General features: G+C 62.4%; 46 protein-coding genes (1 of these 46 running past the window's edge). 18 read left to right on the plus strand and 28 right to left on the minus strand.

Translation table 11 applies throughout. The features are described 5' to 3' along the window. A protein-coding gene (gene katE, locus ACLEJP_RS06075; RefSeq protein WP_440804909.1) for a catalase HPII crosses the window boundary here: on the plus strand, positions 1-2022 show its 3' portion. 114 nt of this gene lie to the left of the window's left edge; 2022 of the gene's 2136 nt are visible here — the last part of the coding sequence; the start codon falls outside the window, past its left edge; it ends in the stop codon at positions 2020-2022. Between the two features lie 103 nt (positions 2023-2125). On the opposite strand, the gene ACLEJP_RS06080 is transcribed toward katE, so the two are convergent. The 4 genes from ACLEJP_RS06080 to zur form a co-directional block, all read right to left on the minus strand. Next, positions 2126-2833, minus strand: coding sequence for a PA5502 family lipoprotein (locus ACLEJP_RS06080; RefSeq protein WP_296235103.1), 708 nt, complete (start codon positions 2831-2833; stop codon positions 2126-2128). Positions 2834-2960: 127 nt separating this feature from the next. After that, positions 2961-3743, minus strand: a complete 783-nt coding sequence (gene znuB, locus ACLEJP_RS06085; RefSeq protein ID WP_440804911.1) for a zinc ABC transporter permease subunit ZnuB — start codon at positions 3741-3743, stop codon at positions 2961-2963. Continuing rightward, positions 3736-4512 (minus strand): zinc ABC transporter ATP-binding protein ZnuC, encoded by a 777-nt coding sequence (znuC, locus tag ACLEJP_RS06090; protein WP_170027669.1) that lies wholly within the window; start codon positions 4510-4512, stop codon positions 3736-3738. Before znuC ends, znuB begins: the two co-directional genes overlap by 8 nt. Further along, positions 4509-4994 carry a zinc uptake transcriptional repressor Zur gene (gene zur, locus ACLEJP_RS06095; RefSeq protein WP_289128873.1) on the minus strand — a complete coding sequence of 162 codons (486 nt, stop codon included), beginning with the start codon at positions 4992-4994 and terminating at the stop codon, positions 4509-4511. The genes znuC and zur overlap by 4 nt, the downstream gene beginning before the upstream one ends. A gap of 18 nt (positions 4995-5012) precedes the next feature. On the opposite strand from zur, the gene ACLEJP_RS06100 reads away from it, so the two are divergent. Continuing rightward, the gene (locus tag ACLEJP_RS06100; protein WP_440804913.1) at positions 5013-5969 is read left to right on the plus strand and encodes a zinc ABC transporter substrate-binding protein; all 957 of its coding nucleotides are present in this window, start codon (positions 5013-5015) and stop codon (positions 5967-5969) included. Between the two features lie 49 nt (positions 5970-6018). On the opposite strand, the gene ACLEJP_RS06105 is transcribed toward ACLEJP_RS06100, so the two are convergent. Further along, positions 6019-6969, minus strand: a complete 951-nt coding sequence (locus ACLEJP_RS06105) for a homoserine kinase (RefSeq protein WP_440804914.1) — start codon at positions 6967-6969, stop codon at positions 6019-6021. A gap of 69 nt (positions 6970-7038) precedes the next feature. Continuing rightward, the gene (locus ACLEJP_RS06110) at positions 7039-7326 is read right to left on the minus strand and encodes a DUF2782 domain-containing protein (RefSeq protein ID WP_015268476.1); all 288 of its coding nucleotides are present in this window, start codon (positions 7324-7326) and stop codon (positions 7039-7041) included. Positions 7327-7401: 75 nt separating this feature from the next. On the opposite strand from ACLEJP_RS06110, the gene polA reads away from it, so the two are divergent. Further along, positions 7402-10149, plus strand: coding sequence for a DNA polymerase I (polA, locus tag ACLEJP_RS06115; protein WP_440804916.1), 2748 nt, complete (start codon positions 7402-7404; stop codon positions 10147-10149). A gap of 428 nt (positions 10150-10577) precedes the next feature. Here polA and yihA read toward each other — a convergent pair whose 3' ends face one another. Further along, on the minus strand, positions 10578-11210 hold the full coding sequence (yihA, locus tag ACLEJP_RS06120; RefSeq protein WP_019099202.1) for a ribosome biogenesis GTP-binding protein YihA/YsxC: 633 nt from the start codon (positions 11208-11210) through the stop codon (positions 10578-10580). 201 nt (positions 11211-11411) lie between these two features. Here yihA and ACLEJP_RS06125 point away from each other — a divergent pair, with 201 nt between their 5' ends. The 7 genes from ACLEJP_RS06125 (at position 11412) to ACLEJP_RS06155 (ending at position 18614) form a co-directional block, all read left to right on the plus strand. Further along, positions 11412-11714: a c-type cytochrome gene (locus ACLEJP_RS06125; RefSeq protein WP_440804917.1), complete on the plus strand. Its 303-nt coding sequence runs from the start codon at positions 11412-11414 to the stop codon at positions 11712-11714. Positions 11715-11745: 31 nt separating this feature from the next. Then, the gene (locus tag ACLEJP_RS06130) at positions 11746-12363 is read left to right on the plus strand and encodes a c-type cytochrome (protein ID WP_170027685.1); all 618 of its coding nucleotides are present in this window, start codon (positions 11746-11748) and stop codon (positions 12361-12363) included. Positions 12364-12574: 211 nt separating this feature from the next. Next, positions 12575-13207, plus strand: coding sequence for a thiol:disulfide interchange protein DsbA (gene dsbA / locus ACLEJP_RS06135; RefSeq protein ID WP_225779897.1), 633 nt, complete (start codon positions 12575-12577; stop codon positions 13205-13207). A gap of 11 nt (positions 13208-13218) precedes the next feature. After that, on the plus strand, positions 13219-14073 hold the full coding sequence (locus ACLEJP_RS06140; RefSeq protein ID WP_289128858.1) for an endonuclease/exonuclease/phosphatase family protein: 855 nt from the start codon (positions 13219-13221) through the stop codon (positions 14071-14073). A gap of 27 nt (positions 14074-14100) precedes the next feature. Next, positions 14101-16044 (plus strand): diguanylate cyclase, encoded by a 1944-nt coding sequence (locus ACLEJP_RS06145; protein WP_440804919.1) that lies wholly within the window; start codon positions 14101-14103, stop codon positions 16042-16044. Positions 16045-16124: 80 nt separating this feature from the next. After that, entirely contained in the window at positions 16125-16913 is a 789-nt protein-coding gene (locus ACLEJP_RS06150; RefSeq protein ID WP_440804921.1) for an N-acetylmuramoyl-L-alanine amidase, read from the plus strand. 99 nt (positions 16914-17012) lie between these two features. Beyond that, complete coding sequence (locus tag ACLEJP_RS06155; protein WP_440804922.1) at positions 17013-18614, plus strand: EAL domain-containing protein; 1602 nt, start codon at positions 17013-17015, stop codon at positions 18612-18614. On the opposite strand, the gene ACLEJP_RS06160 is transcribed toward ACLEJP_RS06155, so the two are convergent. Together ACLEJP_RS06160 and algB are read right to left on the minus strand one after the other, a co-directional pair. Further along, positions 18593-20374, minus strand: coding sequence for a KinB sensor domain-containing domain (locus ACLEJP_RS06160; RefSeq protein WP_440804923.1), 1782 nt, complete (start codon positions 20372-20374; stop codon positions 18593-18595). The two genes, ACLEJP_RS06155 and ACLEJP_RS06160, sit on opposite strands and share 22 nt — an antisense overlap. Beyond that, a complete protein-coding gene (algB, locus tag ACLEJP_RS06165) occupies positions 20371-21717 on the minus strand; it encodes a sigma-54-dependent response regulator transcription factor AlgB (protein WP_440804925.1) in 1347 nt (448 codons plus the stop codon). The genes ACLEJP_RS06160 and algB overlap by 4 nt, the downstream gene beginning before the upstream one ends. Before the next feature lie 213 nt (positions 21718-21930). On the opposite strand from algB, the gene ACLEJP_RS06170 reads away from it, so the two are divergent. The 6 genes from ACLEJP_RS06170 to ACLEJP_RS06195 all read left to right on the plus strand — a co-directional run bounded on the left by ACLEJP_RS06170 (position 21931) and on the right by ACLEJP_RS06195 (position 27325). Next, positions 21931-22752, plus strand: coding sequence for a BON domain-containing protein (locus ACLEJP_RS06170; RefSeq protein WP_440804926.1), 822 nt, complete (start codon positions 21931-21933; stop codon positions 22750-22752). A gap of 178 nt (positions 22753-22930) precedes the next feature. Continuing rightward, positions 22931-23221, plus strand: coding sequence for a hypothetical protein (locus tag ACLEJP_RS06175; RefSeq protein ID WP_440804927.1), 291 nt, complete (start codon positions 22931-22933; stop codon positions 23219-23221). A gap of 42 nt (positions 23222-23263) precedes the next feature. Beyond that, the gene (locus ACLEJP_RS06180; protein ID WP_003252966.1) at positions 23264-23425 is read left to right on the plus strand and encodes a DUF1328 domain-containing protein; all 162 of its coding nucleotides are present in this window, start codon (positions 23264-23266) and stop codon (positions 23423-23425) included. A gap of 2 nt (positions 23426-23427) precedes the next feature. After that, positions 23428-23898 (plus strand): inhibitor of vertebrate lysozyme family protein, encoded by a 471-nt coding sequence (locus ACLEJP_RS06185; protein WP_440804928.1) that lies wholly within the window; start codon positions 23428-23430, stop codon positions 23896-23898. A 732-nt stretch (positions 23899-24630) separates the two neighbouring features. After that, complete coding sequence (gene gltP, locus ACLEJP_RS06190) at positions 24631-25959, plus strand: glutamate/aspartate:proton symporter GltP (protein ID WP_440804930.1); 1329 nt, start codon at positions 24631-24633, stop codon at positions 25957-25959. Between the two features lie 136 nt (positions 25960-26095). Then, positions 26096-27325, plus strand: coding sequence for a nucleoside recognition domain-containing protein (locus ACLEJP_RS06195; protein WP_440804932.1), 1230 nt, complete (start codon positions 26096-26098; stop codon positions 27323-27325). 44 nt (positions 27326-27369) lie between these two features. Here the strand turns inward: ACLEJP_RS06195 and ACLEJP_RS06200 are convergent, their stop codons facing one another. The 19 genes from ACLEJP_RS06200 to ACLEJP_RS06290 all read right to left on the minus strand — a co-directional run bounded on the left by ACLEJP_RS06200 (position 27370) and on the right by ACLEJP_RS06290 (position 47705). Beyond that, complete coding sequence (locus ACLEJP_RS06200; RefSeq protein ID WP_440804933.1) at positions 27370-27987, minus strand: ABC-type transport auxiliary lipoprotein family protein; 618 nt, start codon at positions 27985-27987, stop codon at positions 27370-27372. Next, complete coding sequence (locus tag ACLEJP_RS06205; RefSeq protein WP_440804934.1) at positions 27984-28922, minus strand: MlaD family protein; 939 nt, start codon at positions 28920-28922, stop codon at positions 27984-27986. The genes ACLEJP_RS06200 and ACLEJP_RS06205 overlap by 4 nt, the downstream gene beginning before the upstream one ends. Positions 28923-28925: 3 nt before the next feature. Continuing rightward, complete coding sequence (locus ACLEJP_RS06210; protein ID WP_440804935.1) at positions 28926-29717, minus strand: ABC transporter ATP-binding protein; 792 nt, start codon at positions 29715-29717, stop codon at positions 28926-28928. Beyond that, positions 29714-30847, minus strand: a complete 1134-nt coding sequence (locus tag ACLEJP_RS06215; protein WP_440804936.1) for an ABC transporter permease — start codon at positions 30845-30847, stop codon at positions 29714-29716. Before ACLEJP_RS06215 ends, ACLEJP_RS06210 begins: the two co-directional genes overlap by 4 nt. Positions 30848-30998: 151 nt before the next feature. Continuing rightward, a complete protein-coding gene (locus ACLEJP_RS06220) occupies positions 30999-32021 on the minus strand; it encodes a DUF5924 family protein (RefSeq protein WP_440804938.1) in 1023 nt (340 codons plus the stop codon). 61 nt (positions 32022-32082) lie between these two features. Beyond that, the gene (locus ACLEJP_RS06225; RefSeq protein ID WP_440804939.1) at positions 32083-33483 is read right to left on the minus strand and encodes a M16 family metallopeptidase; all 1401 of its coding nucleotides are present in this window, start codon (positions 33481-33483) and stop codon (positions 32083-32085) included. A gap of 27 nt (positions 33484-33510) precedes the next feature. After that, positions 33511-35169, minus strand: coding sequence for a Na/Pi cotransporter family protein (locus tag ACLEJP_RS06230; protein ID WP_440804940.1), 1659 nt, complete (start codon positions 35167-35169; stop codon positions 33511-33513). Positions 35170-35383: 214 nt separating this feature from the next. Next, the gene (locus ACLEJP_RS06235) at positions 35384-36154 is read right to left on the minus strand and encodes a TerC family protein (RefSeq protein ID WP_225779915.1); all 771 of its coding nucleotides are present in this window, start codon (positions 36152-36154) and stop codon (positions 35384-35386) included. A gap of 69 nt (positions 36155-36223) precedes the next feature. Beyond that, complete coding sequence (locus tag ACLEJP_RS06240; RefSeq protein WP_440804942.1) at positions 36224-37531, minus strand: CitMHS family transporter; 1308 nt, start codon at positions 37529-37531, stop codon at positions 36224-36226. A gap of 370 nt (positions 37532-37901) precedes the next feature. After that, the gene (locus ACLEJP_RS06245; protein ID WP_440804944.1) at positions 37902-39857 is read right to left on the minus strand and encodes a DUF7844 domain-containing protein; all 1956 of its coding nucleotides are present in this window, start codon (positions 39855-39857) and stop codon (positions 37902-37904) included. Then, positions 39854-40174, minus strand: a complete 321-nt coding sequence (locus tag ACLEJP_RS06250) for a DUF2388 domain-containing protein (RefSeq protein ID WP_012316830.1) — start codon at positions 40172-40174, stop codon at positions 39854-39856. Before ACLEJP_RS06250 ends, ACLEJP_RS06245 begins: the two co-directional genes overlap by 4 nt. Positions 40175-40208: 34 nt before the next feature. After that, entirely contained in the window at positions 40209-40502 is a 294-nt protein-coding gene (locus tag ACLEJP_RS06255) for a DUF2388 domain-containing protein (RefSeq protein ID WP_440804946.1), read from the minus strand. An 85-nt stretch (positions 40503-40587) separates the two neighbouring features. Then, the gene (locus tag ACLEJP_RS06260) at positions 40588-40905 is read right to left on the minus strand and encodes a DUF2388 domain-containing protein (protein ID WP_170027713.1); all 318 of its coding nucleotides are present in this window, start codon (positions 40903-40905) and stop codon (positions 40588-40590) included. 302 nt (positions 40906-41207) lie between these two features. Next, positions 41208-41423, minus strand: coding sequence for a DUF1127 domain-containing protein (locus ACLEJP_RS06265; RefSeq protein ID WP_003256968.1), 216 nt, complete (start codon positions 41421-41423; stop codon positions 41208-41210). Between the two features lie 380 nt (positions 41424-41803). Then, positions 41804-43297 carry an acetyl-CoA hydrolase/transferase family protein gene (locus tag ACLEJP_RS06270; protein WP_440804947.1) on the minus strand — a complete coding sequence of 498 codons (1494 nt, stop codon included), beginning with the start codon at positions 43295-43297 and terminating at the stop codon, positions 41804-41806. A gap of 185 nt (positions 43298-43482) precedes the next feature. Then, positions 43483-44919: an NAD(P)(+) transhydrogenase (Re/Si-specific) subunit beta gene (locus ACLEJP_RS06275; protein WP_440804949.1), complete on the minus strand. Its 1437-nt coding sequence runs from the start codon at positions 44917-44919 to the stop codon at positions 43483-43485. A 2-nt stretch (positions 44920-44921) separates the two neighbouring features. Next, positions 44922-45236 (minus strand): NAD(P) transhydrogenase subunit alpha, encoded by a 315-nt coding sequence (locus tag ACLEJP_RS06280; RefSeq protein ID WP_016484308.1) that lies wholly within the window; start codon positions 45234-45236, stop codon positions 44922-44924. An 11-nt stretch (positions 45237-45247) separates the two neighbouring features. Continuing rightward, the gene (locus tag ACLEJP_RS06285; protein WP_440804950.1) at positions 45248-46369 is read right to left on the minus strand and encodes a Re/Si-specific NAD(P)(+) transhydrogenase subunit alpha; all 1122 of its coding nucleotides are present in this window, start codon (positions 46367-46369) and stop codon (positions 45248-45250) included. 418 nt (positions 46370-46787) lie between these two features. Next, positions 46788-47705 (minus strand): LysR family transcriptional regulator, encoded by a 918-nt coding sequence (locus tag ACLEJP_RS06290; protein ID WP_440804951.1) that lies wholly within the window; start codon positions 47703-47705, stop codon positions 46788-46790. A 158-nt stretch (positions 47706-47863) separates the two neighbouring features. Here ACLEJP_RS06290 and ACLEJP_RS06295 point away from each other — a divergent pair, with 158 nt between their 5' ends. Together ACLEJP_RS06295 and ACLEJP_RS06300 are read left to right on the plus strand one after the other, a co-directional pair. Beyond that, positions 47864-49045: an acyl-CoA dehydrogenase gene (locus ACLEJP_RS06295; RefSeq protein ID WP_225779925.1), complete on the plus strand. Its 1182-nt coding sequence runs from the start codon at positions 47864-47866 to the stop codon at positions 49043-49045. Positions 49046-49059: 14 nt separating this feature from the next. Beyond that, positions 49060-50280, plus strand: a complete 1221-nt coding sequence (locus ACLEJP_RS06300; protein WP_440804953.1) for a CaiB/BaiF CoA transferase family protein — start codon at positions 49060-49062, stop codon at positions 50278-50280. The last annotated feature ends 410 nt before the right edge of the window (positions 50281-50690 follow it).

The following is a 50690-nucleotide window of genomic DNA, read 5'->3' on the forward strand; positions in this document are numbered from 1 at the left end:
GCCACCGGCCAGGCGCTGCGTACCAATCAGGGCGTGCGCATCGCTGACAACCAGAACACCCTGAAGGCTGGCGACCGTGGCCCCTCGCTGCTCGAAGACTTCATCATGCGCGAGAAGATCACCCATTTTGACCACGAGCGTATTCCGGAGCGCATCGTGCATGCCCGAGGGACCGGGGCGCATGGTTACTTTCAGAGCTATGGCGATCACGCAGCACTGACCAAGGCAGGCTTCTTGCGCGACCCAGCAAGAATCACCCCCGTTTTCGTGCGCTTTTCCACGGTGCAGGGCCCGCGGGGGTCGGCCGACACGGTGCGTGACGTGCGCGGTTTTGCGGTGAAGTTCTACACCGATGAAGGCAATTTCGACCTGGTGGGCAACAACATGCCGGTGTTCTTCATCCAGGATGCGATCAAGTTCCCGGATTTCGTCCACGCCGTGAAGCCGGAGCCGCACAACGAGATTCCCACCGGTGCCTCGGCCCACGACACCTTCTGGGATTTCGTCTCGCTGGTACCGGAGTCGGCCCATATGGTGATGTGGGCAATGTCGGACCGCGCGATTCCACGCAGCCTGCGCATGATGGAAGGGTTCGGCGTGCATACCTTCCGCCTGATCAACGAACAGGGCGTGGCCAGTTTCGTCAAGTTCCACTGGAAACCGCGTCAGGGCGTGCATTCGCTGCTGTGGGACGAAGCGCAGAAGCTGGCCGGGAAAGACCCCGACTTCCAGCGCCGCGACCTGTGGGAAGCCATCGAAACGGGCGACTACCCAGAGTGGGAACTGGGCGTGCAGATCGTGCCGGAGGCCGACGAGCACAAGTTTGACTTCGACTTGCTGGACCCGACCAAGATCATCCCGGAAGAACTGGTCCCGGTTACGCCGCTGGGCAAGATGGTGCTGAACCGCAACCCGGACAACTTCTTTGCCGAAGTGGAACAGGTGGCGTTCTGCCCGGGCCATATCGTGCCTGGCATCGACTTCACCAATGACCCGTTGCTGCAGGGCCGGCTGTTCTCCTACACCGACACCCAGCTCAGCCGCCTGGGCGGGCCGAATTTCCACCAGATCCCGATCAACCGCCCGGTTGCCCCCAACCACAACAACCAGCGCGATGCCTTGCACCAGCATGTGGTGCACAAGGGGCGCGCCTCGTACGAGCCAAACTCCATCGATGGTGGCTGGCCGAAAGAAACCCCGCCTGCTGCGCAGGATGGCGGTTTCGAGAGCTACCAGGAGCGCATCGATGCTCACAAGATCCGCCAGCGCAGCGAATCGTTCAGCGACCATTTTTCCCAGGCGCGGCTGTTCTTCCAGAGCATGAGCCCGACCGAGCAGCAGCATATCATCAAGGCCTACAGCTTCGAGCTGGGCAAGGTCGAGCGTGAGGCGATCCGGGCGCGGGAAGTGAACGAAATCCTGGCCAACATCGACCTGAAGCTGGCGGCGGCGGTGGCGGCAAACCTCGGCCTGCCCGCACCGGCGGCGGGTACCGTGCAGGTGAAGGGTAGCCAGCTGGCCCAGTCGCCCGCGCTGAGCCAGCTGAATCACCCCGGTGTGGTCGGTATCAAGGGGCGCAAGATCGCAGTACTGGTGGCGGATGGCGTGGACGCCGGTAGTGTCGACCGGCTGGTGAAGGCACTGGAGGCGCACAGTGCCCGGCCGCTGCTGCTGGGGCCGACTTCAGCGCCGGTGAAAGCGGCGGATGGCACGCAGTTGCCGGTCGCTGCTTCGATGGAAGGCATGCCATCGATCATGTTCGACGGGATTGTCGTACCGGGTGGCAAGGCCTCGACCGATGCGCTTGCAGCCAGCGGGTTGGCCAAGCATTTCCTGCTCGAGGGTTACAAGCATCTGAAGGCCATGGTGCTGACCGGGGAGCTGTCTGGCAGCCTGGGCCTCAAGGAAGACAAGGGCTTGCTGCTGGGGGATGACCAGAGTGCGGTGGATGCCTTCGTCAAAGCGGTCGAGGGGCATCGGGTGTGGGAGCGGGAGGTGGCTGCGGAGGCTGTACCGGCCTGACGCTGTGCAGCCCATCGCGGCACAAGGCCGGTGCTATAGAGGACCGCATTGCTCTGCAGGAGCGGCCTTGTGTCGCGAAAGGGGCGCGAAGCGCCCCTGCTTTTCAACGCTGATGCGGAACCAGAACCACTTGCGCCGGCAGCGCGCGCTGGATCTCATGCTTCTGCTTCAGCTCGAACCCGCTGTCGATCTTGCGTACGCGTTTCTCCAGCAGGGTTTTCAGCCAAGGCCCATCCTCGGTACGCGGCACCTGGAACACCACGTCACACTGGTAGCTGACCACGTCGGCGGCGATATCATCCAGCTGGCGGCGCATGGCGCGGCTGTCGGTCGTCTTCAAGGCCACCACAGTGCTGGGCGCGGCCGGGTCGATGATGCGTGCCTTGGGCTTGGCTTCGGCGGCCTTCAACGCTGCCTCGGCTTTCTCCAGCTCGGCTTTGCGGGCCTGGGTAACGGCATCGCCACCGGTGACTGCTGGGGCTTGCGGCATCAGCGCGCGGGCGCGTGCCAAGGCGGTGGCCGCAGCGTTCACATCGCCTTTTTGCAAGAAGACCTGGCTGCGCTGCAGGTAGGCTTCGGCCAGCTGGCGCTGGTATTGCTCCAGGCGCGCGTCATCCGGCGACTGGGCCTGCAGAGCGGCCAGCTGGTCTTCGGCGGTTGCCAGCTCGTTGCTGGCGATGTTCTGTTGCAACTGCTGCCAGGCATCGGCTTGGGCAGGTACGGCGGCCTGTTCGACCGGCGCGCTGGAACAGGCAGCCAGGAACAGGGAAAACGCGGCAACAAGCAGATAACGGGAGGCGAACGGCTTCATTCCTGCGACTCTCTATTTGCGCAAAAAGCGAGCAAGTCTACACCCAGGTGCGCACGCTCGAAAACAAGTCTTACAGACCCTTTACGTGCGAAAAGGTTGCAGGGCGCGCCTTCACACGCCCTGTTTTTCAGCGTTTGGGCAGGGCCAGGCTCAGCAAGAATAGCACCGCCGCACAAACCACGATCGACGGGCCGGCAGGGGTATCCTTGAACCAGGACATGGCCAGCCCACCGCATACCGCAGTCACGCCCAGCAGGCTCGCGCCGAGGGCCATCTGCTCCGGGGAGCGGGCGTGGCGCTGTGCCGCAGCGGCGGGGATGATCAACAGCGAGGTGATCAGCAACACGCCGACGATCTTCATGGCCACGGCGATCACTACCGCGATCAGCAGCATCAGCGCCATGCGCAGACCGGCTACGGGCAGGCCTTCGACCATGGCCAGCTCTTCGTGCACGGTGATGGCCAGCAGCGGCCGCCAGAGCAGGGCGAGCAGCGCCAGGACCAGCACGCTGCCGCCGAGGATCCAGGCCAGGTCGGTGGTGCTGATGGCCAGCAGGTCGCCGAACAGATAAGCCATCAGGTCGATGCGCACGTCATGCATGAAACTCAGCACCACAAGGCCCAGCGACAGGGTGCTGGGGGCGAGGATGCCGAGCAGGGTGTCGGAGGCCAGCGGCTGGCGTTGCTGCAAGGTGACCAGCAGGATTGCCAGCAGCAGGCAGCCCACGGTTACCGCCAGCGCCGGGCTGACGTCCAAAGCAAAGCCCAGGGCTACACCGAGCAGGGCGGCGTGAGACAGGGTGTCGCCAAAATAGGCCATGCGCCGCCACACCACGAAGGAGCCCAGCGGGCCAGCCACCAGCGCCAGGGACAAACCGGCAAGCAGGGCGTAGAGAAGAAAATCAGCCATGCTTGCAGTGCGCTCCGTGAACATGGGTGCCAGGGGCGACCACCGAGCCGTGCAGGTCGTGGCTGTGGTCGTGATGATGGTGGTAGATGGCCAGGCTGGGTGCGGCGGCCTGGCCGAACAGCTCGACGAACGCCGGGTCGCCGCTGACTTGCTCGGGGTGGCCTGAACAGCAGACGTGGCGGTTCAGGCACACCACCTGGTCGGTGGCGCTCATGACCAGGTGCAGGTCGTGGGAAACCATCAGCACGCCACAGCCGTGGCGGTCGCGCAAGCGGGTAATGAGGTTGTACAGCTCGGCCTGGCCGACCACGTCGACGCCCTGCACCGGCTCGTCGAGCACCAGTAGCTGGGGTTCGCGCAGCAAGGCACGGGCCAGCAGCACGCGCTGCATCTCACCGCCCGAAATGGTCTGGATCGGGCTGTCGATGACCTGCTCGGCACCCACTTCCTGCAGTGCCGACAAGGCGGCCGCGCGGTCTACCCCGGGAACCAGGCGCAGGAAGCGCAGCACTGACAGCGGCAATGTGGCATCCACCTGGATTTTCTGCGGCATGTAGCCGATGCGCAGCTTCGGTTTGCGCCATACCTTGCCATGATGCGGTTTGAGCAAACCGAGCACGGCACGCACCAGGGTGGTCTTGCCCGCGCCGTTCGGGCCGATCAGGGTAACGATCTGGCCGGGCGCGACCGACAGGTCGATGCTGTCGAGCACCGCCTCGCCGCCGAAGGTGACGCCGACCTGCTCCAGGCGGATCAGTGCATCGCTCATGCCGCGCTCCGGCAGTTGCCGCACAGGCCGACCACTTCCACGGTCTGGCTCTCGACCGTGAAGCTTACGCCTTTGGCGCTGTCGACGATGGCTTGGCTGATGCTGTCCTGCTCCAGTTCGATGGCCACATGGCAAGCCCGGCAGATCAGGAACTGGCCCTGATGCACGTGCTCGGGGTGGCTGCAGCCGATGAAGGCGTTGAGCGAGGCGATGCGGTGTACCAGGCCGTTTTCCAGGAGGAAATCCAGCGCACGGTACACCGTGGGTGGTGCGGCGCGGCGGCCATCCTGCTCGCTGAGCACGGCGAGGATGTCGTAGGCACCCAGCGGCTTGTGGCTTTGCCACACCAGTTCCAGCACGCGGCGGCGCAGCGCGGTCAGGCGCAGGCCCTGGCGGGTGCACAAGGCGTCGGCTTCAGCCAGTGCGCTGTGCACGCAATGGGAATGGTCGTGAGGGCGGTTGGCCAGCGGCGTGATGGACATGGGCAGCGACGGTTCTGGATGGAGACGTTATTATGTTACCTGTTTCTGACGAATCGAGTACTCACCGTGTCCCGATTACTAGCCCTGTTTGTCGCTTTCATCGCATTTTCCGCCCAGGCCGACGTGCGCGTGCTGACCACCATCAAGCCGCTGCAGCAGATTGCCGCCGCGGTGCAGGACGGGCTCGGCAGCCCTGAGGCTTTGCTGCCGCCGGGGGCATCGCCGCACCACTATGCACTGCGCCCGTCGGATGTTCGGCGGGTGGCGGACGCTGACCTGCTGTACTGGATCGGCCCGGACATGGAGAACTTCCTGCCACGGGTGTTGGGCAATCGCAGCAAGCCCACGGTGGCCGTACAGTCGCTGCCAGGCATGAAGCTGCGTCATTTTGGCGAAGACAGCCAGTCCCATGAAGAGGAAGACCACGACGATCATGACCACGACCACCGTCCAGGCAGCCTGGACGCGCACTTGTGGCTATCGTCGGTCAATGCACGGGTAATCGCTGCGAAAATGGCTGCGGATTTGGCGCAGGTCGACCCGGCCAATGCCGCGCGCTACCAAAGCAACCTGAAGGCCTTCGATGAACGCCTGGACGCTCTGGACGGACGGATCAAGGCGCGGGTGGCCGGCATTGCCGGCAAGCCGTACTTCGTGTTCCACGAAGCGTTCGATTATTTCGAAGCCGAGTACGGCCTGAAGCATACCGGGGTGTTCACCGTGGCAGCCGAGGTGCAGCCCGGCGCGCAGCACGTGGCCGCCATGCGCAAGCGCCTGCAGGAAGTAGGCAAGACCTGTGTCTTCAGCGAACCGCCGTTGCGGCCACGCCTGGCCGAGACGCTGGTTGCCGGCCTGCCGGTGCGCCTGGCCGAGCTGGATGCCCTGGGCGGTAGCGACCCGGTGGATGGCAAGGGTTATGAGCGTTTGCTGGAAAAGCTGGGGGGCGACCTGGCCGGGTGCCTGGAACAGCTGTAAGCCTGTCCCGGCTGCTTTGCGGGCATGCCCGCGCAGCAGCCGGCGCGCTCTAGAGGGCGAATGGCAGGTGCAAGGCCACCTGCTGGCGCTGCGCCAGGCGCACTTCGAACTCGCTCGGGTCGTGGATCATCACATCCATTCCGGCAAACGACTCGGCGGCAATCAGGCGCGACAGCCAGAAGCGCACGCACCCTACCCGCAACATTTCCGGCCACAGCTCAGCCTCGGCAGCAGTGAACGGCCGCAACGCCGCGTATGCGGCCAGCAGCGCCTGGGCGCGCGGTACATCCACAGCGCCGTGCTCATCCAGGCACCAGTCGTTCACGGTGATGGCGATGTCATACAGCATCGGCCCGGAACAGGCATTGTAGAAGTCGATCACACCAGTCAGGTGGGTGCCTTCGAACATCACGTTGTCGCGGAACAGGTCGGCATGCAGGTTGGCGCGTGGCAGGGCCAGAATCTGCGCCTTGTGTGCGCGAATTTCAGCCAGTGCCGGTTGCAGCAGCGCGGCTTGCTCGGCGGTCAGGCGCGGCAGCAGTTCGGCACCTGAGGCCAGCATCCAGTCCAGGCCACGGTCGGTACGGCGCTCGATGATGTGCTCGCGGGTAGCCAGGTGAATGTGCGCCAGCAATTCGCCTACCTGGGCGCAGTGCTGGGCGTTCGGTACCTTGATGTGCTTGCCCGACAGCCGTGGCTGCAGCAGTGCCGGCTTGCCACACAGTTCACGCAGGCCGTTGCCGTGGCGGTCCCGTATCGCATAGGGCACTGGCATGTCGGCGGCGTGCAGGGTGTCGAGCAGCTCGATGAAGAACGGCATGTCCTCGCTGGGCCCGCGCTCGATCAGCGTCAGGACGAACTCCCCCTGTTCGAGGCTGACGAAGAAATTGCTGTTCTCGGTGCCGGCGGCGATGCCCTGGAAGTCGAGCAGACGGCCCAGCTCGTACGGCGCCAGAAAGGTTTCCAGCTCAGGCCGGGTCACGGGGGTGAAGACTGACATGATGAAAAGTTGCCCATACGGGCACTTCCGCCGGGAAGTGCCAGGTTGATGTGAACGGTGCGCGTCAGATTACCACTCGAAGATCTTCCAGGACGGAATCAGCATGTCCGGCTGGTCGGATCGAATGAAATTGCCATCAGAGCCATCGGCGCGTACCAGGAAATAAGGCTTGCCGTTTTTCGGCGTGATCTTGATCGCATACAGGAACCCGTTCTGCCGGTACTCCTGGATGGTTTTGTCGCCTTCCGTGCGAATGGTCACCTCGGGATCGGCCGAGGGGGCGTCTTCCGCCGCCAGGGTGACGACAGGCATGGTTGCCAACAGACCGAGCAGTAACAGGCGATTGAGTGTACGCATGATAACCTTGTCCCTTTGTCGTCAATGATTCTGGCTATTCTAGCGCCGGACCCGTCGAAAAGGTTGATTCTGCTCATGAGCCAAGCGCCCCTCGTCCTGGTGGACGGTTCCTCCTACCTGTACCGCGCCTTCCATGCGCTGCCGCCGTTGACCACCTCCAAGGGCATGCCGACCGGCGCGGTGAAAGGGGTGCTGAACATGCTCAAGAGCCTGCGCAAGCAATACCCCGACAGCCCGTTCGCGGTGGTATTCGACGCCAAGGGCGGCACCTTCCGCGACGCCATGTTCGCCGAGTACAAGGCCAACCGCCCGAGCATGCCGGACGACCTGCGCTTGCAGATCGAGCCGTTGCACGCCAGCGTCAAGGCGCTGGGCTACCCGCTGCTGTGCGTCGAGGGTGTCGAGGCCGACGACGTGATCGGTACTTTGGCGCGCAGCAGTGCGGCCCTCGGACGCCCGGTGATCATCTCGACCGGTGACAAGGACATGGCGCAGCTGGTGGACGGGCACATTACCCTGGTCAACACCATGACCGGAAGCGTGCTGGACGTCGCTGGCGTGCACGAGAAATTTGGCGTCGGCCCGGAACACATCATCGATTTCCTGGCCCTGATGGGTGACAAGGTCGACAACATTCCCGGCGTACCGGGCGTGGGCGAAAAAACCGCGGTGGGCTTGCTGACCGGCATCGGCGGTGGGCTCAGCGACCTCTATGCCAACCTGGACAAGGTACCGACGCTGGCCATTCGCGGTGCCAAGACCTTGCCGGCCAAGCTCGAGGAGCACCGCGACGCAGCGTTCCTGTCGTATGAACTGGCCACCATCAAGGTCGACGTACCGCTGGATATCGAAGTCGATGCCCTGGTATGCGGCGAGCCTGACCGCGAAGCGCTGCTGGCGCTGTACACCGAAATGGAGTTCAAGAGCTGGATTGCCGAAGTGCAGCGCGACGCGGCCGAGGCCGGTGACAATATCGCATCGATCGCCGAACCGGTGGCCAAGGTCGAGGCCAGGTACGAAACCATCCTCGACCCGGCCCGATTCGAATTCTGGCTGGAGAAGCTGCGCCAGGCACCGCTGTTCGCGTTCGACACCGAGACCACCAGCCTGGATGCCCAGCAGGCGCAACTGGTTGGCTTGTCGTTCGCCGTCGAGCCGCATGAAGCGGCCTATGTGCCGCTGGCCCATGATTACGAAGGTGCACCGGCGCAGCTGGACCGCGAGACCGTGCTGCTGGCACTCAAACCGTTGCTCGAAGACCCGGCCAAGGCCAAGGTCGGGCAGAACGCCAAGTACGATATCAACATCCTCGCCAACGGCTCGCCGGCCATCGAGATGCGCGGTGTGGCCTACGACACCATGCTCGAGTCGTATGTGCTGAACTCCACGGCCACCCGTCACGACATGGATAGCCTGGCGCAGAAGTACCTCGACCACACCACCATCGCCTTCGAGGACATCGCTGGCAAAGGTGCCAAGCAGCTGACCTTCAACCAGATCCACCTGGACAAGGCCGGCCCCTACGCCGCCGAGGACGCCGACATCACCCTGCGCCTGCACCAGGCGTTGCAGGCGCGCCTGGCACAGACGCCGAGCGTGCAACCGGTATTGATGGACATCGAGATGCCGCTGGTGCCAGTACTGGCCAGGATCGAGCGCCAGGGTGCGCTGGTCGATGCTGCGCTGCTGCGGGAGCAAAGTGGTGAACTGGGGGTGAAGATGGCCGAACTGGAGCAGCGCGCCTATGAGCTCGCCGGTGAGGAGTTCAATCTTGGTTCACCCAAGCAGCTGGGCGCGATCCTCTACGACAAGCTGGGCATGCCGGTACTGAGCAAGACCACCAAGGGCCAGCCGTCCACAGCGGAAGCGGTGCTCGACGAACTGGCCGAGCAAGGCTACCCGTTGCCCGAGGTACTGATGCAGTACCGCAGCCTGAGCAAGCTCAAGAGTACCTACACGGACAAGCTGCCAGGGCAGATCAACCCGCGCACCGGGCGTATCCATACCTCGTACCAGCAGGCGGTGGCGGCTACCGGCCGGCTGTCCTCGAGCGACCCGAACCTGCAGAACATTCCAATCCGGACCGCTGAAGGGCGGCGAATTCGCCAAGCCTTCGTCGCCAGCCCGGGCTACAAGTTGCTGGCCGCCGACTACTCGCAGATCGAGCTGCGCATCATGGCCCATCTGGCCAAGGACGAAGGCTTGCTGCATGCCTTCCGCAACAACCTGGACGTGCACCGCGCCACAGCGGCGGAAGTGTTCGGCGTGGCCTTGGAAGACGTCACCAACGACCAGCGCCGCAGTGCCAAGGCCATCAACTTCGGCCTGATCTATGGCATGAGCGCGTTTGGCCTGGCCAAGCAGATCGGCGTAGACCGCAAGCAGTCGCAGGACTACATCGACCGCTATTTCGCTCGCTACCCGGGCGTGCTGGCCTACATGGAGCGCACCCGCGCCCAGGCCGCCGAGCAAGGCTTCGTCGAAACCCTGTTTGGTCGCCGCCTGTACCTGCCGGATATCAATGCCAAGAACCCGGCCTTGCGCAAAGGTGCCGAGCGCACCGCGATCAACGCGCCAATGCAGGGCACTGCGGCGGACATCATCAAGCGGGCCATGGTGAATGTGGATAACTGGCTGGACCAAAGCGGCCTGGATGCGCGAGTGATCCTTCAGGTTCACGACGAACTGGTGCTGGAGGTGCGCGAGGACCTGGTAGGCCAGGTTAAAGATGAAATTCGCCAGCACATGAGCCAGGCGGCGCAGCTGGATGTGCCGCTGCTGGTCGAGGCAGGCGTTGGCGCGAATTGGGACGAAGCTCACTGATCACGCAGGCAAGGCTGGCAGGATCTGCGCTGTAGTGTCGCGGATCCTGGCATCGCTCAGCGCCGTTGATGCTGAAGCTTCATGAAACTATCGCAAATAGTTTCCAGGGCTCCGGAACTAAACCGGTGAAGCGCAACTCAGAGTAACTGAATGGCTGGTGAAGCCTTTCGATGCTCCTATGTTGTGTTAAGTGTTGGCAGATATCTGGACCCCGCCCTAGCGGTCCGGACTTGGACCCCGAACTTCCCCCTCCCCATACGAAGTCCGGGGTTTTTTTTGCCCGAAATTTGGCCTGAGTCTGGTGAAGAACGCTGTGGGAGCGGGCGGGCCCGCGAACCTGGGCGAAGCCCAGGCCATGCTCCGCGCTGAATTCTTCGCGGGCTCGCCCGCTCCCACGTTAATGTCCCCCAGAGGGGACGAAGCAGGCCTCAAGCTACTGGCTTGTCTTCCAGCTCCATCCAGTCTGCGAGCACCCGATAGGCGTCTTCCACGCCCAGCCGCTTGGGTGCCGAGAACAGCTGGATGGTCACGCCATCGCCCCAGCCCTTGCGAATTTCCGACTGCACCTTGAGCAGAGTGTTCTTGCCCGCGCCGTGGGTCAGCTTGTCGGCCTTGGTCAGCAGGATGTGCATCGGCATGCTGCTGGCCTTGGCCCAGTCGAGCATCATCTTGTCGAAGTCGGTCATCGGGTGGCGTACGTCCATCATCAGGATGACGCCACGCAGGCATTCACGGCTGCCCAGGTAGGCTTCCAGGTGTTTCTGCCAATGTTGCTTCAGCGGAATCGGCACTTTTGCATAACCGTAGCCCGGCAGGTCGACCAAACGCCGTTCATCGTCCAGACTGAAGAAATTCAACAGCTGGGTGCGCCCGGGGGTTTTCGAGGTACGCGCCAGGCTGGCATGAGTCAGGGTATTGAGGGCGCTGGACTTGCCGGCATTTGAGCGGCCGGCGAAAGCCACCTCGTAACCCTGGTCGTCCGGGCATTGTTCGACCTTGGCGGCGCTGAGGGCGAATTTGGCTTTCTGGCAGAGGCCGAGGATGGGGTTCTTGACTTGCATGGGATATCCGATGTGGGTGTTGCCTGACTCTATAGGCCCGAGCCGGGCAAGCGGTGTCGTTTCCGTTTGGATGGCGGAAGTATATAATGCCCCAGTTTTTGTGTGCTCATTCTCCCAGCGAAGGGGAACGGGCATGGGGTGTCGAACAATAGCTCGCGCAACAGAACGCAGCGCGGCCCCCAACCCTGAAGGTCGTTCCGCATGGCGAAATGGCTGCTTGCTGTCGGTATGTTCCTGCCGTTTTTCAGCGCACAGGCTACACAGGATCCCGAGGTGTTGTACAACCGCACGTGTGCGGCCTGTCACGCCGGGCAGTTGCCACAGGCACCCAGGCAGGGTGACCGGGCAGCATGGGAGCCAAGGCTGGCGCAAGGCATGGAGGTACTGGTGACGCACGTGACCCAGGGTTTCAAGGCTATGCCGCCGCGTGGATTGTGCATGGACTGCAGTGCCGAGGACTACCGTTTGGTCATCCTTTGGATGAGCGGCAGTCCCGATACATAACATTTCACCCTTAGCCGTGTTGGATTAGCTGATGAACAAACTAGTCGTGAGTCTGCTGTTGACCCTGGGTGTCGCAGGTGCGGCCACTGCTGCGCAACCCATCAAAGGCGATGCTGCCGCCGGCCAGGCCAAGACCGCCGTCTGTGGCGCCTGCCACAACCCCGACGGCAACAGCCTGGCACCGAACTTCCCGAAACTGGCCGGCCAGGGCCAGCGCTACCTCGAAAAGCAGCTGCACGATATCAAGTCGGGCAAGCGCACCGTGCTGGAAATGACCGGTATGCTGGCCAATTTCAACGACCAGGACCTGGCTGATATCGCCGCCTATTTCTCCAGCCAGAAAGGCAGCGTCGGCGCTGCCGATCCCAAGCTCGTCGAGCGTGGCCGTGCGCTGTTCAACGGCGGCGACCTGGAGAAAGGCATGCCAGCCTGCACCGGCTGCCACTCGCCCAACGGCGCAGGCATCGCCCTGGCCGGCTTCCCGCACCTCGGCGGCCAGCATGCGCAATATGTAACCAAGCAGCTCACTGATTTCCGTGAAGGCAACCGTACCAACGATGGCGATGCGATGACCATGCGCACCATTGCCGGCAAGCTGAGCAACCACGACATCGAGGCGTTGGCCAGCTACATCCAGGGCCTGCATTGAGGTGCGGGGCGGCCTTGTGTCGTGATGGCGCACGGCCGCTGCCGCCCGGCGCACCGTTAACCTGCCGTTAATGTTGTAGGCCAATGCTTAAAGGGCGGCCGGACCGCCCTTTTTTCAGTCCGCAGCCGTTACACTACAGAACTCGAGCCCTTCCCGGCCTGTCACAGTGCAGGTCGCGCCGGTGCGACCCATGACTGCTCAGGAGTAAAGCATGCGTAAACTGATTCTCAGCGCTGCGCTGGTCGCCGCCAGCGTATTTGGTATGACTGCCGTTCAGGCCGCCGAGCCTGTAGCCGGCAAGGAATACATCGAGCTGAGCAACCCTGTTCCGGTTTCCGTGCCTGGCAAGATCGAAGTGGTCGAGTTGTTCTGGTACGGCTGCCCACACTGCTACCACTTCGAACCAACCATCAACCCCTGGGCCGAAAAACTGCCCAAGGATGTCAACTTCAAGCGCGTACCCGCCATGTTCGGTGGCCCATGGGATGCGCACGGCCAGATGTTCCTGACCCTCGAAGCCATGGGCGTCGAGCACAAGGTGCACGCGGCAGTGTTCGACGCTATCCAGAACCAGCGCAAGCGCCTGACCGATCCGCAGGATATGGCCGACTTCCTTGCCACCCAGGGCGTGGACAAGGACAAGTTCCTCGCCACTTTCAACTCGTTCGCCATCAAGGGCCAGGTCAACCAGGCCAAGGAGCTGGCCAAGAAGTACGAAATCACCGGCGTACCGAGCATGGTTGTCAACGGCAAGTACCGCTTTGACCTGGGTACCGCCGGCGGGCCTGAAGGCGTACTGAACGTTGCCGACCAGTTGATCGCCAAGGAGCGCGCCGCCAAGTAGGCGGCGTAACCATGCCCCGCTTCAGATCCACGCGTGGCATTGGCCTGCACCAGCCGCAGGTCAACGAACATCACTTGCACGCCCCTGGCCTGCCGGAAGATGGTCGCTTGCGGCTACTCAGTTTCAACATCCAGGTGGGCATCAGCACCGAGCGCTATCGGCATTACCTGACCCGCAGCTGGCAGCACCTGCTGCCGCACCACGGCCGTGCCGGCAATTTGCAGAAGATCGGCAAGCTGCTGGGCGACTTCGACCTGGTGGCGTTGCAGGAGGCCGATGGTGGCAGCCTGCGTTCGGGCTATGTCAACCAGGTCGAGCACCTCGCCCACCTGGGCGCCTTCCCCTACTGGTATCAGCAACTCAACCGCAACCTTGGGCGTTTCGCCCAGCACAGCAATGGCGTGCTCAGTCGTCTGAAGCCACAGTTGCTCGAGGATCATCCATTACCCGGCCCGGCCGGGCGCGGTGCGATCCTGGTGCGTTTTGGCGAGGGTGAAGACGCGCTGATCGTGGTGATGATGCATCTGGCCCTCGGCGCCAAGACCCGCGCGTTGCAGCTGGGCTACATTCGCGAGCTGATCGGCGGCTATCGTCACCAGGTCCTGATGGGCGACATGAATACCCATGCCACCGACCTGCTGGAGCACTCGCCGCTGCGCGACCTGGGCCTGGTTGCACCGCAAGTCGAGGCCACCTTCCCGAGCTGGCGGCCACAGCGTTGTCTGGACCACATCCTGCTCAGCCCAAGCCTCACGCTGGAACGTGTCGAGGTGCTGGCACAGCCGATTTCAGATCACCTACCCGTTGCAGTCGAGATTCGATTGCCTGATGCATTGACTGTGGATACGCTGCCGGTCCCAAGCTAATTGCCATCACCGTTTGCGGACCCGGGCATGACTGAAGACGCTGAGCGCTGGAAAGAAAAATACCTGAAAAGCATCGAGCAGCAGGAAAAGCTCGAGCGCCGTTGGGAAGCCCGTCTCGACTTGCTGCGTCGCGGCCTGGTCCGCAGCACCCTGGCTGCCGAGGGCAGTGACAAGGTGGTGGACCAGTGCATGAAGGAAATGCGCGAGGTCATCCGCAGCGACAACATGGACGCTGGCCTTGCCGGCCTGATTCCGCGCCTGGAGAAAGCGGTACTGGATTCCGAGCAGCGTCGGGAAACCCGCATGAACCAGGTCGGTGACGCGCTGACCGCTCTGGTTGGCCAACTGCAAGGCCTGCCGTTGCCAAACGATGTCTCCAGGCCGCTGAAGAAACTGGCGAAGAAGCTCGAAGGTGGGGTTGCCCAGTCACGCGATCTGCCACCGTTGCTGGGCGAACTGAGCGGCCTGCAGGGCCGTGCGCTGTCCGCCCTGGGCAAGCGCGGTGAAGAGTCCCGGCCGGGGTTGCTGCAGCGCTTGTTCGGCAGCCGTGAGGACGACACGCAAGGCGAGCCGACACCTGTTTCGACAGTGTTACCTGTGGCAGCCACGCAGCCCCAGGCGTCTAGTGGCGATCTTGAAGCCCCGCAGGCCGATGATGTGGATGCGTTGCAGCCGCTGCAAAACCTTTCAGCCGCTGTTGACGAGGCGCCTGCAACGCCCGAGCCGCTGCTGGAGGTAGCTGGCCCGGCGCTGATCGAAACGGCTGAAATAGCCCCAGCCCCGCTACCGCAGCCAGCGACGGATGACGCACCCGTGGCGCAAGCTGTCGACAGCGAGCCCCAGGCTGAAGCGCAACCACCACAGGCAGTTGAAGCTGCCTTCGAAGAAGACGGCCCTTATGCCCTGCCCTACGCGGTAGAGCCGCCGTACAGCCAGGTGGCGGCGCACATCGAGCAAACCCTGATCGGCCTGCTCGATGACCTCAGCCTGCCCGAGCGGCACAAGGCGCAGGCACTGGAGATGCGCGAACGGGTCGCCCGCGGCTTGAACTGGTATGAGTTGATCCCGGTGCTGGATGACCTGGCCGTGCTCATGCTGGCGATCACCGACAGCGGCCAGCATGAATTCGAAACCTACCTGCAGCAGCTGAACGAGCGCCTGGAAGGCTTCCAGAGCCACCTGCACGAAGCCAGCGTCGGCCACGCCGACAACAGTTCCGCAGCTCGTGAGCTGGATACCCAGCTGCGGGAGCACGTCGACGGGCTGCAGAGCAGTGTGCTGGGCGCCGCTGACGTCGACAGCCTCAAGCACATCCTGGATAACCGCCTCGAAGGCCTGTTGGTGACCATGGACCAGCACAAGCTCGAGCGCGATCGCCGCGAGCAAGAGTTGGCAGGGCGCCTGCAAGGGCTGTCGGAGCGGGTGGCGAACATGGAGCAGGAGGCGCTCGGCTACCGCGAGCATCTGGAGGAGCAGCGGCAGAAAGCCTTGCTCGACCCGCTTACCGGCCTGCCAAACCGTGCGGCCTGGAGCGAGCGGGTCGAACGTGAAACGATCGACTGGCAGGAAAACGGCGGCCACCTGGCGATGGCAATCCTCGACCTGGACCATTTCAAGCGCATCAACGACAGCTACGGGCACCTGGCAGGGGACAAGGTATTGAAGATTGTCGCCGACCAGTTGCGCAAACGCTTGAGCGGCCACGAGTTCATCGCCCGTTTTGGTGGCGAGGAGTTTGTTCTGTTGCTACCGCATGCCTCGCCGGCAGCGGCCGCCAAGGTGGCCGAGGTGCTGCGTGCCACGGTTGAGGCCTGCCCGTTCCACTTCAAGGGCGAACGGGTGGTGATCACCACCTCCATCGGCCTCAGTGCGTTCCGCGCCGGGGAGCGTGGCGACCAGGTGCTCAAGCGCGCCGATGCGGCGCTGTACCGGGCCAAGGAACTGGGGCGCAATCGGGTCGAGCAGGCTTAGCCGTTTGCTGCTGACTCGCGGCAAGCACGGCGCTCGGGGAGCACGTTATACTGTAGCGCTCATTCGCTGAGGCCACTGACGTGCTTTCCACGCTTAAAAGAACGCTGATTTCCTTCTTGCTGTTGTCTGTTGCCGGTTGCTCGACGGGCTTGCGCATCGACCGTAGCCATCCTTCGGCCAATCAGGACAACCGTATCCAGTTCGTTGTCCTGCACTACACCAATGCCTCGCTGGAGCGGTCCCTGGCCTTGCTGACCCATGGCGAAGTCAGCAGCCACTACCTGATTGGTGACGGCCCGGGCACGGTTTACCAGCTGGTGGACGAAAGCCGGCGCGCCTGGCATGCAGGGGACAGCCAGTGGCAGGGCCGGACTTGGCTGAATTCGTCTTCCATTGGTATCGAAATCGTCAACCCGGGTTTCACCGATACGCCGAATGGCCGGGTCTGGCACCCCTACAGCGAAGCGCAGATCCAGTCGTTGATCGCGCTGCTCAAGGACATCGTGAAACGTAACAACATCGAGCCACGACACATCATTGGCCACAGCGACATCGCACCGCTGCGCAAACTGGACCCAGGGCCGCTGTTCCCCTGGAAACGCCTGGCCGATGCCGGTTTGGGTATCTGGCCGGATGCCAATGCAGTGGCGCGGCAGCAGGCCTATTTCAATGTCAACCCACCGAGCGTCAGCTGGTATCAACAGGAACTGGCGCGGTTTGGCTACGCGATCGAGCAAACCGGGGTGCTGGACGTTGCCACCCGCCATGTGATCGCCGCCTTCCAGATGCGTTTCCGCCCGCAGCGTTTCGATGGCATGCCCGATGCCCAGACGGCGGCGATGCTGCAGGTGCTCAATCGCATGCGTTAAGGCTGCGCGAAGGATGCTACGGGTTTGATCGAGGCGCCAAACGGCAAGGGTGATTCCTGATCCAGTTGCTATACCTTAGTAATCAACTGGATGCCTTCGATGCCAGCCTTCATCGTCTTGCTGCGCCAAATTTTTTACCATCCCTGGATGCTGGCCATAATGGCCGCATTGGCCAGTGCCGCACTGTTGCTGTCCGCCAGCATCGGCATCGCCTTGCAGCAGATGAAGCAAAGCGAGAGCGCACAGATGAATGCCCAGGGCGAGCGCTTTCTCGAGCGTCTCGAGCAGGTGTTCGGCCAGTTGCGTGAAGGGGTTGACCTGTTGCAGGCGCAGCCTTTGCGCGGTTGCAGCGCGGCGATGCTCACGGCATTGCAGCAGGTCAGTCTGGGTTCGCGCTTCATTTATGAGGCAGCATACGTGGACGGTGACATCGCCTGTTCCAGCCGCGGTGACGAGCGGCCCTTCGAACCCTTGCGTGCGCCTGACATCCAGGGCCCGACCTACAGTTATTGGCTGAACACCACGACCGAGCCGAACGAGAACCTGGCCGCGCTGATGCTGGGGCGAGGCAAGTTCGTGGTGTCCACCTCGCGTGGGCACCTCACCGATGTGGTCGACCTGCCCCCGGGCGGCAGCCTGGTGGTGGTCCTGGACAATGGCGCCCGGGCCATCCCGGTATTGGGCCCGCCACAGGTGTGGCCGCCACCCTCGGCCTGGTCGGCAAGCCACAAGTCCCTGCTGGAACTCAGCGACCGGCTGATCTATCGCATGCCGACCAAGTCACCGGACTACCAACTGGTGCTGATCGCCCCACGGGCAAAACTGCCGTTGAAGATGAACGGCATGCTCTGGCTGCTGTTTCCCGGCAGCGTGCTGGCCGCCTGCTGCATCGGCTGGCTGGTGCTGCAACTGATCCTGCAAAAGCGGTCAATGAGTTCGGAGCTGCAGAATGCCTTGCGCCGTGGCGAGTTGCAGGTGCTCTACCAGCCGATCTTCGAACTCGACACCCGCCGTTGCGTGGGGGCCGAGGCGCTGGTGCGCTGGCGCCGCCCGGACGGGACGCTGACCAGCCCGGACCTGTTCATTCCGCTGGCGGAGAACACCGGGCAGATTCGCCAGATTACCGACTTTGTCCTGCAACGCGTGCTGGAACAGCTAGGGCAACTGCTGCGCTCGCACCCCAACTTGTACATTTCGGTAAACCTGGCGGCCTGCGATGTGATGGTGCCGCGGATTGGCCGGGTGGCAGCACGCCTGTTGGCCTTGCACAAAGTGGCGGCCAGCCAGATTGCTTTCGAGGTGACCGAACGCGGCCTGATCGATGTGGTGGTGGCCCGCGATAACCTGCAGGCGCTGCGGGCGGTGGGGCATCAGGTGCTGATTGACGATTTTGGCACCGGTTATTCCAGCCTGGCCTACCTGCAGACCCTGCCGGTGGACTGCCTGAAGATCGACAAGGCGTTCATCGATGCCCTGGGGCATGATGCTGCCAGCAGTGGCGTTGCCCCGCATATCATCCGCATGGCTCATGACCTGCATCTGCGGGTGATTGCCGAAGGTATCGAGTGTGAAGACCAGGCGGTGCTGCTCAGCAGCGAAGGGGTCCATTATGGCCAGGGCTGGCTGTTCGCACGGCCGTTGAATGCCCGGCAGTTCGCCGAGTTGGTGGCCCGAGGGCATCACACCGGCAGCGCCATGTAGAACTGGGTGCCCTGCCCCGGCCTGGAAAATACCCCCATGCGCCCGCCATGCAGTTGCACGATTTCCTTGCACAACGCCAGCCCCAGCCCCGCGCCGCCTTTCTTGCGGCCTACCTGCACGAAGGGCTCGAAGATGCGCCCCTGCTGGCCATAGGCAATGCCCTCGCCGTTATCCTCGACACTGACGATCACCCGTTCCGCGTGGCGTCGCGCATGCAGGCGGATTCGCCCGCCACTGGCGGTATGGCGGATGGCGTTGTGCAGCAGGTTGTCCAGTACCCGGTCAAGCTGGGTGACGTCCGCCTGAATGCGTGGTAGTGGCGGTTCCAGCTCCCTGATCAGCTCGATCTGTTTGTGTGCCGCCTGCTCGGCAAAGCGCAGCTGGGCGCGTTCAAGCAGCTCATCGATGGCGCACGGGGCCAGTTCGAGCTTTTGCAGCCCGCTCTGGTAGCGGCTGAAATTGAGCAGATCATTTATCAACTGGGTCAGGCGCTGCATTTCCTCGCCAATGGTTTCCAGCAAGTCATGCTCACGGGCCTCTGGCGGAAACTTGAGGCGCTCGCGCAACAGGCCGAACGCCATGTGCATGCCGGTTACCGGGGTACGTAACTCGTGCGAGGCGCGCAGGACGAACTCGCTGCGTACGCGCTCGAAGGCCCGCTGCTCGGTGACATCATGCAACACCATTACCGCGCCAAGGATCGGCCCTTGCGGGTGGCTGACCGGTGTCAGGCTGTAGGTGAGCAGGCGGGTTTCGTCATCGACCTCAATATTCAGGTCGTCTGGCGGGCGGTCGAGGTTGCCCCCGCGCAGTACCTGGCGTAGCTGTTGTTCCAGTTCCGGGCGTTGCAAGGCCTCGGCCAGGCTGCTTCCGACCCGGCTGTCGGCCCAGCCCAACTGGCGCTGGGCCACAGGGTTGAGGTGCTCCAGGCGGCCTTGGCGGTCAATGATCAACAGGCCATCGTCGATGCTGTCCAGGACGGCCTGCAGGCGCTGCTGGCCGGCCAGCAGCTCATCGACGTTGGTGGCCTGGTGTTTGCGCAAGGCTTCGGCCATCAGGCCGAAGCGGCGGGTCAGCTGGTTCAGTTCGGCGGCCTGGGTAACTGGCAGGGTCACGTCGAAATTGCCCTTGCCAAGCTGGTCGGCCGCTTGGGCCAGGGCTTCGATCGGCTGGCCGAAGCGCCGTGCGATGTTATGCGCGGTGACGAAGCCGAGAGCCAGCACAACCAGCCCCATCATGCCCATCATGCCGCTGATCAGCAGGGCGTGGTCGCGGGTGCGTTCTTCACTGCGGGTGATATGTTCCAGGGCCTGTTTGTGAGAGTCGATCAGGTCGCTGCGCACCTGGTTGAAGGCGGCACCCAACGGTTGCTCCGCTCCCATGCTGCGGGCAGGTGCGGTGCTTTCTCGGTAGGCCTGGAGGAAGGCCTGGTAATTACTGCTGGCCTTGCTGAAGCTGGTACGCTCGCCGCCTTGCTCCAAGGCCTGGTTGAGCAGGGTCTGGAAGTCCTCCTGCAGCAACCGCAGGCTCTCTGGGGTGGTGTCCTCGTCAAGGATGAGGGTCAGCTGTTCGCCGAGGTTCTGGCGCAACTTCAGCCCGACCTCCAGGACATGGGTGGTGTCGCGCACCAGTTGCTGTTGCACCGTAGCCATCTGCAGCACGCTGACCAACCCCAGCAGCAGGCCCAGCAGCGCCACGGTAACCAGCGCCGAGATACTGAGGAAGAGCCGCGTGCGCAGCTTCATGGGCGGCCACTTCATAGATTGTACTGCTTGCGCTTGCGATACAGGGTGGAGGCATCGATCCCGAGGGTCTTGGCAGCCTGGTCCAGGGTATCGCTGGCCGCCAGCACTGCGCCGATGTGAGCGCGCTCCAGTTCATCCAGGCTCAGGGCGGCGCCAACGCGTGGGGTGTTGCCCGCAGGCTGCTCGCCCATGCCCAGGTGGCTGACTTCCACGCGTTCCTGCGGGCAGATGATACTGGCCCGCTCTACCACGTTGCGCAGTTCACGAATGTTGCCAGGCCAGCGATAGTTGAGCAGCGCCGCCCGGGCTTCGTCACTGAAACCTCGGGCGGGTCGGGAGTACTCCTTGACGAAGCGGGCGAGGAAGCGGTCGGCCAGGGTCAGGATGTCTTCACTGCGCTCGCGCAGCGGCGGCAGGTGCAGGGTGATGACGTTCAGGCGGTACAGCAAGTCTTCGCGGAAGCGGCTTTCGCGCACCATCTCTTCGAGGTTGAGGTTGGTGGCGGCCAGGATACGCACATCGGCACGGCGGGTGACCGGGTCGCCGACACGTTCGTATTCCTTGTCCTGAATGAAGCGCAGCAGCTTGGGCTGCAAGGTCAGCGGGAAATCGCCGATCTCGTCGAGGAACAAAGTACCGCCGTCGGCCTGGTTGACCCGCCCGAGGGTGCTCTCGCTGGCACCGGTGAACGCGCCGCGAGTGTGACCGAACAGCTCGCTCTCCATCAACTCGGCATTCAGCGACGGGCAATTGATGGTCACGCAGGCTTTGCGCGCCCGCTTGCTCCAGCCATGGATGGCTCGGGCAAGTTCGCCCTTACCGGTACCGGACTCACCCAGAATGAGGATGTTGGCGTCGGTGGTGGCAACCTGCCGGGCGGTTTCCAGCACTGCCATCATGGCCGGGCTGTGCGAGTCGAGGCCGTCCTTGGGCTTGCGCATTTCACCTTCAAGGGCCTCGAGGCGGGCCGACAGCTGGCGCACTTCCAGCTGCTTGGCGGTAGCCAGGCGCAGTTGGTCGGGGCTGCACGGTTTCACCAGATAGTCGGCAGCACCGGCCTGGATCGCGTCCACCGCCGTGTCGATCGCCGAGTGTGCGGTCACGATCACCACTCGCATCCAGGGGGCCTGGATACGCATCTGGGCCAGCACGTCGAGGCCGTTGTCTTCGCCCAGGCGCAAATCAAGGAAGCACAGGTCGAATACCTGCCGCTGCAACAGGCTTTCGGCCTGCGCCGCGCTGTTGGCCGTGGCCACGCTGTAGCCTTCGTCCTCCAGGCAGTAGCGGAAGGTGCGCAGGATCGCCGACTCGTCATCCACCAGCAGAATGCGGCCTTGATTGTCCTGAGCTGATTCCATGTCCTGCGCTCCTTAGGGATAGGTCTTCAAATTAGTGTGGGAAAAATCGGGCAAATTGCATGGTCAATTCTGAAGGAATCGGACCTTTGCATGCTAGCCAATGGCCAATCAATGGCCACAGGCCGCGCTATTCCAGTGATTTGCTTAGAGGTCGCGGATGGCACATTGGTTGCGATGATTTTCAGTATTTGCCTACAGAAAGGAGGCATTGCCATGACTTTTTACCTGCGGACCGCCGTGTTGGCAGCTGCCTTGCTGCCAGCGTTCTCCCCGGCATTTGCCGACCCCGTTCAGGACGCGCGTCTCGAAGGCGCGTTACAAACGGCGCTGTCGTTGAACCGAATGCTCGACCTGTTCCGTATCGAGGTCGAGGTGGATGGCAAGCAGGCGCGGCTTTCCGGTGAGGTGGAGAATGACGTCGAACGCCAACTGGCCGAGCATATCGCCTTGGCCACTCGTGGAATCGAAAAGGTGGACAACCAGCTGCGGGTCAACGCCCAACTGGTGGAGCGCCCGCTCGAATTGCGTGCCTACGCCCAGCGTCTGGAGGACGCCACACTGGCGGCGGTAATCCGTGCCCGGCTGCTGTGGAGCCGGACCACCGAGAACGCCCCTATAGATGTGCAAAGCAGTGAGGGGGTGGTCACCCTGCGGGGCCGGGTCGACAGTGCCGAAGCCAAGGAACTCGCCGGCGTGGTAGCGCGTACCACCGACGGTGTGCAACTGGTCAACAACCTGGTCAGCCTGGATTCCGCAGCCATGGCCAAGGCCGGGGAAGCCCCCGTGGGCCTGCCGACCGGCCCGCAACCGAGCGACAGCTGGATCATCGACAAGATCCAGAACAGCTACCGCTTCAGCCGCAACCTGGACGGCCTTAACCTCAAGGTAGCCAGTGACGAGGGCCTGGTGCGGCTGGCGGGCGAGGTGGTCAGCAGCGAGCAGAAAACCATTGCCGTCGAGATTGCCCGGCAGATCGTGGGTGTGCGTGGCGTCGACGCAGACTTGCTCAAGGTGGCCACCAAGGTAGAAGGCTGAACGATCGTGCAATTCGCACGACTGCAAGGATGGCATCGTGCAGGATACGTGCTTGGATGGTATGGATGATGTGAATAACTCATTGAATTAAAAGGAGTTTATCGAATATCGAAAGCTGGCATGCAGGCTGCAATTACCTGTTCAGGTTTGAACAAAAATTACAGCAGGAGGAGCCGGCATGAACCGTCAATCCGTCAAACGCTCGCAGAACGCCGCACTGCCCCTGCGCCAGGTGCTGACACTGGGTATGGCGCTGCTGCTGACCCTGGCGGCCGGCCTCTTCTACTACAGCTGGCAGACCGCGCGCCTGGCCGAGCAAGTGGCGGCCCAGACCGCCCTGTTGACCCAGATCCAGGCGACCCGTGCCAATACCTTGGTCAGGGCCACCGACCCGGTGTCTGCTGGCCGGGACAAAGCTTCACCGGCCACTGTGGAAACTGTCGTGCCGCAGGATCGCTGGGTCTTCTGACCCAGGGATCGGACCGATTTCGAAAAAGAAAGGAGAACCATCATGCTGAGCTGGGCTATCACTTTCCTCATCATCGCCATTGTCGCCGCAGTACTGGGCTTCGGTGGTATCGCAGGCGCTGCCACCGGTATCGCGAAGATTCTCTTCATCGTCTTCCTGGTGCTGTTCGTAGCCTCCTTCTTCTTTGGACGTGGACGAGGTTAAAGATGGGCCGGAAGCGTTGGACAGCCCTGGCTGCCGCCGGGTTACTAGGCGGCAGTGCAGCGGCGATGGCGGCCAATGACGGCCAGTTCCGGGTCGACCAGCTGCTCGGCTCGGACCCCGAGTACCGGGAAACCTGGCAGGACGCAATCAAAGGCGAGGAACGCCTGCCCGATTGGGTGGTCAATCTGACCGGCAGTTCCCAGCAGCAGATGTCGGCCGTGACCGAGGATGGTGACAAGTATCTGGTCGGTCCGTTGTGCGAACGGCAGGACAACTGCACCTACAAGCGCCTGATCGTGGCGTTCAGCTGGGACAAGGACGATGCCTACGGGATGCTCGTCGAAGTGCCCGAGGGCTTGCCCAAGGACAAGTCGCCTACCCGCCACGCCCAGTATCGCTGGCTGGGCAAGCCGGATGACGGCATGAAGGCGATGCTGCAAGAGCAGCTCAAGCGTGACCCGAACTGGTACTGAGCTTGCTGCGGTACGGGTGCAAGGTCATGCACTGTCACGTAACGGAAGCCGAACCTTTCTATAGTTCGGCCTTCCAAGATGCGCCGCCCCGAGGAGGGGCAGCACATGACCAGGGGGCCGGGCTGTTCTGATTGCTACTGGATCGGAGTGGCCTAGGGGTACAGGGAGTGCCTCCAGCAATGGGCCGGGTCAGGAAAGGCGGAATCGGAAGCATCAGGTCGGCGGTGCCACAGGGTACCTGGCCAGACCTGGCTTCCGAGGAGCCATGCCATCCCTTCCCTGTACGACCAGCCTTTCGAGACACATTTTGTTTCGACCGTACATCATTTTTTCTCGACCAGTCTGGCCTTCGCCCAGGTGGCATTTACGCCATTCGGATAGTCGAACAAGCCATCTTTTCTGCGCTTTAGACCCTGCCAAATCTGCCGAAATATGGCGGTTTGGTCTTGTTCGGAATTCCGAACGTTATAAATCAAGTACTTGCGAACCCAACCTGATGGCCAAAATTCCTATGCATAAACGGTATGGGCCATGCGTTTCCGGCATTAGATTTCCCCCTTTGCCATCGCAATAGTTGCCGCCTTTTTCGCTGGCCGAGCGTTCTGTCGCTTGCCCGCGGTGTCCTTACATGAACTCGCCGGACGGAACATCTGCTGCCCATGCGCTGGGCAACGGCTCTGTTACAAGCGTTTCCGTTGGGTGCCCATGACCACTAGAACAAAGGGTAAAGACATGAAGAAGGCAAAACTGAGCCTCGCCTGGCAGATCGTCATCGGTCTGGTCCTGGGTGTTGCAATCGGCGCGCTACTGAATCACTTCAGTGCGGAAAAGGCATGGTGGATCAGCAACGTCCTCCAGCCCGCTGGTGACATCTTCATTCGCCTGATCAAGATGATCGTCGTCCCGATCGTGATTTCGTCGCTGATCGTGGGCATCGCCGGGGTTGGCGACGCGAAAAAACTCGGCAGTATCGGCCTGAAGACCATCATCTACTTCGAAGTGGTCACCACCATCGCCATTCTCGTGGGCCTGGTGCTGGCGAACCTGTTCCACCCTGGTGCCGGCATCGACATGAGCACCCTGGGCACCGTCGACATCTCCAAGTACCAGGCTACCGCGGCCGAGGTACAACATGAGCACGCCTTCATCGAGACCCTGCTCAACCTGATCCCGTCGAACATCTTTGCAGCGCTGATGCGCGGCGAGATGCTGCCGATCATCTTCTTCTCGGTGATGTTCGGCCTGGGCCTGTCGAGCTTGCAGGCGGAGCTGCGCGACCCGCTGGTGCGCACCTTCCAGGCGGTTTCCGAGACCATGTTCAAGGTCACCCACATGATCATGAACTACGCCCCGATCGGCGTGTTCGCCCTGATCGCGGTGACCGTGGCCAACTTCGGCTTCAGCTCGCTGCTGCCGCTGGCCAAGCTGGTGCTGCTGGTGTACTTCGCCATCGCCTTCTTCGCCTTCATGGTGCTGGGCCTGGTCGCCCGCCTGTTTGGCTTCTCGGTGATCAAGATCATGCGCATCATGAAAGATGAGCTGATCCTCGCCTACTCCACCTCCAGCTCGGAAACCGTGCTGCCGCGCGTGATCGAGAAGATGGAGAAGTACGGGGCACCGAAGTCGATCTGCTCGTTCGTGGTACCGACCGGCTACTCCTTCAACCTCGACGGTTCGACCCTGTACCAGAGCATCGCGGCCATCTTCATTGCCCAGCTGTACGGTATCGACCTGTCGTGGAGCCAACAGCTGCTGCTGGTCCTGACCCTGATGGTTACCTCCAAAGGTATCGCGGGCGTACCGGGCGTGTCCTTCGTGGTCCTGCTGGCTACCTTGGGCAGCGTGGGCATTCCGCTCGAAGGCCTGGCCTTCATCGCCGGTGTCGACCGCATCATGGACATGGCCCGTACCGCCTTGAACGTTGTGGGCAACGCCCTGGCAGCCCTGGTCATCGCGCGTTGGGAAGGCATGTACGATGCCGTCAAGGGCGAGAAGTACTACGCCTCGCTGATGGCCGGCAAACAGGAAGCCGCGGTGGTTGGCGAAGCTGCCAAGCGCTAAGCCTCATTCACGTTTGACCAGAAGCCCCGACTTGTCGGGGCTTTTTGTTTTACGGAGTGTGCGCGGCTTCCTGCAGGAGCGGTCGCGAGAGGCCCGATACGCTATCATTCGGGCATTTTTCAGGGGGAATACACGGATGCTCAACGGCCTTTGGCTTGGTTTTTTCCTGGTGGCGGCCGTGTCCGCGCTGGCGCAGTGGCTGGTTGGCGGCAACCCCGGTATCTTCGCGGCCATGGTCGAGAGCATCTTTGCCATGGCCAAGCTGTCGGTCGAAGTCATGGTGCTGTTGTTCGGCACACTGACCCTTTGGCTGGGCTTTCTCAAGATTGCCGAAAAGGCTGGCATCGTCGAATGGCTGGCCCGGGTGCTTGGCCCGCTATTCGCGCGGCTGATGCCCGAGGTCCCGCCCGGCCACCCTGCCCTGGGCCTGATCACCATGAACTTTGCCGCCAACGGCCTGGGGCTGGATAATGCCGCCACCCCGATCGGCCTCAAGGCCATGCGTGCGTTGCAGGAGCTGAACCCCAGCAGCACCACGGCGAGCAATGCACAGATCCTGTTCCTGGTACTCAACGCTTCGTCGTTGACCCTGCTGCCGGTAACCATCTTCATGTACCGCGCCCAGCAGGGCGCAGCGGACCCGACCATGGTGTTCCTGCCCATCCTGCTGGCCACCAGTGTCTCGACCCTGGTCGGCCTGTTGTCGGTAGCGGTGATGCAGCGCTTGCGCCTGTGGGACCCGGTGGTGCTCGCCTACCTGGTTCCGGGCGCCTTGCTGCTGGGTGGCTTCATGGCGTTCCTGGGCACCCTGTCTGCGGCTGCACTGGCCAGCCTGTCGTCGATCCTGGGCAACCTCACCTTGTTTGGCGTGATCATTCTGTTCCTGGTAATTGGCGCCCTGAGGCGGGTACAGGTCTATGAAGCGTTCGTGGAAGGCGCCAAGGAAGGGTTCGATGTGGCCAAAGGGCTGTTGCCCTATCTGGTGGCGATGCTGGTGGCGGTGGGCGTCCTGCGCGCGTCTGGCGCCCTGGAGATGGCTCTGGACGGCATCCGCCATCTGGTCACCTGGATGGGCCTGGACACCCGTTTCGTCGAGGGCTTGCCCACGGCGCTGGTCAAGCCGTTCTCCGGCAGTGCCGCGCGGGCGATGCTGATCGAGACCATGCAAACCCACGGCGTCGACAGCTTCCCCGCGCTGGTGGCAGCAACTATCCAGGGCAGCACCGAAACCACCTTCTATGTGCTGGCGGTGTACTTCGGTGCCGTGGGTATCCAGCGGGTGCGCCATGCGGTCGGTTGCGCATTGCTGGCGGAATTGAGCGGTGTGATTGCGGCGATCTTCGTCTGCTACTGGTTCTTCGCCTGAGTCATCTGCGCTACTGTCCGCGCCTACACGACGCGGACAGGCTTTCAGGGCGCGGGAACGCTACCTGCCTGGGCAATGGTCCAGCCCACCACTTGCCCTGCCAGTTGGTCACACGCCTGGCCAAAGCCTGCGACGACCGCTGGCACCTGCCGGTCGGCCAACGGTTTGCGGATTTCGAAGCGCTTGCTGGCGAGGATGCGCTGCGTGCGCCCCTGTACCAGCCGAGCGTCATAGCGGATCACCACTTCCACCACCCCATCCGCCCGGTATTCACTCTGGAACGCCAGCAGCTCGCCAGCCAGCTCAAAGTCGGCCTGCAGGTTGCTGTCGTCAGCGCTCAGCCGCTGTACCCGGCCGTCACGCTGAAAACCGTCCAGCAAGCGGTTGCGCAGCAGCACCGGCACCGCATCGCTCCAGCGCGCGCCCTTGTAGCTGCTGACCACATTGCCCTGGGGAACCACGGCAATCCGCGGGCCGGCCAGCACCTCGCTGGCCAGCGGCTTGTTCAGGCGCAGTGACCAGTCAAGCGCTGGCACCATACGGCTGGCTTGGTTGACCGGCAGGCGATAGAGGTCGACGGGTTCGCTCTGCGGCAGAATCGAGCAGGCACTGGCCAGGCTCAGCGCGGCCGCCAGGGCCAGCAGGCGCAGCGACGGTTTCATGGCTGGAACTCCTTGTTGTTGTCGCGGCCTAGCAGGTAACCGCTGGGGTCGGCCTCCAGTTGCCGGGAAATACCCTTGAGTGCGTTAAGCGTTTCGCGCAGTTCGCGAATCGCCGGGCTGAGCTGGTTCAGGCCCTGGGCGCCGTCGCCGATCGCTTCGCGATTGTCTTCGAGCAGGCGGTTGATGGTTGCGGTGCTTTCGGCCAGCGATTGCATGGCCTGCTCGGCACTGCCGATCGCCTGCTTGCCCTCGCTGCCCAGCAGACCGTTGGCATTGCGCATCAGCGCCTGGGTCTCGGCCAGGGTGGCGCTGGCTTGTTTGCCCACCTGCACCAGTTGCTCGATGGCCTGGGCGATGCCGCCGTGCTCGCCGGCGAAGGCACCGGTGGTCTTGTCGAGGTTGGCCAGGGTGTTGCTCAGGTGGCCGATATTGTCCTCGGAGAACATCTGGTTGGCGTTGTGCAGCAGCAGGTTGATGTTGGTGACCAGGTCGCTGCTGTCATTGAGCAGGCGCGAGATCGGCGAGGGTGAAGCGATGATCACCGGCAGCTTGCCGTCCTTGCCTTTCAGTTCCGGGCTTTGTGGGGTACCGCCGCTGAGCTGGATGAACGAGTTGCCGGTTACCCCGGCCAGGGTCAGCTTGGCCTGGGTGTCTTCCTTCACCGGGGTGTCGGCGCTCAGGCGCACCCGCGCCAGTACCCGGCGCGGGTCTTTCGGGTCCAGTCGCAGGGTGGACACATCACCCACCTTGATGCCGTTGTATTGCACCGGGCTGCCGCGCGACAGGCCGGAGACAGCTTCGTTGAACACCACCTCGTAGTCTTTGAAAGCGTCGTCGACACTGGATTTGGTCAGCCACAGGCCGAACAGCATGGCGCCGGCCACCACCAGAACGGTGACCAGGCCGATGAGGACGTGATGGGCTCGGGTTTCCATTGTTCAGCGCTCCTGCCCGGCACGGACGGCGGCCTGTTCGGCTGCGCGCCCGCGTGGGCCATGAAAATAGTCTTGGATCCAGGTGTCGCTGGCCTGCGCGACCTCGGCCAGCGGGCCGGCGACCAGGACCTTCTTCTGCGACAGCACGGCGATGCGGTCGGTGATGGTGTACAGGGTGTCGAGGTCATGGGTGATGAGGAACACCGACAGGCCCAGCGCGTCACGCAGGGTCAGGATCAACTGGTCGAAGGCGGCGGCGCCAATCGGGTCCAGGCCGGCGGTGGGTTCGTCGAGGAACAGGATGTCCGGGTCCAGCGCCAAGGCGCGGGCCAGTGCCGCGCGCTTGATCATGCCGCCGGACAGCGAGGCCGGGTATTTGTCGGCGGCCGAGATCGGCAGGCCGGCCAGGGCCAGCTTCACCCCGGCCAGATGTTCGGCATCGGCGCGGGACAGCCCGGCGTGTTCGATAAGCGGCAAGGCCACGTTCTCGGTCACGGTCAGCGAGGAAAACAGTGCGCCCTTCTGGAACAGCACGCCGAAGCGCCGTTCGACCAGTGAGCGCTGCTCTTCGCGCAGGCCGGCGAGATCCTGGCCGAATACCTTGATCTGCCCCTCATTGGGCCGCCGCAGGCCGATGATACTGCGCAGTAACACCGATTTGCCGCTGCCCGAGCCGCCGACCACGGCAAGGATCTCGCCGCGGTACAGGTCGAGATCGAGGTTCTCGTGCACGCTCTGGCGGCCAAAGCGGTTGCAGATGCCCCGCGCCTCGATCACGCTCTCCTGGCCACTCACCAGCTCATCTCCATGAAGAACAGGGCGGCTACCGCATCCAGCACGATGACCACGAATATGGATTGCACCACCGCCGACGTGGTGTGCGCCCCCACCGATTCGGCACTGCCGCTGACCTTGAAGCCTTCCAGGCAACCGATGGCGGCAATCAGGAACGCGAAGAACGGCGCCTTGGCCAGGCCGACCAGGAAATGTTGCACGCCAATGTCGCTTTGCAGCAGCGACAGGAACATGGCTGGCGAAATATCCAGCGACAGCGCACATACCACCGCGCCGCCGACGATCCCGCAGATCATCGCGACAAAGGTGAGCAAGGGCAGCGATATCAGCAAGGCCAGCACCCGCGGCACTACCAGCAGCTCCATGGGGTTCAGCCCCAGGGTGCGGATGGCGTCGATTTCCTCGTTGGCCTTCATCGAGCCGATCTGTGCGGTAAATGCGCTGGCGGTACGGCCGGCCATGAGGATGGCGGTCAGCAGCACGGCGAACTCACGCAAGAACGAAAAAGCCACCAGGTCGACCGTGAACACGGTCGCGCCGAAATCGGCCAGTACCGTGGCACCAAGGAAGGCCACCACCGCGCCCACCAGGAAGGTCAGCAAGGCGACGATAGGCGCAGCATCCAGGCCGGTCTGTTCGATGTGCGCCACCACCGGGGTCCAGCGCCAGCGATGCGGTTGCAAGGCGCGGCGCAACAGGGTTTCGAGAATCACGCCAACGAAGCCGAGCAACTGCAGGCTGTCTTGCCACAAGGCACCGACGGCGCAGCCGATGCGTTCCAGCAGCAACAGCAGCACATTGCGCTCGGGTTCCTTGACCGGAATGCAGTAGTCCTGCACGGAGCAATAGACATTCCTGAGCAGTGCGCGGCTGGCTTCGGGCAGTTCGTCGGTGCAGAGCGACAGGCGCTCGGCACCGAGCAGTTCGGCCAGCAGCGAGGCCCCGGCAGTATCCAGGCGCCCCAGTTGGCTGAGGTCGGCAACAGTGTCGGCGGCGTACTGTGCGCGCAGGCGCTCGCTGTCACGCTTGAGGCTGGCGTAATGCGCCAGCGTCCAGTCACCGGTAATGCGCAGGCAGGCCGGTTGGCTACTGGTGTCCAGGGTGGCGCTGGGTGGGGTCATCGGCTCCATGCTCCTGACTCGGCAGTGAGGCTCAGGGGCTGATCATAGCGCAGCGGGCCAGGGCTGTTTGGTGATTATGTGCTGTATGGGGCACGGGGGCCGCTCTGCGCCCTATCGCGACGCAAGGCTGCTGCTACAGGCGGCGCAAAGTTATCCTCAATCACTGCGCCGGCGCATCGTCGACCACTTTGAAGCGCAGTACGCCGATCACCTGCCCATCTTCGGTCAGCACCCTCACCTGCCACTTGCCTGCCGGGTTGGGCGGGAAGTTCTGCTTGTGCGTCCACGCCCGGTAGCCTTCCTTGCGGCCACCATGGATATCCAAGGCGATGCGGTCGACTTCCTTTCCGTCCTTTTGCCACACGTGGTAGATCCGTTCGTTCAGGCCGCGAGGTGCGTTGATGGCCGTGTAGGCATACAGGCCTTCGCTGCTGATGCGGCTGGCAGCGATTTCCTTCAGCGAAGCGCCTGGCTGGCGGTTCTGCACCTCGGTGCTCACCGCGACGTCGGTCATCCACAGTGTCGCCGGTGGCACCCAGGAGCGCAGCAACCAACCGCCGCCGCCAACCGACAGGGTAACCAGCACCAGCGCAACGGCACGCCGCCAGTTGTTGATCGGGAAGCTGCTGGCCAGGCTGGGGAACGACAGCGCCATGGCGATGATCAGGGCGAGCTTGAAGCTTTGTGCGGTGGTCAGGTGCAGGATGATTGGCAGCGCGGTGAGCAGTGCGGCGAACAGGGTCAGGGTATGCAGCGCCAGGAACAGCCAGCGCCGCGGTGCCAGCCACTTGTAGTAAAGCGGGTCGATGATCGAGATCAGGCCGGCAGCCCCGAGCAAACCGGTGAACACCAGTTGGCTGCTGTTCCAGGTGGTGGTGACAAAGAAGAACGGCAGCACGAAGAACAGTGATTCCTGGTGAATCATTTGCGTCGCGTAGCGCAGCAGCGGTTGCGGGATCTCGCGGTTGAAGATGCGCGCGAACAGGCCGGTGAGGGTGTTTTCCAGCATCAGCCAGACCCAGCTGATCAGCATCAGCACGGCCACCCAGCTGGCCAGGCTGGCCTGACGGTCAACCAGGATGAAGCTGCCGATGCCGGATAGGAAACCGCCAAGCGCAATGATGCCGGGGTAGCGTTTAAGCAAATCGATGATGCGCTGGACGATGCGGGGTATTTGAGGCATTGGCTCTACAACAGGGAAGATGAGGGGGCGGTAGTGGCAAAAGAATACCGCCGATTCACCGCTAACGTGTAGCGTCGTCCGGTTTTTCCGGGGCATGCCGACGCCAGCGTAACAGCCCTGCTGCAAGGATCAGCCCCAACAGCAAGGCCGCCAGACCATACAGATCATCATAGCCAAGCAACGGCTTCTCGATGCGCAGATAGCCATCCTCCTTGAGCAATGCCTTGAGCGCTTCATTGGCCTGCTCCAGGCTCACCTGGCGCAGTTTCCGCGCAGGGTCGCTGAAGCGCCCGTCGTTATAGTCGTTCAGCGCCCCCCAGTAATAGTCGGCCAAGGCACTGTTGCCCTGGGTGCTCCAGCTTTCCTTGGCGATGCTGGCGTCCTTGATACGGGCAAAGGTGTCCGGGTCGAGGCCTTCCTTGCGCAGGTGGTCGAACAACGCTTGCATCACCTTGACCGCCTTGTCGATGTCCTCGCGCTCCAGGTCGGCGTTGAGACTGAGCAGGCCAGTGTCGCCGAAACTTTCACGTTGGGCCGAAGGGCCGTAGGACAGTTCGTTGCGCAGGCGCAGTTGGTCGTACAGCGCCCATTCCAGGTAATGCGACAGCAGGTCAAGGGTAGCCTGGTGGTCGTTGTCCAGCACCGGCTCGACGAACAGCCAGTGCAGTTTGACGTTGTCGCCCAGCCAGCCACGGGCCAGGTCGCGGCGCTGCTCGGCCGGCTGGCTGATACTTTCCAGGGTGCGGCGCTCCTCCGGTTCGCTGGCGGGCAGTTCGCCAAAGGTACGTTCAAGGTAGGCCGGCAGCAGGCGGTCGAGGCCGCCGACCATGATCAGGGTCATGTTGTTGGCCGCGTACCAGTGGTCACGCAAGGTTTGCACCTGCTCCAGGGTCATGTCGTCGAGGTCGGAGCGCTCGGGGCACTTTAGGCCCAGTTCAGTGGCCAACTGGTCGCTGGCGGGGTGGCCGATGTCCTGGCGGTCGAGCCAGCGCTGCAGGTGGCCATAATGACCGCCATCCTCGCGTTCGATGATGCGCTTGGCGGTGGCCAGGGTCCTGGCGTCGATCCGAGTGTCACGGATTACCGCCATGAGCAGGTCGAGGACTTTGCGCTGGTTGCGCGCCGGCGCTTCGATGACGAACGTGGTGTCGGCGCTGCTGGTGTAGGCATTCCACTCGCCGCCCAGCGACTGCAGGCGCTCTTCCAGGCCACCTTCGCCGGTTTCATCGATGCCGCTAAACAACAGGTGCTCAAGCAAGTGCGGCAGCTCTTTCTGCGCGCAATTGAAATCGTCCAGGCCCACGCCTACCACCAGGCGGATCGCCACATGGTCCCGTTCATAGCCGTTTTTCAAGATGACCTGCAGGCCATTGGGCAGCAAGTAGCCTTCAACCCGCGAGCGGTCAAGGGCAAATGAGGGCAGGCTGCAGATCAGCAGGCAAACGAACATCAGGCAACGCATGGGCGAGCTTGGGTCCTCAGATAGGAGTCACGGCAGGCGGGCTTCGTCCGGCACGCTGTCGAGCATCAGCCCGCCCGTGTCCGAGCCGCCCAGTACCACATAGGCACTGCTACAGAACAAAGAGTTCAACCGCTTCATGTCGGCGATCAGTTCCAAGTGTAGCGAACTGGTCTCGATACTTTGCACTACCTTGCGCTGCAGGCGACTGACATGGGCGTGCGCCAGGCGCCGTTCCTGGGCGCGGAAGCGGCGTTTTTCCCGCAGCAGCAAACGGGCGCTTTCCGGGTCTGCACTGAGGAACACCGACAGGCCCAGACGCAGGTTGGCCAGCAGCTGCTCCTGCAGACCGGTCAGCTCTTCCAGGCCCACCTGGGAAAACTCCCGGCGCTGGCTGGTCTTCTGCTGCTGGACCTTGCGCAGCATGCGCTCGATCAGGTCGCAGGCCAGCTTGAGGTTGATCGCCAGCTCGATGATTTCTGCCCAGCGACGGTTGTCCTGTTCACTGAGGTCTTCACGCGACATCTGCGCCAGGTACAGCTTGATCGCGTTGTACAAGGCGTCGGCGTCCTCACCGAGGGCCCGGACCTGCTGGGGCAAGGCGGTCTGGGTACCGCGCAGGGCGCCCAGCATGGCTTCGAGCAGGCTGTCGACGATGTCACCGAGGCGCAAGGTTTCACGGGCAGCGTTGGCCAGGGCCAGGCTGGGCGTTTCCAGTGCCGAAGTATCGAGGTGGCGTGGGCGTATCTGGCCGTTGCCGTTTTCCCGGTCGGGGAGCAAGTTGTTGCACAACCGGCCCATCGGCCTGACCGTGGGCAGCATGATCAGGCAACGCAGGGTGTTGTAGAGCAGGTGAAAGCCGATGACCAGTTCCTGGGCGCTGAAGCTCAGTGAGTCCATCCAGGCCACCAGCGGGTGCAGCACGGGGATGATCAGCAGCAGGCCGATCAGCTTGTACAACAGGCTGCCCAGGGCTACACGACGGCCAGCGGCGTTCTGCATGCTGGTGCTGATGAAAGCCAGCAGCCCACTGCCGATATTGGCACCGACCACCAGGCCGATGGCCACCGGCAGGCTGATCACCTCGGCGCCGGCCAGCGTCGCGGTGAGCAGCACGGCGGCCAGGCTGGAATAGGAAATCATGGCGAACAGCGCCCCGACCAGGGCGTCCAGCATGATGTCGCCGGTCAGCGAGGCGAACAGCACTTTTACACCTTGGGCGTGGGTGATCGGCGTGGCGGCCTGCACGATCAGCTCGAGTGCCAGGATGATCAGGCCAAGCCCGATGCCTACCCTGCCCAGCTGGCCGGCCCGCGTCTGTTTGCGCGAGAGGAAGAAGATCACGCCCAGGAAGATCAGCAGCGGCGACAGCCAGGACAGGTCCAGTGTCAGTACCCGGGCCATCAACGCGGTGCCGACGTCAGCTCCGAGCATGATCGCCAGGGCCGGGGTCATGGCCATCAGGCCCTGGCCGACGAACGAGGTGACCAGCATGGCGGTGGCGTTGCTGCTCTGCACCATGGCGGTGACCAGGATACCGGCGACGAACGCCAACGGGCGCTTGTTCATGTTCTGGCCGATGATGCGGCGCAGGCTCGAGCCGAATACCCGAAGGATGCCGGTACGTACGATGTGGGTGCCCCAGACCAGAAGCGTTACGGCCGAGAGCAGGTTGAGCAGGGTCAGCATGGCGACGGCCCCCTGGTACATTGGCCCAGCGGGCCAAGAGATGAAGCGCGAGCGTTTGAAGAATTTTCAGTGCTCACTCAAAGCTTTAGTCGTTTTGCGTAGCTGTCGCCAGCTTCGCATGGCTGCCATTTATTTGAAACACGCTGGAAATGAATGATTGCCGGCATGAAAAAAAGGGCTCCGAAGGGCCCTTTGTGTACTGCGCTTCCTGATCTTATTGACCCGGAATATCCTTGCGCAGTTTCACCGGCTCATGCTCTTTGCCTTGCTTGCGGGCCAGTGCGGTGCGCATCCGAATGTTGATGGCTTCCACCGCCAGCGAAAACGCCATGGCGAAGTAGACGTAGCCCTTCGGCACGTGCACGTCGAAAGACTCGGCGATCAGCACGGTACCGACCACGATCAGGAACGACAGGGCGAGCATCTTCAAGGACGGGTGCTTGTCGATGAATTCGCTGATGGTGCCAGCGCACAGCATCATTACCAGCACCGCGACGACGATGGCGGCGATCATCACCGGTACGTGCGACACCATGCCTACTGCGGTAATGACCGAGTCCAGCGAGAACACGATGTCGATGATGGCGATCTGGATGATGGTATAGAAGAACTTGCCACCCGCCCCTTTCGGCTCTTCAGCGTTCTCGTCCTCGCCTTCCAGGCCGTGGTAGATCTCTTGCGAGCTTTTCCACAGCAGGAACAGGCCACCGAAGAACAGAATCAGGTCACGCCCGGAAATGCCTTGGCCGAACACCACGAACAGGTCGGCAGTAAGGCGCATGACCCAGGTGATCGACAGCAGCAGCATGATGCGGGTGACCATGGCCAGGGCGAGGCCGAAGATCCGGGTGCGCGGCTGCATGTGTTTGGGCATGCGGCTGACCAGGATCGAGATCATGATGATGTTGTCGATACCGAGGACGATCTCAAGCGCGGTAAGGGTAAAAAAGGCAACCCAGATTTCCGGGCTGGTCAGCCATTCCATGTGTTTTCCTTCGAACGGTAAAGGCGACGTGCCATACCCGGGCACGTCGCGTTAGGGAATACGCGTTTATTAAAGACTACTGAACAGCGGGAAAATCCCCATCAGCAGCGCGGCGAGCATTATGCACAGGCACACCAGCACTGCCCACTTCAAGGTGAAGCGCTGATGATCGCCGAACTCAATGCCGGCCAGGGCCACCAGCAGGTAGGTGGACGGGACCAGAGGGCTGAGCAGGTGTACCGGCTGCCCGACGATCGATGCACGGGCCATTTCCACCGGGCTGATGCCGTAATGGCTGGCGGCTTCGGCCAGTACTGGCAACACGCCATAGTAGAACGCGTCGTTGGACATGAAGAAGGTGAACGGCATGCTCACGATCGCGGTGATCACCGCCAGGTAGGGGCCGAGCGCTTCCGGGATGACCGCCAGCAGGCTCTTGGACATCGCGTCGACCATGCCGGTGCCTGACAGGATGCCGGTGAAGATACCGGCGGCAAAGATAAGCCCGGTGACAGCCAGCACGCTGCCGGCGTGGGCGGCGATGCGGTCCTTCTGCTGCTGCAGGCAAGGGTAGTTGACGATCATGGCGATGCTGAAGGCAATCATGAACAGCACCGGCAGCGGCAGCACGCCGGCAATCAGCGCCGCCATCAGCGCGGCGGTCAGGGCGCCGTTGAAATACAGCAGTTTCGGCCGGCGCGCATCCGGGTACTGGGAAACGGTGATTTCGCTGTGGTCGATGTCGTCGGTGGGCAGGTGCAATTCGCCCAGGCGGGCGCGTTCGCGCTTGCCGTACAGGTAGGCAATGGCCAGGATCGCCAGGACGCCGAACAGCATGGCCGGGATCATCGGCACGAAGATGTCCGATGGGTCCACATGCAGGGCGCTGGCGGCACGGGCAGTCGGGCCGCCCCACGGGGTCATGTTCATCACCCCGCCGGCCAGGATGATCAGGCCCGCCATGATTCGCGGGCTCATGCCCAGGCGGCTGTACATGGGCAGCATGGCGGCACAGCAGATCATGTAGGTGGTGGCGCCGTCACCGTCGAGCGAAACCACCAGGGCCAGCACGGCGGTGCCGACGGAGACTTTCAGCGGGTCACCCTTGACCAGCTTGAGGATCTTGCGCACGGCCGGGTCGAACAGGCCGGAGTCGATCATCAGGGCGAAATAGAGAATGGCGAACATCAGCATCACGCCGGTAGGCGCGAGCTTGCTGATGCCCTCAAGCATCATGGGGCCGATCTTGGCGGAAAAACCGCCGAACAGGGCGAACAGGATCGGTACCAGGATCAGCGCGATCAACGCCGACAGGCGCTTGGTCATGATCAGGTACATGAAGGTGATGACCATGGCAAAGCCGAGGAAGGTCAGCATGGCAATACTCCAGGCGTGGCGCGGCGAAAGGAAGTCGATTCGGGCGGGTCAGCGCGTCGGGCGCTGCACAGGGAGCATGCGTAGAGGGTCTGCGTAAAGGCGGGCACAAGCGTACATCGGAATCACCATTGTTGTTGTTGATTGGGCCGGGCGCGGTGATGACCGGCGCCCTGGCTGACCGGTCTGCTGCCGGTAGTGGTGGCTATCCTATGAGGGCAAGCTTTCAGCCAGCTTTCGCCGGAGCAAAGGCGACGAGAGGTAGGTCATTGCCGGATGTGACCGAAGGTGCGGGCAGTGAACCTGGAAGCCGGGTGCTGCTGGTGCTGGCGCTTTCGCGGGTGAAACCGCGAAGAGCCCGGTACGGCAACCATCACAGCTGCAGGCCACCTGCTGCCTTGTGCAAGGTCCGCAGATGCTCGCCGATCTGTTTTACGTTGGCCTCGACGGCGGCAATTTCCCTGGCCCGCGACGGTTCCAGCAGCGCCCTCACCTCCTTGTCCAGGTTGGTGCTCAAGCGCAGCAGCTGCGCCTGCCGCTCGCTGCTGACTCGCTCCAGGTGCTTGCGCTCCTGCGGCTGCGGCAGCCCGTAGCCCTGGGTGTCGAGCAACTCGGCCGGGCGGCTGAGGAAGCCGCTGTTGGCGAGCATCTGCCTCAAGGTGGCGTCGGCCTTGCTGACGCTGCCATCCTTGAGCGCAGCGGCATTCAAGTAACGCTGCTTGACCTCGTCCTGGGCCAGCAGCAATTGCCGGCGCAGGCTGGCCTGCTCGAGCAGCAGCAAGGCGGCGCTGGTGCGCAGGTCGGCCTGGGGGAACCAGGCCCGCCGTTGTTCGGCGTCCAGCGCCAGCCAGTCTTCGACCGTGTCCTGCCTGACGGGCAACTGCTTCTTCAATACCTCGAACATGGCCTGGTAACGGTCGCGGTAGGAGTCGAAGCGGTAACCAAGGCGCAACGCCTCGCGCGGGTCGTCGAGCACGCTGGTATCGGCCAGGCCCCTGCCCTTGAGCACCGCCAGCAAGCCATTGGGCATGATGCTGTCGAGGTCGTTCAGGCGTGGGTTGGCAGTGCCGCTGCGTAGCAATTTCAATGACTCCACCGCGCAGTTGTTGGACAGGAACCAGTAGTTGCCGTCATAACTCCAGTGCATTTCGGCAGCCTGGCGTACCAGGTTCTCGATCTCGTCGCGGCTGAGCCGCAAGGGTACCGAGGCCAGGCTGCGCAGTTCGGTCTTGGTGTACTCGTCGATCACCTGGCCCAGGGGCAGCACGAACAGCCGCGATGGGTAGGCACCGACAAGGCCGTCCCAGCTCGACAGCTGCACGTCGTTGACGAAGGCGCGGTACGACAGCACCAGGCTCTGGTCGAGGTCGAGGCGGCAGTCCGGTCCGCGTGGGCGGCCTGGCTTGCAGATAACCAGACGCAGCATGCTATGGCCCCAGCGGCTGACCAGGTTCTGGTTGGCTTCGGCCAGCAGGTAATCCACTTCATAGACCCGCTCAGGGTCGATCTCGCCGAGTGGCTGGCGGGCAAAATCGCTGCCGGCATTGATGAACGGCAGGCCCTTGGCGCAGGTGTCCTGTTGCGGTGCCCAGCCGAAGTGCTCGCGCAGGTACTGGTTCAATGCCGGGCGGCGGCAACCGTAGCTCGGGTCGAGGAGGAAATACTCCATGTTGACCGCGATGTATTCCTTGGGGCTGGTCAGCTCATAGCTGTCCGGGCTGCGCACGAACTGGCCATTGTGCTGCTCGCGCTCGCCGCGTCGGCCCACGTATTGCTGCCAGCCGGCCAGGTCGAGCAGGCGCGGGTCGTCGCTGAGGGTGAAGCGACGCTCTGCCTGGCCACGGCAAGCCTCGGGCAGGCCGATCTTGCCGAGCGTGCCTTGCTGGCGCTTGCAGCGGGCAATCAGCGAGCTTTCGGCGCCAGGCCACAGCCGGGCGCGGTCGTAGATATGGGTCAACTCATGCAGCACGGTGGCCAGCAGTTCTTCACGCACTGTGCCATGGGGGCGGTTGGTACGTTCGCTGGCAGCACTGCCATCAGCGAGGCTGGGCAGCAGGCGACGATTGAGCGCCAGGGTAGAGACCAGCGATGCCTGGCCATAGGCGTCGGCCGGCATGTTGTCACTCCAGCTGACCCGCACGCGGCGGTCCAACTGTTGCTTGAAACGGGGTGGGAGCTTGCCCAGGGCCTCGTCGAGCAAGGCCTGGGTGGCTTTGATCTGTTGCGAATCAAGGCCGGACGCCTGCAGCTCGAGCTGCAGGTCGGCCAGGGCGGGCGTGCCGAGCAGCGTCAGGGCGCAGCCGAGCAGCCAGGCACGCACGTGGTTCACAGCGCGAGGATGGCTTCAGCCAGTACCTGGTCACTGGCGCCGCGTGCTTCCGGCACGCGCTCGCGCAAGGTATTGAAGGCTGCCTCGAGCTGGGCGCCGCGGATATCACCGTTGCTCGCAACGAAGCTGGCAGCGTCGTCGTGGGCTTCGCGCACCACTTTGGAGTCGCGGATCGAGGTGGTGGTGTCAGAAGTGAAATCGATCGAGCGGCCAAAGGCACGCACGATGATGTTGCTGGTGGCCACCAGGGTCTGTGCCTGGGCCAGGTCGGCCAGCAGGAGCATGCCGAGGGTAGCGGCAATCAGCGGTTTACGCATGGAACATCTCCGAAAATACAAGGAGCCAGATGAATTATTGGACGAGAATTGCTTGCGCCAGTTCCAGGTCGCCGACGGCCTGCTGCGCGCAGCGGTGGCGTAACGATTGCAGTGCTGCTTCAAGCCGCGCGCCACGGATCTGGCCGTCACTGGCAACGAAGGCAGCCGCATCGTCGCGGGCCTGACGGACCAGTTTACGATCGAACGGTGCAGTGGTGACCTGGCTGGTGACATAGCCTGTGATGACCAGGCCTTGCGTGGTGGTGTCCATGGCATGGGCACTGGCCATGCCAACAACGGGGAACAGCAGCGGCAACAGATAACGCATGGGCTTTACGACAGCTGGAAACGTGGGAGCAACGGCGTACGGCCGTGCCTGTGGTAACCGGCACGGCGGTACGAATCAGTCGGGTTCAGAGCGCCAGGATGGCCTGGGCCAGTTGCGCATCGCTGGCTTGCAGAGCGGGCATCTGCGAGCGGATGTGCAGGAACGCGCTCTCCAGCTTGGCACCGCGGATATCGCCTTGGCTGCCTACGAAGCTGGCGGCGTCGTCACGGGCGGCCTGGACAATCTTGTCGTCACGGAACGAAGAGGAAATGTCGGAGGTGGCATCGGTGGACGCTGCCACCGCGCCAACAACGGCGTCGGTGGTGACAACGAAGCTGGTGGCGCTTGCGGTGCCGGCCAGGCTCAGCATCAGGGCTGCGCCAATCAGGTATTTACGAGACATGATGGTGGACTCCTGGACTAGGGTCGGGTGGTTCTGCTTGTCGGACGCTCGCACAGCTCGTCGCGGTACTTTAAACAGTGGGTTCTACCAGACTGTTAAGCCAAGCGTATCACGCGCCGGTGTTTCCAGATGTTAATGAAAGGCGGAACAGAAACTGTACCGCTTGATTTGCATAGCGTTAAAACTGTACCTGTTTCGCTGCAAAGGCTCTAGCGCGGGTCTTACAAACGAAAAACCCGTCGCAGTCTCCTGCAACGGGTTTTGAGAATTCGCGGTGCCGGCCGAAGCCGGCAAGCCGGAGCTTAGCGCCAGAAAGGCTTGCTCAGCTCTTCGTAACGCTGCGACTCGCTGATACCGGCATCGGCCAGCAGGCGGGCGTCCAGGCGAGCCAGTTGACGGCGGCTGGCCATACGGCGCTGCCACAGCAGCAGGGTGGACAGGGCGCGCAGCGGCAGCGAAGCGTTGGATTGCTGGGCGTTGCTTTCAAAAACCAGACCGGAACTGAGGGTACGTTCCATGATGTTTCATCCTTCCGCTTATGGCGGGATTAGGTAGTGATTTAACTGATGCCAATGATCCTCCTCCGTCGTCCATAACAGTAGATACAGTTCGGTTGAAAGACGATGGCTCAGTTAACTGTGTAACCCTACTGTTGCAGCCGAAATAGGCGCAACTGTACTGGTCTGCACGCATATGGTGCGTTTTTCGATCTGGAGAGAATTTAGTAAGGCTTAAAGCGGTAAAAACACCAGTACAGTAGAACAGTTTATGATGATAGAAATGGTTGGACAGGCAGCACACAGTCTTGCAGGAGCAGCCTTGTGTCGCGATAGGGGCCGCAAGCGGCCCCTAGGACCGGAACAACGGAAGCGGGGCCGCCGTTCCGGGAATGCTGTGGTCAGCTCGCCAGCATGCGCCCGGTTTCTTCCAGGTTTTCGTGCCAGCTCAGCGCTTCACGCAGAATATGCGGCGTATGGCCGCCCCGCTGGCAGGCACGTTCGAAGTAGTCGTTCAGCGCAGCGCGATAGTCCGGGTGCACACAGTTGTCGATGATCGCCCTTGCCCGTTCACGCGGCGCCAGGCCACGCAGGTCGGCCAGGCCTTGTTCGGTTACCAGGATGTCGACGTCGTGCTCGGTGTGGTCGACATGGCTGACCATCGGTACCACGCTGGAAATCGCGCCACCTTTGGCAATCGACTTGGTGACGAACACCGCCAGGTGAGCGTTACGGGCAAAGTCCCCCGAACCGCCGATACCGTTCATCATCCTGGTACCGCAAACGTGGGTAGAGTTGACGTTGCCGTAGATATCGAACTCCAGCGCGGTGTTGATACCAATGATGCCCAGGCGACGGACCACTTCCGGGTGGTTGGAGATTTCCTGCGGGCGCAGCACCAGCTTGTCCTTGTAGCGCTCCAGGTTACCGAACACGTCGGCGTTACGGCGGGTGGACAAAGTGATCGAGCTGCCCGAGGCGAAGCTCAGCTTGCCGGCATCGATCAGGTCGAAGGTGGAGTCCTGGAGTACTTCGGAGTACATGGTCAGGTCTTCGAACGGTGACTCGATCAGGCCGCACATGACTGCGTTGGCGATGCTGCCGATACCGGCCTGCAGCGGGCCGAGCTTGTTGGTCATGCGGCCAGCTTCCACTTCTTTCTTGAAAAAGTTGATCAGGTGGTCGGCGATGCCCTGGGTTTCGTCATCCGGCGGCAGTACGGTGGATGGCGAGTCTGGCTGGTCGCTGATGACGATACCGACGATCTTGGCTGGGTCGATCGGAATCGCGGTGCTGCCGATTCGGTCGTCGACCTTGACCAGCGGAATAGGCGTGCGGGTCGGGCGGTAGGTCGGGATATAGATGTCGTGCAGGCCTTCGAGGTTGGTGTTGTGCGAGAGGTTGATCTCGACAATCACCTGCTTGGCGAAGATCGCGAAGCTGGCCGAGTTGCCCACCGACGTGGTTGGCACGATATGGCCTTGCTCGGTAATAGCCACGGCTTCGATGACCGCGATGTCCGGCAGCTTCAACTGCTGGTTGCGCAGTTGCTCGACGGTTTCCGACAGGTGCTGGTCGATGAACATCACCTTGCCGTCGTTGATGGCCTTGCGCAGTGTGCTGTCGACCTGGAACGGCATGCGGCGAGCCAGCACGCCGGCCTCGGTCAGTTGCTTGTCCAGGTCGTTACCCAGGCTGGCGCCGGTCATCAGGCTGATTTTCAGTGGCGACTGCTTGGCTCGCTCGGCCAGGGCATGCGGCACGGCCTTGGCTTCGCCGGCGCGGGTGAAACCGCTCATGCCGACGGTCATGCCGTCCTCGATCAGACCAGCGGCATCAGCCGCACTCATTACCTTGCTATGCAGGGAGGACAAGCGGATACGATCACGGTACATGGATTGTTATCTCGGGCTACTGAAACTACTGCAGCGCAGTCTAGAGACTTCGCCCCCTTGCCGTCCCACGACCATGGTCGTATGAGAAGCCTTGAAGTAGAGCCGTTGATCCGGATCAAGAAAAAAAGCCCCGGCAGATTCTGACCGGGGCTTTCTTTATAGCGGCTGGTTTACAGCGGCTGTTGTCACTCTACCGCCTTGACCATGTCCTCGATGACCTTCTTGGCATCGCCGAACACCATCATGGTCTTGTCGAGGTAGAACAGTTCGTTGTCCAGCCCGGCATAGCCGCTGGCCATCGAGCGCTTGTTGACGATGATGGTCTTGGCCTTGAAGGCTTCAAGGATCGGCATACCGGCAATCGGCGACTTGGGGTCGTTCTTCGCCGCCGGGTTGACCACGTCGTTGGCGCCCAGAACCAGTACCACGTCGGCCTGACCGAACTCGGCGTTGATGTCCTCCATCTCGAACACCTGGTCGTAAGGCACTTCCGCCTCGGCCAGCAACACGTTCATATGCCCGGGCATACGGCCGGCCACCGGGTGGATCGCATACTTCACGGTCACGCCGTTGTGGCTCAACTTCTCGGTCAGCTCCTTCAGCGCGTGTTGTGCGCGAGCCACCGCCAGGCCGTAGCCCGGAACGATGATAACGCTGTCGGCATTGCTGAGCAGGAAGGTGGCATCGTCAGCCGAGCCGGACTTCACCGGGCGCTGCTCTTTCGTGCCTTGCGCCGCACCGGCATCGGTATCGCCGCCGAAACCGCCGAGGATGACGTTGAAGAACGAACGGTTCATCGCCTTGCACATGATGTACGAGAGGATGGCACCGGACGAACCGACCAGCGAGCCCGCAATGATCAGCATCGAGTTGTTCAGCGAGAAGCCGATACCGGCCGCTGCCCAGCCCGAATAGCTGTTGAGCATCGACACCACCACCGGCATGTCGGCGCCGCCGATCGGAATAATGATCAGCACGCCCATGATGAAGGCCAATACCAGCATCAGGGTGAAGGCGCTGTAGTGGCCGGTGAAGGTGAACAGCAGGCCCAGGGCAATGGTGGTCAGGCCCAGAATCAGGTTGAGCTTGTGCTGGCCGGCGAACTGTACCGGTGCGCCCTGGAACAGGCGGAACTTGTACTTGCCCGACAGCTTGCCAAAGGCGATCACCGAACCGGAGAAGGTAATGGCACCGATGGCCGCGCCGAGGAACAGCTCCAGGCGGTTGCCGGTGGGGATCGGGTCGCTGATCGCGGCGACGATGCCCATCGATTGCGGCTCCAGCACGGCGGCGATGGCGATGAACACCGCGGCCAGGCCGATCATGCTGTGCATGAAGGCGACCAGCTCTGGCATCTTGGTCATCTCGACGCGCTTGGCCATGATCGAGCCAGCGCTACCGCCGATCAGCAGGCCAACCAGGACGTAGCCGATACCGGCGGTAGCCAGCTCGGCGCCAAGCTTGTAGATGAGGCCAACCGTGGTGAGGATGGCGATCCCCATGCCGATCATGCCGAACAGGTTGCCGCGCCGCGAGGTGGTCGGATGCGACAGGCCCTTGAGCGCCTGGATGAAGCAGACCGAGGCGACAAGGTAGAGAAGTGTTACCAGATTCATGCTCATGCTTACTTCTGCCCCTCGTTCTTGGCTTTCTTCTTGAACATCTCAAGCATGCGGCGGGTGACCAGGAAACCACCGAACACATTGACCGCGGCCAGGGCCACGGCGAGGGTACCCATCAGCTTGCCGGCCGGGGTAACGGTCAGCGCGGCGGCCAGCATGGCACCGACGATGACGATGGCGGAGATGGCGTTGGTGACGGCCATCAACGGGGTGTGCAGCGCCGGGGTGACGTTCCAGACCACGTGGTAGCCCACATAGATGGCCAGCACGAAGATGATCAGGTTGTAGATGCCATGGGAAATCAGCATGTCTTCCATTGTCGTGCTCCTTAGCCGTTCTTGCGGACGACCTGACCATCGCGGCACATCAGGCAGGCCGCGACGATATCGTCTTCGAGGTTGATGACCAGCGTGCCGTCCTTGTCGAACAGCAGCTTCATGAAGTCCAGCAGGTTGCGTGCATACAGGGCCGAGGCATCAGCGCCGACCTGGGCTGGCAGGTTGGTCGGGCCGACGATGGTCACGCCGTTGTGCTGCACCACCTGGTCGGCGACGGTCAGTGGGCAATTGCCGCCCTGGGCTGCCGCGAGGTCGATGACCACCGAGCCGGGCTTCATCTGCGCGACGGTCTCGGCGCTGAGCAGCGTTGGCGCCTTGCGCCCCGGGATAAGCGCGGTGGTGATGACGATGTCCGCTTGCCTGGCGCGCTCGTGCACGGCCTGGGCCTGGCGCTGCATCCAGCTGGCCGGCATCGGCCGGGCATACCCGCCGACGCCTTCAGCGCACTGGCGTTCCTCATCGGTCTCGTAAGGCACGTCGATGAATTTCGCACCCAGCGACTCGATCTGCTCCTTCACCGCCGGGCGTACATCCGACGCCTCGATCACTGCACCCAGGCGTTTGGCCGTGGCGATGGCCTGCAGGCCGGCAACGCCCGCACCCAGAATCAGCACGCGTGCGGCCTTAACGGTACCGGCGGCGGTCATCAGCATGGGCATGAAGCGGGGATAGTGATGGGCGGCCAGCAATACAGCCTTGTAACCGGCGATGTTGGCCTGCGACGACAGCACATCCAGGCTCTGGGCCCGCGAGGTGCGCGGCGCGGCTTCCAGGGCGAAGGCGGTAATGCCGCGTTCGGCCATCTTGCCGATCAGCTCGTTGTTGAAGGGGTTGAGCATGCCAACCAGGACGCTGCCGCTGTTGATGAGGGCCAGTTCCTGGTCGTTGGGGGCGACCACCTTGAGCACCAGTTGGGCGCCGTAGGCATCGGCTGCGCTTCCCAGGGAAGCGCCCACGGCTTCATAGGCACTGTCCGGAATGCTGGCGTTGAGCCCTGCCCCCCGTTGGACGGTAACCTGATGGCCCTGGCCAATCAGTTTCTTGATGGTTTCGGGGGTCGCAGCGACCCTTGTCTCACCGGTCTGCGTCTCGAGAGGAACACCAATGTGCACGACTATTTCTCCTGCGGTGACCTTTTGTCTTTGTAAAAGCCAACACACTTCGGATGGTGCGCTGGGGCGGCTGTGGAGCGCCGGCCCGCCGAATCCCGGGCGGGCGAAGCATTTTGCAGACGAAGCCAAGGGCCTTCAACCGGTTCTGAAGCGAAACAAAGTCAAAACTACAAGTCACCCTGTGACCGTATGTCGCAACGGTCAGGCTGCGACCCGTCAAACAAGGGCTATTGGGAGATTAGGAGAAAAAATCAAAAATTTTGCGGCCTATTCGCTTACAGCTTGGTGAATGTCGCAAAATAACCCGCAAAGCCGCGCGGTAAGCCGGGTTAAGCGAGATCTTTGCATTTGCATAACAGTTTATGAAAATGCGACAAATACATATATCTGTAGGTGTTAAAAATTATTGACTACGGGGTCAGGTTGCCGCGTGTGCCTGGGCACTCGCCGTGTATGCCTGGGCCTGGCTCACCAGCCAGTCGCGGAACGCGCGCAGCGAAGCTGATTCCACCTTGCGCTCCGGAATCATCAGATAGTAGGCCTTGTCGCTGCACAGGGCATGCCTGTTAGCGACCACCAACCTGCCCTCTTCCAACTCTCGCTGGATCAGGAACGGCGGAATCAGCGCGATGCCCATCTCATGCATGGCCGCTTGGGCGAGCATCGAGAATAGTTCATAGCGCGGGCCTGTCATGTCGCGCTCCACGTTCAGTCCGATGCTGTTGAACCACTGACGCCACGCGTAAGGGCGGGTGCTTTGTTGCAGCAGCGGCAACTGGGCAATGCACTGTGCGTCGAGCATGCCCTGGTCGCCCAGCAGCGCCGGGCTGCATACAGGCAGCGGGTTTTCTCCCATCAATCGATGCGACTGGGTGCCGGACCAGTCGCCATCGCCGAAATAGATGGCTGCATCGAAGGTCGTGTCGGCAAACAGGAAAGGCCGGGTGCGATTGGTGAGATTGACCGTGACCTCAGGGTGACGCTGCTGGAAATCCTTGAGCCTCGGTAGCAGCCACTGGGTGCCGAAGGTCGGCACCACGGCCAGCTCGATGACGTTGGCGCCCTGCTGGCGCATTACCGACAAGGTGTCGCGTTCGACAGCGTCAAGCTGGGCGGCCACCTGGCGGCTATAGGAAAGGCCGGCCTCAGTCAGTTTTACGCCACGTCGCGAGCGGCGGAACAGTTCCACATTGAGGAAGGCTTCCAGGCTACCTATCTGCCGACACACGGCACCTTGGGTCAGGGCGAGTTCCTGGGCCGCCTTGGTAAAGCTTTCATTGCGCGCGGCGGCTTCGAAGCAAACCAGTGCGGCAGTACTCGGAATTTTGCGACGCATGTACGTCAACCTCACTTGTAAGGCTGTCAGTGTAGCGTTTAACCCTTTTACGAAGTGACAAAATATCACTAATTGGTGCGCAATCCTCGTTTGTCCCGACAGCCGATCCGTCCTAGGCTCAAGGCACAAGAAACTGTACCCATTCCGAGGAATCGCTCATGGCCGGTAAAGCAAGCTTCAACTGGATCGACCCGCTGCTGCTTGATCAGCAGCTCACTGAAGAAGAGCGCATGGTGCGTGACAGCGCTTATCAGTTCGCCCAGGACAAGCTGGCACCGCGTGTGCTCGAAGCCTTCCGCCATGAGCAGACCGACCCGGCGATCTTCCGTGAGATGGGTGAGGTCGGGCTGCTGGGTGCCACTATTCCCGAGCAATACGGTGGTAGCGGCCTGAACTATGTGTGCTATGGCCTGATTGCGCGCGAGGTGGAACGTATCGACTCGGGCTACCGCTCGATGATGAGCGTGCAGTCGTCGCTGGTGATGGTGCCGATCAACGAATTCGGCACCGAGGCACAGAAGCAGAAGTACCTGCCCAAGCTGGCCAGCGGCGAGTGGATCGGTTGCTTCGGCCTGACCGAGCCCAACCACGGCTCCGATCCGGGTTCGATGATCACGCGTGCGCGCAAGGTCGACGGCGGTTACCGCCTGACTGGCAGCAAGATGTGGATCACCAACAGCCCGATCGCTGACGTATTCGTGGTCTGGGCCAAGGATGATGAGGGTGACATTCGCGGCTTCGTCCTGGAGAAGGGCTGGGAAGGCCTCAGTGCACCGGCGATCCATGGCAAGGTCGGCCTGCGCGCGTCGATCACCGGCGAAATCGTCATGGACAATGTGTTCGTGCCGGAAGAGAACATATTCCCCGATGTGCGCGGCCTGAAAGGCCCGTTCACCTGCCTGAACTCGGCGCGCTACGGCATCTCCTGGGGTGCCCTGGGGGCCGCCGAGGCCTGCTGGCACACTGCGCGGCAGTACACCCTGGATCGACAGCAGTTCGGCCGCCCGTTGGCGGCAAACCAGCTGATCCAGAAGAAGCTGGCCGATATGCAGACCGAAATCACCCTGGCGCTGCAGGGCTGCCTGCGCCTCGGGCGGATGAAAGACGAAGGCACCGCTGCAGTGGAAATCACTTCGATCATGAAGCGCAACTCCTGCGGCAAGGCACTGGATATTGCCCGCATGGCGCGTGACATGCTGGGTGGCAATGGCATTTCCGATGAGTTCGGGGTGGCCCGCCACTTGGTCAACCTCGAAGTGGTCAACACCTATGAAGGTACCCATGACGTGCATGCGCTGATCCTGGGGCGTGCCCAGACCGGTATCCAGGCTTTCTATTGATAAGGAGCCAGCCCATGGGCGCGCTATCACATCTGCGGGTGCTGGACCTTTCGCGCGTGTTGGCCGGCCCTTGGTCTGGCCAGATACTCGCTGACCTTGGTGCCGATGTGATCAAGGTCGAGCGCCCTGGTAGTGGCGACGATACGCGTTCGTGGGGGCCGCCCTTCCTCAAGGATACCGAGGGGCAAAATACCAGCGAGGCCGCTTATTACCTGTCGGCCAACCGCAACAAGCGTTCGGTGACCATCGACTTCACCCAACCAGAAGGGCAGCGCCTGGTGCGTGAGTTGGCGGCGAAGTCCGATATCGTCATCGAGAACTTCAAGGTGGGTGGGTTGGCTGCCTACGGCCTGGACTACCCAAGCCTCAAGGTTATCAACCCGCGGCTTATCTACTGCTCCATCACCGGGTTTGGCCAGACCGGCCCCTATGCCAAGCGCGCCGGCTATGACTTCATGATCCAGGGGCTGGGCGGACTGATGAGCCTGACCGGTCGCCCGGAGGGTGAAGAAGGTGCGGGGCCGGTCAAAGTGGGAGTGGCGCTGACCGACATTCTGACCGGGCTGTATTCCACGGTGGCAGTTCTCGCCGCCCTCGCCCATCGAGAGCAGACCGGGGTGGGCCAGCACGTCGACATGGCTTTGCTCGACGTGCAGGTCGCCTGTCTGGCGAACCAGGCGATGAACTATCTGACCACAGGCGTGCCGCCTCGTCGTCTGGGTAATGCGCATCCGAATATCGTGCCGTACCAGGATTTCCCGACGGCTGATGGCGATTTCATCCTCACCGTGGGCAACGATAGCCAGTTCCGCAAGTTCGCTGAGGTGGCCGGGCGGCCACAATGGGCGGACGATCCGCGCTTCGTCACCAATAAGATGCGCGTGGCCAACCGGGCGGAACTCATACCGTTGATCCGTCAGGCCACGGTGTTCAAGACCACGGCCGAGTGGGTAAGCCAGTTGGAGGCCGCGGGCGTGCCCTGTGGGCCTATCAACGACCTGGCGCAGATGTTCCAGGACCCGCAGGTGCTGGCGCGTGAACTGGCAGTGCACATTCCGCATCCGCTGGCTGGGAGCGTGCCGCAGGTGGCGAGCCCTATTCGCCTGTCGGAGACGCCTGTGGAATACCGGCGGGCGCCGCCGCTGCTCGGTGAGCATACCGATGCGGTGTTGGTAGATGTGCTGGGGCTGAATGCCGATGAGGTGCGCCGGCTTCGCGATGCCGGCGTGCTTTGAAGGCGGAGGGTAACGATCAAGAGCGGGGAGGCCGTCAGGCCTCCCCGCTTTGCTTTTTCAGCGATATTCAGTTTTCTTGCACTTAAAGGTTGACGCGGTCTCGAATGCCCTTATAATGCGCCCCACTTCCGAGGTAGTCGAAGCGCAAAATTCCTTGATAATCAATGAGTTGGGCGATTCAGGTAGTATCGGAAGTGCTTCGATCAAATGATCGGCAGCGGTCGAGATGAAGGTTGACAGCGTTTCAGAACGCTGTATGATTCGCCTCCCGCTACGAGAGATCGCAGCGAGTCAAGTGTTTGAAGCTAAACGAGTTTCTCGCAAAAAACTTCAAAATAAATGCTTGACAGGCAATGAGGAAAGCGTAGAATGCGCGCCTCGGTTGAGACGAAACGCTCTTGGCCAAACGC

It is taken from the genome of Pseudomonas sp. SMV7 (assembly GCF_052041995.1).
Lineage (GTDB): Bacteria > Pseudomonadota > Gammaproteobacteria > Pseudomonadales > Pseudomonadaceae > Aquipseudomonas.

Bases quoted from the DNA above. Each gene is read 5' to 3' on its own strand.
- algB (WP_440804925.1), bottom strand. From the start codon at position 21,717: ATGGAATCAGCTCAGGACAATCAAGGCCGCATTCTGCTGGTGGATGAC.
- ACLEJP_RS06220 (WP_440804938.1), bottom strand. From the start codon at position 32,021: ATGCCTCAAATACCCCGCATCGTCCAGCGCATCATCGATTTGCTTAAA.
- ACLEJP_RS06110 (WP_015268476.1), bottom strand. From the start codon at position 7,326: ATGCGTACACTCAATCGCCTGTTACTGCTCGGTCTGTTGGCAACCATG.
- ACLEJP_RS06295 (WP_225779925.1), top strand. From the start codon at position 47,864: ATGGCCGGTAAAGCAAGCTTCAACTGGATCGACCCGCTGCTGCTTGAT.
- ACLEJP_RS06240 (WP_440804942.1), bottom strand. From the start codon at position 37,531: ATGCTGACCTTCCTCGGCTTTGCCATGGTCATCACCTTCATGTACCTG.
- ACLEJP_RS06250 (WP_012316830.1), bottom strand. From the start codon at position 40,174: ATGCGTAAACCGCTGATTGCCGCTACCCTCGGCATGCTCCTGCTGGCC.
- polA (WP_440804916.1), top strand. From the start codon at position 7,402: ATGAGCCAAGCGCCCCTCGTCCTGGTGGACGGTTCCTCCTACCTGTAC.
- ACLEJP_RS06215 (WP_440804936.1), bottom strand. From the start codon at position 30,847: ATGGAGCCGATGACCCCACCCAGCGCCACCCTGGACACCAGTAGCCAA.
- ACLEJP_RS06180 (WP_003252966.1), top strand. From the start codon at position 23,264: ATGCTGAGCTGGGCTATCACTTTCCTCATCATCGCCATTGTCGCCGCA.
- ACLEJP_RS06205 (WP_440804934.1), bottom strand. From the start codon at position 28,922: ATGGAAACCCGAGCCCATCACGTCCTCATCGGCCTGGTCACCGTTCTG.
- ACLEJP_RS06265 (WP_003256968.1), bottom strand. From the start codon at position 41,423: ATGGAACGTACCCTCAGTTCCGGTCTGGTTTTTGAAAGCAACGCCCAG.
- znuB (WP_440804911.1), bottom strand. From the start codon at position 3,743: ATGGCTGATTTTCTTCTCTACGCCCTGCTTGCCGGTTTGTCCCTGGCG.
- ACLEJP_RS06255 (WP_440804946.1), bottom strand. From the start codon at position 40,502: ATGCGTTATCTGTTGCCGCTGCTGTTCCCCGTTGTTGGCATGGCCAGT.
- ACLEJP_RS06170 (WP_440804926.1), top strand. From the start codon at position 21,931: ATGACTTTTTACCTGCGGACCGCCGTGTTGGCAGCTGCCTTGCTGCCA.
- ACLEJP_RS06225 (WP_440804939.1), bottom strand. From the start codon at position 33,483: ATGCGTTGCCTGATGTTCGTTTGCCTGCTGATCTGCAGCCTGCCCTCA.
- ACLEJP_RS06280 (WP_016484308.1), bottom strand. From the start codon at position 45,236: ATGGAAGACATGCTGATTTCCCATGGCATCTACAACCTGATCATCTTC.
- ACLEJP_RS06185 (WP_440804928.1), top strand. From the start codon at position 23,428: ATGGGCCGGAAGCGTTGGACAGCCCTGGCTGCCGCCGGGTTACTAGGC.
- ACLEJP_RS06160 (WP_440804923.1), bottom strand. From the start codon at position 20,374: ATGAAGTGGCCGCCCATGAAGCTGCGCACGCGGCTCTTCCTCAGTATC.
- ACLEJP_RS06230 (WP_440804940.1), bottom strand. From the start codon at position 35,169: ATGCTGACCCTGCTCAACCTGCTCTCGGCCGTAACGCTTCTGGTCTGG.
- ACLEJP_RS06130 (WP_170027685.1), top strand. From the start codon at position 11,746: ATGAACAAACTAGTCGTGAGTCTGCTGTTGACCCTGGGTGTCGCAGGT.
- dsbA (WP_225779897.1), top strand. From the start codon at position 12,575: ATGCGTAAACTGATTCTCAGCGCTGCGCTGGTCGCCGCCAGCGTATTT.
- ACLEJP_RS06200 (WP_440804933.1), bottom strand. From the start codon at position 27,987: ATGAAACCGTCGCTGCGCCTGCTGGCCCTGGCGGCCGCGCTGAGCCTG.
- ACLEJP_RS06145 (WP_440804919.1), top strand. From the start codon at position 14,101: ATGACTGAAGACGCTGAGCGCTGGAAAGAAAAATACCTGAAAAGCATC.
- ACLEJP_RS06175 (WP_440804927.1), top strand. From the start codon at position 22,931: ATGAACCGTCAATCCGTCAAACGCTCGCAGAACGCCGCACTGCCCCTG.
- ACLEJP_RS06195 (WP_440804932.1), top strand. From the start codon at position 26,096: ATGCTCAACGGCCTTTGGCTTGGTTTTTTCCTGGTGGCGGCCGTGTCC.
- ACLEJP_RS06080 (WP_296235103.1), bottom strand. From the start codon at position 2,833: ATGAAGCCGTTCGCCTCCCGTTATCTGCTTGTTGCCGCGTTTTCCCTG.
- ACLEJP_RS06290 (WP_440804951.1), bottom strand. From the start codon at position 47,705: ATGCGTCGCAAAATTCCGAGTACTGCCGCACTGGTTTGCTTCGAAGCC.
- ACLEJP_RS06260 (WP_170027713.1), bottom strand. From the start codon at position 40,905: ATGTCTCGTAAATACCTGATTGGCGCAGCCCTGATGCTGAGCCTGGCC.
- yihA (WP_019099202.1), bottom strand. From the start codon at position 11,210: ATGCAAGTCAAGAACCCCATCCTCGGCCTCTGCCAGAAAGCCAAATTC.
- ACLEJP_RS06155 (WP_440804922.1), top strand. From the start codon at position 17,013: ATGCCAGCCTTCATCGTCTTGCTGCGCCAAATTTTTTACCATCCCTGG.
- ACLEJP_RS06300 (WP_440804953.1), top strand. From the start codon at position 49,060: ATGGGCGCGCTATCACATCTGCGGGTGCTGGACCTTTCGCGCGTGTTG.
- zur (WP_289128873.1), bottom strand. From the start codon at position 4,994: ATGTCCATCACGCCGCTGGCCAACCGCCCTCACGACCATTCCCATTGC.
- ACLEJP_RS06235 (WP_225779915.1), bottom strand. From the start codon at position 36,154: ATGGAATGGCTGACCAGCCCGGAAATCTGGGTTGCCTTTTTTACCCTT.
- ACLEJP_RS06105 (WP_440804914.1), bottom strand. From the start codon at position 6,969: ATGTCAGTCTTCACCCCCGTGACCCGGCCTGAGCTGGAAACCTTTCTG.
- ACLEJP_RS06125 (WP_440804917.1), top strand. From the start codon at position 11,412: ATGGCGAAATGGCTGCTTGCTGTCGGTATGTTCCTGCCGTTTTTCAGC.
- ACLEJP_RS06275 (WP_440804949.1), bottom strand. From the start codon at position 44,919: ATGAGCATGAATCTGGTAACACTTCTCTACCTTGTCGCCTCGGTCTGC.
- znuC (WP_170027669.1), bottom strand. From the start codon at position 4,512: ATGAGCGATGCACTGATCCGCCTGGAGCAGGTCGGCGTCACCTTCGGC.
- ACLEJP_RS06140 (WP_289128858.1), top strand. From the start codon at position 13,219: ATGCCCCGCTTCAGATCCACGCGTGGCATTGGCCTGCACCAGCCGCAG.
- gltP (WP_440804930.1), top strand. From the start codon at position 24,631: ATGAAGAAGGCAAAACTGAGCCTCGCCTGGCAGATCGTCATCGGTCTG.
- ACLEJP_RS06270 (WP_440804947.1), bottom strand. From the start codon at position 43,297: ATGTACCGTGATCGTATCCGCTTGTCCTCCCTGCATAGCAAGGTAATG.
- ACLEJP_RS06100 (WP_440804913.1), top strand. From the start codon at position 5,013: ATGGAGACGTTATTATGTTACCTGTTTCTGACGAATCGAGTACTCACC.